Source organism: Thiorhodococcus mannitoliphagus (assembly GCF_010915725.1).
GTDB lineage: Bacteria > Pseudomonadota > Gammaproteobacteria > Chromatiales > Chromatiaceae > Thiorhodococcus > Thiorhodococcus mannitoliphagus.
In genome coordinates, this window is sequence record NZ_JAAIJR010000001.1 from 1 (window position 1) to 57,671 (window position 57,671).

The following is a 57,671-nucleotide window of genomic DNA, read 5'->3' on the forward strand; positions in this document are numbered from 1 at the left end:
GCGTCGATCGCATTGCACATTGTCTTGCCATCAATGGCCAAGCCCTCGTCGTCGGCGGCCAGCTGCGCATTCCAGCCCTGCAGCGCCTGATCGAGGGCGCCGGGATCAACCCGTGTGAGCATATCGCGAATGCGGGTGCGGCTCGGGACCTCGTAGCGCCCGTGACGATAGCGGCAGCCAAAGCGCGCACGGGCGGCCTGGCCAAGGTCCTTCGCCCAGGCGGCGATCGCCTTATCGCCACGCGCCCCGCACAACACCGCACCGGCGGCGATGGCGAGCACCGCCGGCAAGGGATGGCGCCGACCTTGGCTGCGACGTGGATCGGGCACATCGGCAAAGAACTCAGGAAGCGAACGCATCTGCTTGGCACTCAACATCAGTTTCGGGGCTCCGTCGTGGTCAAGAGGATCGCGCATTGGATGGGCCAGACGTGCCTGGGCGCGCGCGATCAAGGGACAAACAAAGACGCGCTTGGCGCCATCGGCACGGTCGCTGTAGTCGGCGCGCGTGCGTCGATACTCGCGCGTCTGCCTGACCTCCGGGCAGTTGGCGTCTCGATCGCTGGTGCCGGTAAAGCAGCGCGGATCGACGAAGGTCTCCAGCAGCCACAGCGGATAACCGAAGCGCGCCTGCCAATCGGCACTGACACGGCGCTCGCACAGCCCCAGCACCCGCGAGGCGAGATTGGGCACATGCCACTGGGGCAGGATCAGAAAGCGGGCGTTGTTGGCGATCAGATGCAGACGGTCGAAGTGGTAGCACCGATCCCAGCCGATCCAGCGATCACGGGCAGCGCACTTCCAGGCCGCCGCGCTCAGCACCAGCAATGCCAGGCACTGATCCCGCCAGGTGGCGACGTGCCAGAGGGTGTGACCGATCTTCGCCACGCCCCCAGATAATGATGCGCCGCGAGCCGTGCTTTGAAGCGCGCTTCTTCCTCAACAGCGACCGGGCGCAGGATGATGTCGTGCAAGTTCACGGCGCTGCCTCGCCAACCAGTATTGGCGTGCAGTTTGAGTCAAACGCTGGGAAATGTCCAGAATCGAGGGTAAGTCCTGCTAGGACGTGTCAATCTACGGAAGAACGGTTTCGCCGTGGAAGTTCTAATTGCACACGACTTTAGCGCCTGGTATTCTTGAGCGTTTCCCAAGATATTCAACTGGCCCATACGGCCAAAGGGTCATCATGAAAGAAGGAATCCATCCTGATTACACTGAGGTGAAGGTGGTCTGCAGCTGTGGCAACGCCTTCACGACGCGCTCCACCAAGGGCGAAGAGATGCATGTAGAGGTGTGCTCCGCTTGTCATCCCTTCTACACCGGGAAGCAGAAAGTGCTGGATACCGCCGGTCGGGTCGACAAGTTCCGTCGCAAGTACTCGCGCTGAATTCCAGGATCGAGCGCGGGGCGTCGGATCCAGGCGATCAGCGCACAGATCGACCTCCCGCCATCGAATCCCTTTCTGTCCGGGCTATCTAAACATTGGCCTAGTCTATTACCTTCGTGACGATCATTTGACTCGCCGCCGGTGCGAGGACATGATGTCGCTTGCGCCGCCTGCCGATGCACGAGTTCCTCCTCGCGCGCCTTCATGGACGTTTTCGCCTGCCTAGGGCGGCTCGACCTCTGTTTCGAGCCTGTCGAGCTGTGGCTCGGTCAGCGGACGGCCGATCCTCATCCATTGGAGTGCACTGTGACTGATCCTGAGAGCTTCGCCCATGCTGACGCCGACCTAAACCGGCAAGCGCTGGAGTATCACGCCCACCCGAAACCGGGGAAGATCGGCGTCGCGGTGACCAAGCCGGCTGCGACCCAGCATGATCTCTCGCTTGCTTATACACCTGGTGTCGCGGAGCCGGTGCGTCGCATCCATGCCGATCCTCTTCAGGCTTACGAGTACACCAACAAGGGCAATCTTGTCGCGGTGATCACGGATGGCAGCGCGGTGCTCGGGCTCGGCAACGTCGGCGGACTGGCCGGCAAGCCCGTGATGGAGGGAAAGGCCGTCCTCTTCAAGCAGTTCGCGGATATCGATTGCTTCGATATCGAGGTGCAGGCCGAGCATCCGCAAGCCTTTATCGAGACGGTCATGCGGATCGCCCCGAGCTTTGGCGGCATCAACCTCGAGGACATCGCGGCACCGCATTGCTTCGAGATCGAGCAGTCCCTTATCGAGCAGCTCGACATTCCCGTCTTCCATGACGACCAGCACGGCACGGCGATCATCATCGCTGCCGGACTGCTGAATGCGCTCGAGATTCAAGGCAAGAGCCTCGAAGAGGCGCGCATCGTGGTGCTGGGCGCGGGTGCGGCAGGCATCGCCGGGGTGCGCCTGCTGATGACCTTGGGCGCGCACCGCAACAATATCTTCTGCGTCGACCGTCAGGGGATCATTCACACGGGTCGAAAGGATCTCAATCCCTATAAGTTCGGCGTTGCGGCAGATACCGACAAGCGGACCTTGAGCGATGCCATGGAAGGGGCCGACGTCTTCATCGGCGTATCCGGACCTGATCTCGTATCGCCCGAGATGTTGGCTTCGATGGCCCCTCGTCCGGTGGTCTTTGCCCTATCCAATCCAGTGCCCGAGATCCGGCCATCCGTTGCCATGAAGGTGCGCGACGACTTGATCATGGCGACGGGGCGCTCCGATTATCCGAATCAGATCAACAACGTCCTCGGCTTCCCCTTCATCTTCCGTGGTGCACTTGACGTACGCGCTTCGCGGATCAACGAGGACATGCAGATCGCGGCTGTAGAGGCGCTGCGGTCGTTGGCCCATGAGCCGGTGCCGGCCGAAGTGCTGGAGGCGTACAAGCTCGAGGCACTGCAATTCGGCCCGGACTACATCATCCCCAAGCCATTCGATCCGCGTCTGCGAGATCGGGTGCCCCGTGCCGTCGCCTTGGCCGCGATTCAAAGCGGCGTTGCCCGTATTCCGCAATCCTCCTCATGACCAGTATGATTGGCTAGAGGCTCGGGCGGACGCTTACCGACGCTGGCAACTCGCGGAGATCCCGAGCATCCGACGGAACAGCCACAATGACCGGAGGAGCAGAGACGTGAGAAAGATCAGCATTGTCGGTGCCGGCCGAGTCGGTGAAACCGCTGCGCAGATTCTGGCGGAAGAGGAGTATTGTCGAGAGATTGCCTTGTTAGACGTGCGCGAGGATGTCCCTGAGGGAATCGCCTTAGACATCCTTCAGACCGCTCCCTTCTTCGAATTCGATTGCGCCGTTCAGGGCAGCAACGATCCGCGCATCCTCAAGGATTCAGACCTGGTCATCGTCACGGCCGGCTTCCCGCGAAAGCCTGGAATGTCGCGGGCGGACGTCCTGGAAAGCAATGTCCGCATTATCGACGAAGTGACCGACCATATCCTCGCGCACGCGCCAAATGCCATGGTGCTCATCGTCTCCAACCCGGTGGATGCCCTCACCTACAGGGTGACGCAACGCACCGGATGGGATCGCAGTCGGGTGTTCGGTCAAGCTGGAGTGCTGGACGCTTCCCGAATGGCTAGCTTCATCGCGCAAGAGACCGGTTTCTCGGCCTTGGACATTACCACCATGGTGCTTGGCGGCCATGGCGATACCATGGTGCCGGTGCCCAGGTTCTGCACCATCAATGGTGTCCCCATCAGTTATTTCCTGACAGAGGAGCGCATTGACGCGATCAATGAGCGAACCCGCAAAGGCGGCGCCGAGATTCTCGCCCTGCGCAAGAATTCGAGTGCCTACGATGCGCCGGGTGCGGCTGTTGCGGCCATGGTCGACGCGATCGTGAACAACCGCCGTCGTTTGCTGCCCTGCGTCGCCCTGCTAGAAGGCGAGTATGGTGAGGCAGATATTGCCATGGGTGTTCCCTGCGTCCTTGGCGAGAAGGGCGTCGAATCCGTCGTTGAGCTGGATCTAAATGCCCGCGAGCGCGCCGATTTCGAGCGATCCGCGACGGCGGTCCGCAAGGAGATCGAGCAACTGCGCAGCCTGTCTTGACACTCTTCCACAACGACCCCTTACCCCCGACTCGAAAACCAATCCCTGTTGTTCCTCGTGATTTCTAGCACGAGGAACGACCTTGGCTAGGAGCGAGCTAATGTCGAACGAGACCATCACCGTCATCAACAATGCCACTGGCGAGCGGCATGATTTTCCGTTGAGACAAGGATCCTTGGGGCCAGCTGCGGTGGATATCTCCTCGCTCTACAAAGAAGCCGGATTCTTCACCTACGATCCTGGTTTCATGTCGACCGCAAGCTGCAACAGCGCCATCACCTACATCGACGGCGAGGAGGGTGTGCTGCTCTATCGCGGTTATCCGATCGAGCAGTTGGCGACCAAGGCCAGCTTTCTGGAGGTTGCCTACCTGCTTCTTTATGGTGATCTGCCGGACGAGAAGGCCCTGGTGGACTTCGAGAAGATCATCACCCGCCACACCATGCTCAACGAGAATCTCAAGGACTTTCTCGACGGGTTCCACTATGACGCGCACCCGATGGCGATGCTCGTCGGCGTGGTGGGCTCGCTCTCCGCCTTCTATCACGATTCGCTCAGCGTCAACGATCCACGTCATCGCGAGATCTCGGCGCACCGGCTCATCGCCAAGCTGCCCACGATTGCCGCGGCCGCCTACAAACACAGCGTCGGCGAGCCCATCATGTATCCGCGCAACGATCTACGCTACTGCGCGAACTTCCTGCACATGATGTTCGCGACACCCTGTGAGCATTACAAGCCTGGATTGGTTGCCGAAAAGGCGATGAATCTCCTCTTTATCCTGCATGCGGATCACGAACAGAACGCCAGCACCTCGACCGTGCGTCTGGCCGGCAGCTCTGGCGCCAACCCCTTCGCCTGTATCGCCGCGGGGATCGCCTCACTCTGGGGACCCGCGCACGGCGGGGCCAACGAGGCGGTTCTAGACATGCTGCTGGAGATTGGTGACGTCAAGGAGGTCCCGCGCTACATCGAGAAGGCCAAGGACAAGGACGACCCTTTCCGTCTCATGGGATTCGGGCATCGGGTCTATAAGAACTATGACCCCCGCGCCAAGATCATTCGGGAGGTTTGTCACCAGGTTCTCGACGAGATCGCGGACGTCAACAACCCGCTGCTCGAACTCGCGATGAAGCTGGAGGAGATCGCGCTCAACGACGAGTATTTCGTCGAGCGCAAGCTCTATCCGAATGTGGATTTCTACTCGGGCATCATCTACCAAGCTCTCGGAATACCCAGAAACATGTTCACCGTCATGTTTGCCGTGGCTCGCACCGTCGGCTGGGTCTCGCATTGGCTAGAGATGATGTCGGACTCGAACAACAGGATCGGTCGCCCCAGACAGATCTATCGCGGCCCAACGCAGCGCGATTATCTACCCATCTCGAAACGATAGTCGGATTCCTCTTCGGCCAGCATTTGTTCGACTTCTGCGACACTTGCCCCGCGCTGCGGTCGGTCTGTCACTGGATCGAGGGGCGGATGTCGCAGATGGTCGCTCGGCAGCACAATGAGCGACACAGGGACCTCTCCCGCGAGAAACCGAAACTCAGGGTGGCTAGCGCGCTGTCCTTGAGGATAGCGGAAGCTGCGCTCGCCTTCCTGCCAAGGGATATTGCGTTCGATGAGGGCGAAAATCACATCCTCGGCACGATCGGCGAATAGAAACATTTGGACCCCGCCTTGGAGATCACCCGTGCCAGTGAGCGCTGCCCCAACCAAACGCGGTGAAAAGGCCGCGAAGACACGCATGGCGGAGAGCGCATGGCGGCGCAGCTCGCGGCGCTCGAGAAAATGAGCGTCCCCAAGAAAGAGCCGGCGGTGCGTTAGGATGGCCTCTTGGACCGCTTCGTTCGAAGGCCAATTGCGTCGGTCACGGACACCGGCTCGCGCGGCGGCTTTGCGTCGCGCGTGCTCGAAATCGGTCAGACCCTGGTCGACCATGATGCGAGCGGCCTCGTAGGCCAGTGTGTCTTTCAATGCGGCAGTGCGCTCACGCCGGGCCATCAAAGTTGCCTCCTCAGGATTCGGGCGGATTGTCGAGGGGCTAGCGCCTCCTTAGCCGCCGGGCCCTTGAAGATGCGCCGGCAAGCGCATGAATATCCCTTGCCTTAAATGTCAGTGACTCCGCATGAAGCCTCTGTATCAAAGCTACCACAGAATTGTGACGGGGGTCTCAGTTCGCGCTAAATGTCCTTCCTGACGAGCATCTGTCGGCGGCTGTATCCACGGTCTTATGACCGAGACTTGGAACTAACTCACCTTGACGCTGCTACCCCTCTTCGCCGATGTGGCTATAATGGCCCATAGCCTTTCCCGGCATTGCACCTCTTAAGGCGTTAGGATAAATCGGGACAGCAGGGAGGAAGTGGCCGTGCATCAAGGAGAAAACAGGGGGCTCTTGCCAGTTTTGTTCGCGGCGCGATGCGGGTCGCGGCGCATCCGTTGCAACGGCTCCCGGCTTGCAGCAGCGCCACTCCGCGCGCTCTTGTTGGCACCGGAGATTCAAGGATGGCGTATGCCCAGCGCTGAAGAATTGTGGCGTCGGCGTTGTAATCAAGGTCAATCAAGTCGCGATGGATTCAGCAAGGTGAGAACAGTATGTTTGGCCTGAGTCGCAAGAACGCACCCCTTCTAGGTATCGACATCAGCTCGACCGCCGTGAAGCTGATTGAGCTTTCTCGATCTAGCAGTTCCAAAGCAAGCCAGTATCGCGTCGAGCACTACGCGATCGAGCCTCTGCCGGCGAACGCGGTGGCGGAGAAGAAGATCACCGAGCCGGAGGCAGTCGGTCAGTGCATCCGCAAGGCCGTGAGCAAGGCTGGCACGCGCGCGAAGAGAGCGGCGGTCGCGGTCGCCGGGTCGGCGGTCATTACCAAAGTGATCACCATGCCCGCTGCCTTGAGTGATGCGGAAATCGAAACGCAGATTCAGCTTGAGGCAGATCAATACATTCCCTATCCGCTGGAAGAGGTCAATCTCGACTTCAACATCATCGGCCCGTCCAAGAGCAGTCCCGAAGTGGTCGATGTGCTGCTAGCCGCCTCGCGACGGGAGAATGTCGATGATCGCATCAGCGTGCTAGAGCTTGCCGGGCTGTCAGCGGCCATCGTCGATGTCGAGGCCTATGCGATGGAGAATGCATGCTCGCTGCTCCAAGGGACGCACGAGCAGGGCAGTCCATCCAAGACCTTGGCGGTTGTGGATGTCGGCGCGGCGACAACGACGCTGCATGTCCTCAACGGGGGGCAGATCATCTACACAAGGGAACAAAACTTCGGTGGTCAGCAGCTGAGGGAAGAGGTCCAACGTCGCTATGGGCTGTCGCGCGAGCAGGCGATTCAGAAGATTCTTGACGGCGACGTGGCGGAGACCTACGAGATCGACGTGCTTGGGCCCTTCAAGGAGGCGCTCGCCCAGCAGATCGGTCGGGCGCTGCAGTTCTTTTACTCAGGGACGACCTTCAACAAGGTGGACCAAATCCTTCTGGCCGGCGGACCTGCCAGCATCGCCCGGATCGATGCCTTGGTCGAAGACAGGCTCAAGGTCCCGACCATGGTCGCGCAGCCCTTCAGTCAGATGTCCATCGCACCGGACATCAAGTCCCAACAACTTATGCGAGAGGCGCCGGGCATGATGGTCGCGGTCGGGCTCGCGCTGCGAGGGCTCGATTAGATGGCGCGTATCAATCTACTCCCTTGGCGCGAAGAAGCGCGCCAACAACGCCGCAAGGACTTCTTGACTGCGCTCGGGCTCGGATTAGTCGTTACCTTTCTTGGGGCGATTCTGGTACACCTCTATTTCGAGGACCGCATCAGCTCGCAGCAGGCAAGAAACACCTATCTCAAGACCGAGATCGCCAGCCTGGATCGCAAGATCAAAGAAATCCAGAATCTCGAAAAGACCAAGGCGGACCTGCTCGCAAGGATGGACATCATCCAGAAGCTGCAGACGAGCCGGCCCGAGATCGTGAGGCTCTTCGATGAGCTGATTTCCGCGCTGCCGTCCGGCGTCTACCTAACCAAGGTGCAACAGTCAGGGCGCTCAGTCGTCATTGAAGGCAGAGCCCAGTCCAATGCTCGGGTGTCTGCATTCATGGGCAAGATCGAGCAATCCGAGTGGATTGGCAATCCGAGGTTGATGCTGATCGAGAACAAAGACAAGACAGGCACCGGACTCAGTCACTTCAGGCTCTCGTTCGACCAGGTCAGCCCGAAGAAGGCGGACGAGACCGACGAGCAGGTCTAGCCTTGGGCTTCGGAGAACAAGCGAGAATCCGAATGGGATGCCGTTATGGACCTGAATGAGCTAAACGAACTAGACCTTAGCACCTTTGGCGAATGGCCGCTGCCGGTCAAAGCTGTGGCCATTTTGTTGGCCTGTATCGCCCTCGGTGGCGCGGCCTATTACTTCGACACCAAGGATCAGCTTGGGCGTCTTGCGCAAGCCCAGTCACAGGAACGCGACCTCCGGGGCGAACTGGAGCGTAAGCAGAAAAAGGCGGCGAACCTGGACGCCTACAAGAACCAGCTTGCCGAGATGAAGGAATCCTTCGGTGCCATGCTGCGACAATTGCCGAACAAGACAGAGGTCGCTTCGCTCCTGGTGGATGTGTCACAGACAGGCTTGGCGAACGGACTCGAGTTCGAGCTTTTTCAGCCAGAGAGTGAAGTCAAGAAAGACTTTTACGCCGAGCTGCCGATCCGGGTGCGTGTGAACGGTAATTACAACGACTTTGGCCGCTTCATCAGTGGCCTGGCCGCCTTACCGCGGATCGTGACCATCCATAACATCTCAATGGAGAACAGCGGGCAAAAGGGTGGAAGCCCAGGCGAGTCATTATCATTGCAAGCAACGGTGAAGACCTACCGCTACCTTGACGAGGAGGCTGCAGAATGAGCGGCCGTCGGCAAATGCAAGGATTCTTGTGGCTCACCCTGGCGCTGCTGCTCACAGGCTGTGAAGGCGACAGAATGAGCGACCTCGAGGACTATGTGCAATCTGTCCTCAATAAACCGCCGGGGCCGATCGAGCCGCTCCCGGAGATCAAGCCGGTGGCCACCTTCGTTTACGAACCAGCGGATCGGCGAGACCCCTTCACCCCTGACGCGCAGTCAGCGCCCGAGGAGGAAATCGCGCTCGACAACGGCCTGGCACCTGACCCGAATCGGCGCAAGGAGGAGCTGGAGGGTTATCCTTTGGACTCGCTCCGAATGGTCGGTACGCTGGATACGGGCAGCGAGCGTTGGGGTTTGATTCGAACAAAGGAAGGCATCCTGCATCGCGTCAGAGTCGGTAATCATCTGGGCCAGAACAACGGTCAGATCATCAGTATCGAGGACGACGAGATCCAATTGACCGAAATCGTTTCAGATGCGCCTGGCCAATGGCGTGAGCGCGCGGCAACGGTCGCGCTGTCAGAATGATCCGTGGAGGGAAGACTGCGATGAAAAGCCCACTCAACCGCGCCCGGGTGGCCAGGCCCAGAACGACGCCAAGAGACCGATTCAAGTGGTTGTCGACGCGGCTCGCATTGGCAGCCTTGGCGATGATGACAGGTCTTTCAGCCATGGCCGCAGAGCTAAGAGACGTCGGTTTCGCCGCCCTACCTGGGGGTAAGGTCGAGATCCAGCTCAACCTCAGCGGGCCAGTCGAAGCACCCGAGACCTTCGCGACCGAATCGCCCGCCCGTATCGCCATGGACCTCCCTGGTGTCACCAGCAAGCTGGATGCGAGGGCCGTGCCGATCGGCGTCGGCGCGGTTCATAGCCTGGTCGCCGTTGAAGCAAGCGATCGCACGCGTGTTGTGCTGAATCTGACAGACCCGGTTCCCTACGAGGTCAGTACATCAGGTAACCAGATCACCATTAAGGTCGACAACGGGGGTGCGATTGCAGCCGCAATGCCGCCTGCACCACTCCCGCCAGCTCAGCCCAGACCGCAGAGCGCTCCGGTTGGACAGCCGCCAAGCCCCGCGCAGCAGGCAGCCGCACCAAGCTGGAGCTATCCAGCCCGGGAGCGACGCGCAGCGGCGGCCGGTCCTCCCGTGAGAGACATCGACTTCCGACGTGGTGCCAGCGGTGAAGGACGCATCATGATCCGTTTGCCGAATGCAAATTCACGTGTCGCCGTCCGTGAACAGGCATCTCGAGTCTATATCGACCTCTACGAGACGTCCCTGCCCCAGCGCCTCTTCAGACGGCTCGATGTCGTCGATTTCGGCACTCCGGTCACGGCCGTGGAGTCCCGCCCCAACGGCAGCAATGTGGAAATCGAAGTCCAGACCGAGGGTGACTTTGACTACATGGCCTATCAGACGGACGAGATCTTCACCCTTGATTTCAGACCGCTGACATCCGCGGAGAAAGAGGACCTGGCGAGACAGAAGGTCGTCTATGAGGGCGACCGCCTCTCACTGAACTTTCAGGACATCGAGGTCCGCGCCGTCCTGCAAGTTCTGGCCGACTTCACGGACTTGAATCTCGTCGCAAGCGACAGCGTTCAGGGCAACATCACCCTGCGCTTGAAGAATGTCCCTTGGGACCAAGCCCTCGATATCATTCTCAAGACCAAGGGTCTGTCGATGCGTCAAAACGGCAACGTCATCATGGTTGCCCCGACACAAGAGCTGGCCGCCCAGGAGCAGTTGGAACTTGAGTCGCAGAATAAGATCGCGGAGCTTGCGCCACTGCGCACCGAGTTCATTCAAATCAACTATGCCAGAGCATCGGACATCGCCGCCTTGCTTCAGGGTACGGCGGACTTTGCCGGGGCAGTGGCGGCCAGAGACGGTGGCGCTTTTCCCGCCAGCTCGACTCGGCGTGATGAGAACTTCAACGTCATGGCCTCGAGGCTCCAAGCGGGACTCGCTCAAATGGATATCGGGGCCGCGGGCGGAATACTCTCTGCCCGCGGCTCGGTGACCTTTGATGAGAGAACCAACACCTTGATCGTCCAGGATACCTTGCAGAACCTCGAAGCCATTCGCGGCCTCATTAACCTGCTTGATGTGCCAGTGCGGCAGGTCATGATCGAATCGCGAGTCGTCACTGCCGAGAGTACATTTGCCCGTGATCTCGGCGTTCGCTTCGGGGTGTCCGGATCGATGGGCTCCTTCCAGGGCAACGAGTTGCTCGTCGGTGGCGGCCAAGACGGCAACATGGCAATGTCGGGATTCGACGCCGGTCCTTTCGGTCTGAATACCGCTACGGGTACACGTTACAATTCCGTGTTGACCGACGACGCGGGCAACGCGACCTTGATCACCAACTTGCCTGCGGACCCGGCTTCCGGATCCATCAATTTCCTGATGGGTAAGGTCGGCTCTTATCTCTTGCAGCTCGAGCTCTCGGCAATGCAGCGTGAGGGACGGGGTGAGGTCATCTCGAGTCCTCGGGTCATTACGTCGGACAAGCAGGAAGCCACCATCAAGGTCGGTAGCGAGATCCCTTATCAAGCGGCAACCGGCATGGGCAACACAACCGTGTCCTTCAAGGAAGCGGTGCTGCAGTTGAAGGTCACGCCGCATATCACGCCGGACGATCGAATCAACATGGAGCTGGAAGTGAACCGGGATACTCCCAATTACTCGCGTGAAGTGCTCGGTGTACCCCCGGTCGATACGCAGGCCGTCGAGACGAATGTCTTGGTCGACAACGGGGAAACCGTCGTGCTTGGCGGAGTCTTTGAGCGCGAGAAGACCTTCAACAAGGAGCAAGTGCCTTGGGTCGGAGACCTACCGTTGATTGGCCGTCTCTTCAAGACGGAGTCTCGTACGGACAACAACTCAGAGCTTCTCATTTTCGTTACACCCAAGATCCTGAACTCCGAGATCGTTCAGCGTTAGTGAGCCTTGAGCCGACCCGAGCCTTTATCCTGTGCTCTGGTCGGCTCTTTGAGTTCCTGGTCCTCTTTGCAACTGGACCCTTTACATCCTGACATCACCTACGGATCCGGTACTCTCGGTTCCGCTTGATCTGGATGGAAGGCGTCCCCTACCGCAAGCTTGGGGCTCTTGCACCCACATCCCCTCGGGCGAGGATCATCCTGCGGTCGATAGCGCGAGATCCCGCACCCCTCCCTTGCCCGATGGCTGAAAATCTGGCATACCTTTCGCCATGATGCGCGCACAGAACATTTTTATCGTCGGTCCCATGGGAGCCGGCAAGAGCACCGTCGGTCGGCAGCTTTCCGAAGCCCTGTCCTTCACCTTCAAGGACAGCGACCATGAGATCCAAAGACGCACGGGCGTCGATATCCCGACCATCTTCGAGTACGAAGGCGAATCTGGGTTTCGGGCCAGGGAGCGGCAAGTGATCCAAGAGCTGGTCAGTGAGGACCGCATCGTTCTCGCGACAGGCGGCGGGGCCGTGATGAGTCCTGAGAATCGGCAGGACCTTTCGGCCCGCGGCGTGGTGATCTATCTCCATTGCAGCCCGGAGCAACAATACGCCAGGACTGCACGCGACAGGAATCGTCCGCTGTTGGATACCGCAGATCCCCTGGTCAAATTGCGCGAGCTGATGGCTGAGCGCGAGCCGCTCTATCGGCAAGTCGCTGATCTGGTGGTCTCCACCGAGAAGCGCGGCACCAGCTCCGTGGTCAAGGAGATCTGCCGCCGTCTCGAGTCAGACGAGGCCTGAGGGCGGACCAAGCGATGCCGAAGATCCTAACCGTCGACCTGGGGACGCGTGAGTACCCCATCTATATTGGCTCGGGCCTTCTGACGAAGTCCGAGTTCTACCGAGACCACATCGCGGGCAGTCAGGTGATGATCGTCACCAACGACACCGTGGGCCCGCTTTATTTGGACGCGGTCAAGGCCGCGCTCGCGGGCTACCAGGTCCGCGAAGTCGTGCTTCCGGACGGCGAAGTCTATAAGACGCTTGAGGTGTGGAGTCGAATTTTCGACGCCTTGCTGACGGAGAGGTTCGCCCGAGATGCCACCATCATCGCCCTTGGTGGCGGCGTCGTCGGCGACATGGCCGGCTTTGCGGCTGCCTGCTATCAACGCGGAATTGCCTTCATTCAGGTGCCGACGACGCTGCTCGCGCAGGTCGACTCCTCCGTCGGCGGCAAGACTGGCGTCAACCACCCGGCCGGGAAGAACATGATAGGCGCCTTTCATCAGCCTCGCGCGGTCATTGCTGACACGCAGACGCTGGAGACGCTGCCGCAGCGCGAGCTTTCCGCAGGGCTCGCCGAAGTCCTCAAGTATGGTTTTATTCGGGATGTCGCCTTCCTCGATTGGCTGGAATCTCACATGGCCGAACTCTTGGGGCGCGATGCAGCTGCCCTGGCACACGCCATCGGTCGATCCTGTGAGATCAAGGCGCAGATCGTCGCCGAGGACGAGTTCGAGTCCGGACAGCGCGCGCTCCTGAATCTCGGTCACACCTTCGGACACGCGATCGAAACTGGCGCTGGCTACGGAAACTGGCTACACGGCGAGGCTGTGGGAGCTGGAATCTGCCTTGCTGCGGATTTGTCGCGCCGCATCGGATGGCTGCCGGAGGCGGACGTCGAGCGTACGCGTCACCTGATCGCTTGCGCTGGCATTCCGACCGAGCGACCCGCTGACCTCAACGCGGATCAGCTCTTGGAGTTCATGGCGGTGGATAAGAAAGTCATCGGGGGGCAGCTCCGTCTCGTTCTAATGCGGCGGCTCGGGGAGGCGCTCGTGACGAACGAATTCGATCACAACCTCCTGCGTGAAACGCTCTCCTAACGAGCATCCTTGACGACCCCCGTCTCGGCAGATTCCAGTGCATCGCGCATCTTCTTGGTGCATCTGGTGCACCAGACCTCGAGGCCGCTCCTCTAAACTGCTAATTTTCCAGCACCTAGCAGTGGCACGCCCTCTGCAACAGCGGTAAGATTCGCGGTTCGCGATTTCATTTCGGTCGGGTTTCAGGCTCGTTAGGGCTCTCGGTGCCGTCCTGAACGAGCGACACTTTGAACCTGATCGCTGAAGTCTGGTCATCCTTGAGGGAAGGCTTGCGTCCCACCTGACGCCTCGCCTCATCAGGCGACTTCCGGCATTGAGGATCACAGGATTGTGCTGCCTACCTAGGACTCGGCTCGGCTCACCTCTGCGGGAGGAGCCGACGACGGCCATGGGTAAGTATTACGATCGGAATCATTTACCCCAGGTATCAACGAGGTCAGCGATGAGCCTTCGTGCCCTACCACCCGCACAGGGTCTCTATGACCCAGAGAACGAGCACGACGCCTGTGGCGTCGGCTTCGTATGTCACATCAAGAATCAGAGCAGCCACGCGATCGTCCGTCAGGGATTGGAGATCCTCGAACGCCTGACTCATCGTGGCGCTGTCGGCGCCGATCCGAAGGCCGGCGATGGCGCAGGAATTCTGGTGCAGATCCCTGACGATTTCTTCCGTGCTGCGGTTGATTTCGAGCTGCCGCCTTCCGGCTCTTACGGCGTTGGCATGGTCTTTCTCCCACAAGACGAGAAAGACCGCGAAGCCATGCAGAACACGGTCAACCGTCGCCTGCAAGAAGGCGGGCAAAACGTCCTCGGCTGGCGCGATGTCCCTGTCGATAATGCCGACCTTGGCGAGAGTGTCCTCCCGACCGAACCGGTCGTTCGTCAGGTCTTCGTTGGCCGTGGCGAGAATTGCCCCGATCAAGACAGCTTCGAGCGGCGCCTTTTCGTCATCCGCAAGCGGATGGACAATGAGATCCGCAGTGCCGGCTACGACAAGACGGCCTACTACGTGTCCTCTCTGTCTTCGCGGACCGTCAATTACAAAGGCATGCTGCTCGCGGATCAAGTCGGGCGCTACTATCTCGACCTCAGCGACGAGCGCTTCGCTTCGGCCCTGGCACTGGTCCATCAGCGATTCTCGACCAATACCTTCCCAACCTGGGATCTCGCGCAGCCATTCCGCATGATCTGCCACAACGGCGAGATCAATACCATGCGCGGCAACGTCAACTGGATGGCGGCGCGCCGGCATACCATGCGCTCCGACGTGCTTGGCGAGGATCTGGATAGCATTTGGCCGCTGATCCCCGAAGGCCAATCGGATTCGGCATGCTTCGACAATGCCCTTGAACTCCTGGTGATGGGCGGCTACTCCTTGGCGCACGCCATGATGCTGCTGATTCCGGAGGCTTGGTCTGGCAACAAGCAAATGGATGACGACCGCCGCGCCTTCTACGAATACCACGCCGCGCTCATGGAGCCATGGGACGGCCCAGCCGCAGTTGCCTTCACCGATGGCCGCCAGATCGGTGCGACGCTTGATCGCAACGGTCTGCGCCCGGCACGCTACCTGGTGACCAACGACGATATGGTCATTATGGGCTCGGAGATGGGCGTGCTCGATATCGCCGAAGAGCGCATCGTCAAGAAGTGGCGCCTGCAACCCGGCAAGATGTTCCTGATCGATCTCGAGCAGGGCCGCATCATTGACGATGCAGAGATCAAGGCCGAGCTGGCGACGGCCCAACCCTACCGGGAGTGGTTGGCCAAGACGCAGATCCATCTCGACGAGCTACCGACGAATGTGGCTCCCATGGCACCGGACGCGGAGACGCTGCTGGACGCCCAGCAGGCGTTCGGATACACGCAGGAGGATCTGAAGTTCCTTTTGGCACCCATGGTGATCACTGGGCAAGAAGCCATCGGTTCCATGGGTGCGGACAACCCCCCGTCGGTCCTCTCGGGTCGCGCCAAGCACCTGTCGACCTACTTCAAGCAGAACTTCGCGCAGGTCACAAATCCTCCGATCGATCCGATCCGCGAAGAGCTGGTCATGTCCTTGGTGTCGCTGATCGGGCCGCGACCAAACCTCCTTGGCCTGAATGAGGCCGGCAAACATTGGCGCCTCGAGGTCAATCAGCCCGTCCTCACCAATCAGGATCTGGAGCGTGTTCGCCACATCGAGGATAGCTCCGGGGGCGCGTTCCGCACCAAGAACCTGGACATGGTCTATTCCTCGGCCGAGGGTGCCGACGGCATGTCCGACGCCCTGCAGCGTCTGTGCGGGGCGGCGGAAGAGGCGGTGCTGGCCGGCTACAACATCCTCATCCTGTCGGATCGCAACACCAATCGGGATTACATCCCCATTCCCGCGTTGCTGGCGACTTCGGCCGTGCATCACCACCTGATCCGGCGCGGACTGCGGACCAGCTCGGGGCTCGTCGTCGAGACGGGTGCAGCACTCGAGGTACATCACTTCGCCACGCTCGCCGGATACGGCGCCGAGGCCATCAATCCCTATTTGGCGTTCGACACCATTCAGTCTTTGCTGCCCGGGCTTCCAGAGAAGCTAAGCTTCGACGAGGCGCAGAGCCGCTATATCAAGGCGGTCGGCAAGGGACTGAAGAAGGTGATGTCCAAGATGGGGATCTCGACCTTTCAGTCGTACTGTGGGGCTCAGATCTTCGACGCGGTCGGCCTCAATACCGACTTCGTGCGCGAGTACTTCACCGGCACCCAGAGCAAGATCGAGGGCGTCGGCTTGGCGGAGATCTCCCAGGAAGCGGTGCGCTGGCATGCCCAGGGATACGGCAACGATCAGGTGCTGCGCAAGCATCTGGATGCGGGCGGCGACTACGCCTTCCGGATCCGTGGCGAGGATCATGTCTGGACCCCGGAGACCATCTCCAAGCTCCAGCACGCGACCCGCGCCAACAGCTGGCAGAACTACGAGGAATACTCCAAGCTCATCAACGAGCAAAACGAGCGTCTCCTTACGCTGCGTGGGCTCATGGACTTCAAGCTCGCCGATACGCCGATCCCGCTCGAGGAGGTCGAGCCCGCTAAGGAGATCGTGAAGCGCTTCGCCACCGGGGCCATGTCCTTCGGCTCGATCAGCTACGAGGCGCATTCGACCTTAGCCAAGGCCATGAACGCGATCGGCGGCAAGTCCAACACTGGCGAAGGCGGTGAGGAGCCGGAGCGTTTCATGCCCCTGGCTGACGGCGCGAGGAATCCGGAGCGCTCCGCGATCAAGCAAGTGGCCTCCGGACGTTTCGGTGTCACCGCAGAGTATCTTGTCAACGCCGATGACATCCAGATCAAGATCGCCCAAGGCGCCAAGCCCGGCGAGGGTGGGCAGCTACCGGGCCACAAGGTCAACGCTCAGATAGCACGGGTGCGACACTCAACGCCTGGGGTCGGGCTGATTTCGCCACCGCCGCATCACGATATTTATTCGATCGAAGACCTGGCGCAGCTGATCCACGATCTCAAGAACGTCAATCCCAATGCCCGCGTCTCCGTCAAGCTGGTCTCAGAAATCGGCGTGGGGACCGTCGCCGCTGGCGTCTCCAAGGCCCACGCCGATCATGTGACCATTTCCGGCTACGATGGCGGCACAGGTGCAAGTCCACTGACGTCGATCAAGCACGCTGGCTCTCCCTGGGAGATCGGACTCGCGGAGACACACCAGACCCTGGTGCTGAATCGGCTTCGCGGTCGAATCGCCGTTCAAGTCGATGGGGGCATGCGTACGGGACGTGATGTCGTGATTGGCGCGCTCTTGGGGGCAGACGAGTTTGGTTTCGCCACCGCACCGCTGATCGTGGAAGGCTGCATCATGATGCGCAAGTGTCATCTCAACACCTGCCCAGTCGGTGTTGCGACCCAGGATCCCGAGCTGCGCAAGCGCTTCACCGGTAAGCCCGAGCACGTCATCAATTTCTTCTTCTTCATTGCAGAGGAAGTGCGACGCCTCATGGCCAAGCTGGGGTTCCGAACCATGAGCGAGATGATCGGTCAATCCGACCGTCTCGAGATGCGTCGCGCGATCGACCACTGGAAGGCCCAGGGACTCGACTTCAGCCTGCTGTTGGCCAAACCGCAGGTCGGCGCTGAAGTCGCGATCTACAACTGCGAGCCTCAGGACCACGGCCTCGATAAGGCCCTGGACCACGAGCTCATCCGCCAGGCCGCACCCGCCCTCGAGCGCGGCGAGGCGGTGCGGATCGAGACACCGATCAAGAACTACAACCGAACCTTCGGAGCACTCCTGTCCGGGCGCGTTGCCGAGCGCTATGGGCATGCGGGGCTGCCGGACGACACCATTCACATCAAGGCAAAGGGAACTGCGGGACAATCCTTCGGCGCCTGGCTGGCAAGCGGTGTGACCGTCGAACTCGAGGGCGAAGGCAATGACTATGTCGGTAAAGGCCTTTCAGGTGGCCGTTTGGTGATCTATCCGCCGGCTGAGTCAGCGATTGGACCCGCGGAAGAGAACATCATCGTCGGCAACACGGTGCTTTACGGTGCCATTACCGGAGAATGCTACTTCCGCGGAGTCGCTGGGGAGCGCTTCTGCGTGCGCAACTCGGGCGCCGCGGCCGTCGTCGAAGGCGTCGGCGACCATGGCTGCGAGTACATGACCGGAGGCGTTGCCGTGGTTCTGGGGCCCACCGGACGCAACTTCGCCGCAGGCATGTCGGGCGGCGTCGCCTACGTCCTGGACGAGGACGGTGGATTCGCCGATCGCTGCAATCTCGCCATGGTCGAGCTGGAGCCCATCACCGACGAGGATGATGCCCTCGAGGCATTCGAGCACCAGGGCGGTGACTTGGAGACTCACGGCCGCGTCGACATCAGTCATGACATGACTCGCTATGACGGCTTGCGGCTCAAGCGCCTCATCGGACGTCATCTGCACTACACCAACTCAGAGGTCGCACGCCGCATCCTCGACAACTGGGCTGACTACTTGCCCAAGTTCGTCAAGGTCATGCCGGTGGACTACAGGCATGCGCTCCAAGAGATGCAAGCGAGTCAGAGCCGGCCACCGCAGCCGAGCAAGCCGTTAAAGGGGATCGTTGAGCATGGGTAAGCCGACTGGTTTCATGGAATACGGCCGTTGTGACCGGCGTTATGAGCCGGTTGGAGATCGGGTCGTTAATTACGTCGAGTTCGTAATCCCGCTTGCGGATGCTGAACTCCGGGAGCAGGGCGCGCGCTGCATGGACTGCGGCATTCCCTATTGTCATCAGGGGTGCCCGGTCAACAACATTATTCCGGACTGGAATGACCTGGTTTACCGGGGTGAGTGGGAGGCGGCCATTGAGGTCCTACACTCGACGAACAACTTTCCCGAGTTCACTGGGCGCATCTGTCCAGCCCCCTGCGAGGCGTCTTGCACGCTCAACCTCGATGACGCGCCCGTCACCATCAAGACGATTGAATGCGCCATCGTGGACCGCGCTTGGGATGAGGGTTGGATCAAACCACAGGTCCCGGAGCGCAGGACAGGCAAGCGCGTTGCCGTTGTAGGCTCAGGACCTGCCGGACTCGCCGCTGCCCAGCAGCTCGCCCGCGCCGGCCACCAGGTGGCAATCTATGAGAAAGCCGATCGCATCGGCGGTCTACTCAGATACGGTATCCCGGACTTCAAGCTGAACAAGGAGTTGATCGATCGCCGAATGGCGCAGATGCGGACCGAAGGCGTCGAATTCCACACCAACGCACACATCGGCGTCAGCATTCCCGTGACGAAGCTCCGAGAGGACTATGATGCCGTTGTTCTCGCTGGCGGCTCCGAAAAGCCGCGCGACCTTCCCGTAGAAGGGAGGGAGCTGAATGGGATTCACTTCGCGATGGACTTCCTGACGCGTAACAGCAAACGGGTCCAGGGAACCTACGTCTCTGACGAAGAACTCATCAGTGCGCAGGATAAGCACGTGGTTGTCATCGGCGGCGGAGACACGGGCTCCGATTGTATCGGCACCTCGATCCGACACGGCGCCAAGTCGGTCACCCAAATTGAGATTCTGGACAAGCCCCCGGAGAAGGAAGACAAGGCCCTGACTTGGCCGAACTGGCCGAACAAGCTCCGAACCTCTTCGTCCCAGGAAGAAGGCTGCGAACGTCTCTGGAACCTCGCGACCAAGTCATTCTCCGGTGATGCGGAAGGTAGGGTCACTGAGCTGAATTATTGCCTCGTGCGCTGGGACAAGGACGCCGATGGACGTTGGCAGATGCAGGAAGTGCCAGGCAGTGAGGGCCAACTCAAGGCGGATCTCGTCCTGCTTGCAATGGGCTTCGTGCACCCAGTGCATGAGGGCATGATCGACGAGCTGCGGCAATCCGCAGGCCTGGAGCTTGATGCGCGAGGCAATATCAAGGGCAGCACGGAGGGCGCTGACGCCTATCACACCTCGGTCGAGGGCGTCTTCTGTGCCGGAGATATGCGGCGCGGCCAGTCACTCGTTGTCTGGGCAATCCGCGAGGGACGGCAGTGCGCTAGGGCCGTCGATGAGTGGCTAATGGGCGAAACGGATCTGCCTCGATAGAGACGTCCTGATTCAAGCGGAAAATCGAAAGCGGCCACTCTGGCCGCTTTCTTTTTGGTGATCAGAAAGTGAAGTTCAGACCCTGGACTTTGCGGCGGAAATCCTCCGTGACGGACTCGATGTCTTGATCGCTCGAGATGACTTTTGGAGTCAACACCACGACCAGCTCGGTGCGGTTGGACGACTTGGTCCGCTCCCCGAAAAGTGCGCCGGCGAACGGGAGGCCGTAGAGCCCCGGAATACCCTGCTTACCGTCGGCTCTTTGGTCTTGGATGAGGCCACCCAGGACGACAGCCTGGTTCGAGCGAACGGCCACGGAACTCGTGATGTTCCTGGTCGAAAAGGTCGGCGACTGCAGTTCTGACGCAGTTGACGCAACGGTGCTCACCTCCTGCTCGATCTCCATCTGGACCAAGCCGCCTGGCGTCACCCGAGGCTTCACGGTCAGCATGACACCCGTGTCTTTGTACTCGATCGTGTTGATGACGCGATCTACGGTCGAGGTGCTCTGCTGCTGCGATGTGGCAACCGGAACCTGCTGGCCAACCTGGATCTTCGCGGTCTGGTTGTCCATGACCATGACCGATGGTGACGAGAGCACATTGACGAGATTCTCGCCAGCCAGTGCACTCAGGGTCGCTTTGATGGTATCCGGACTCGAGACGAGTGCCCAGTTGAAGCCGGGGAATATCGTCGAGATCCCGGAACTCTCTGAATTATCCAGCGTGCCGTCCAAGCTCGCGTAGCTCTTCCCGCTCGTGGAAGGACCAAAGAGTTCCCATTGCACACCATATTCAAGATTTCCCGACAGGGTGATCTCGACGATGGTCGCCTCCACCAGGACCTGAAGGGGAACGATATCCAGCTGCTTGAGGGCATCGAGGATCTTCTTGTAATCGCGTGCGCTCGCGCGGACGAGCAAGGAGTTGTTCACGGCGTCCGCCACGATATTCACGCTGGAGGACATCTCGAGTTCACGCGACGAGGCACCCTGATTCCGAGATTGTATGCTTGAGCCCGTATCGGTGCTTCCCGAGTCTCGGTCAGAACCGATGCTGGAGCGACTCATACCAGGTGCGACACTGCCCACGGAGCGCTTGCTTGAGCTGCTGGAGCCACCGAAAAGCTGAGAAAGGATATCGGCGAGACTCTCTGCGTCACTGTGCTTGACACGGTAGACAAACAAACGCTCGGCTGAGTCGCCGCTCGCCTCAGCCATATCTAAACGCTCGATCCAGTTGCGCGCCTGCTGGATATAGCTTTCTTGGGGAGAAACCACCAAGAGGGCATTCGCACTTTCGATCGGCACGAAGCGAAAGAGCCCCTTGAGCGGGTTGCCGTCTTCTTCCGCAAGGAGGCTCTGAAGCTGAGTCTGAACGTCTTTAGCCTTCGCGTACTCCAGCACGAAGAAGCCGACGGAAAGCCCAGACATCCAGTCCACATCGAAGACGCGGATGGTGTCGAGCAAGTTTCCCATCTCCGGGCTCGTGCCGGCGATGACCAGCAGATTACGCAGATTGTCGATCCGAATGACGCTGCCTTCCGGGGCGAGAGGTTGGAGGATGTTGCTCATCTCCTCCGCACCAATGTAGCGCAGCGGGACGACCTGGACGCTGTAGCCCTCGGGCAAGGCACGCGAAGAGTCGCCGAGCTGAGGAACAACCTTCCCCTGGACCGCGTTGGCCAGGGGGACGACCTCATAGGTGCCGCCGCGATAGACGATGGCGGCATTGTTCATTCGCAGCAGCGTCTCTAGGGTGGGGATCAGGTCTTCGCGACGCAGCGGGCGACCCGTTTGCAAAGAGGTAACGCCCTGCACACTCGGATGGAGCACATAGTTGACTTTTAGAAGGTCGCCGAGGACGACCTTGACGACCTCGCGGATATCCGTACCGTCGAAGTTGAGGGTCACGTCTCCCGCTGCGGTGTCCACTTTAGGCGGCGTCACCTTGCGAACGAAGGTGCCGGTGCCGCGTTGCAGTGAGTCGACTGTCTTAGGCGGTTGATCGTCCCCACCAATGGCGATGGTTTCGGCCCCCGTACCCCCGCGCCCCTTGAAGCTATCGCGCAGCTTCACCTGTGTGGGATCGACGACATGGCCTTCGAGATCGCCGACCTTGACGGTCGGGTCCCAATAGCTGCGCTCGCAGCCCACAAGGGAGAAGAGAAAGCTTGCAATCAGGATAGCGCGGAGCCAGCTTCCGAGCTGGAGGCCGCGATTTGAGCAGTTTTCGGCGTACATAGTGCCTCAGTCGCGATGGTCGCTTCGTCTCGACCCGTTGGTTATCTCTTAGGGGGATTGGCGGGGCGCGGAGGGCGTGGAGGGCTGCGCCTAGCCGGCGTCCGCGCGGGCGGGGCGGCAGATGGTGATTTGCTATAGTCGCGCAATATTAGCTTATCCTGCTCGCCCTGTCGCACGAGCAGAACGCGGTCCTCCAAGATGTCGCTGACCGACCAGCCGAGAAATTCATCGCCGATCCGCAACCGCTGGAGCTTAGGTTCGGCAGGATTCTTGACCCAGGCCGAAACGATCGTTGGACTGATGAGAACGGCGCTCAAGTCGATGGCGTCAAGCTCGTGACTCTCTTCTTCGGCGACGGGCACCTCTGGTTCTTCATCCTCCGGCTCCTCAGGCTTGCGATCAGGGCGAAAGAGAGGATGCTCCACAACGCTCACATAACTATCTCTCGACTCTGCAGCATCAAGCTTCGACAGCAGCTCAGGGGCTGCGGGGCTCGCACTGTTGGCCGGGGCAGGTTCGGTCGGTGCTGGTGAGGTCGCAGGCGCAATGGCATCGGGCGACCAACCCAGCCACTGGAGTGAGAGGATGGCGACCAAGGTGAGTACGACGAGCCCAAGAATCGCCCTGATCATGATTCGGCCCCAAGGACGAAACCGAAAATGTCGATGCGCATGGTCAATTCACCCATCTGTTGCGCGGGCAAACGGCGGCGCCTCGTATTGCGCAACGAAGTCTCCGGGCGGGCTGAGGAACGAACAGAAAGTCGCTCGACGAACAGGAAGGGACGGGCCTGTTCGAGCTTGTAGAGGACGTCGAGCAGCGTATCTGTCGAGCCCTGAATCTGAGTCCGAACACGAACCCGAGACGGATCCTCCTGCTTAGCCTCGGGAAGGATCTGAGTACTGATCAAACGGCCCGAAGCCCCGCTCACGATGTCTTGGACTTGACTTTGGAGCTGCGCGCCGGCGAGAGCCTGGGTCTCTGCCTTGAAGTAGAACGCCTTGAAGTCGTCATTGCTGCGCACTTGCTCCAGCTCTGCACGAATGCTCGGCAGCGATTGGACAAGACGACGATATCGGTTGAGCTGATCCTGGCGATCGTCGACGGTCTCATTCAAACTAGACAACTTGGTCGCCCAGGGAAGCGCAAGGCTAGCGACGGCCAGCACCGGGAGCAGGATCATAGCGGCCAGAACGAGACCGCAATAGCGATTGGATGTCGACGTCATTCTTCCCTCTGACGGACATAGCGGAATGAAATGTTGAAGCGCTCCTTCCCGGTTCGAGCGATTTGCGTGACTGGAGACTTGAAGGAGACCCCCTCGATTCCAGGTGCCTGCTCGAGCAGGGCGATCAGGGCCGTCGCCTGGCCGGATTCCCCTCTGAGGTCAACCTCGTCGTCGTCGACCTCCAGGTTTTGGATCCAAGTATCCTCGGGAAGTCGGTCCGTAAGTTCGCGCAGCAGCTCCAGAATAGGAGGCTGCTCCAGCTTCTTCTCAAGCACCAAGGTGCTTCCCTTTCTCGCACGCTCCAACTCTTGCCGCAGCTCATCCACCGCAATCGCCTGCCGTCGAGCCTCGCTCAGCTCCCGGTCGAGCGCCCCTGCGAGCTGCTCCTTTTGCCACAGCGGCGTCACGAGGACCGCGACACCCAGTAGGACGGCGACGAGCGTCAGCACGGCATTCAATCCGGGCCGGAATCGGCGCCGAGCCGGACGTCGCTCGGCGGGAAGTAAATTGGCACCCGGCCAGGCATCCGGCCAGGAAATGCGGTCAAGCGGTGCGCCCAGCGCCGTCATCCGCTCGATCCACTGCTCGACCAGATCACGGCGGCAGACGGCGAGATCTAGGCTGAAACGATTGGCGCTTTTGGGCGCCGGCTGTTGGGCAAAATCGAAAACCACGTCATCCGGTTGAAATGGCGTTAGACGATCGAGTTCATAGCGAACGACCTGCCCCAAGTTGGCCCGAACCTGGATGGGAAAGGAGACCGAGCGGGTCAGCACAGCCCCCTGGGGCAGCCGCAGCTCCACGCTGTAATTCTGGCCCTTGTCGCTTTCGGCGATCTCGGAGGGGAGCGACAGGCTGTGGCGCAGATCGACCTCGCCCACCGGCTCGGTCTCGAAACCAGTGGTCAGATCCAAGGTTGCGCGCTCACCATCGACGTTGATGAGGAGAACTGGATTACGGCGAGCCAGGGCCTGCCGCACAACCGGCGGCAGGCAGCCCAGTAGACGCGCCTTCGCTGCCTGTGCTTGCCTGAGGAGAGGCGAGGGCAGCGAAGTTCGCGTCAACAAGTCATTGAGGCGCTGAAAGAGGGTCATTACTGCGAGAACAGGCTCGGCCGCTTCATCGGGTCGGATTCTAGGGCGTGACGAAAGGGCTAAGCTTAACCGATGCATCCCTCGGCTCGCCAACAGCTGAGCCCGACGATTTCGTAGGATCTCATCTTACCGCGACAGCGTTCAGGCAAGAGGGAGAAATCATGGCAACTTCGCGGACGAGCGTCGAGAAAGTGCTCGCGTGCTCGCAGCACTCAGCCGCCCTCCCCGATATCGGCCTCGCCATAGACCGGATCCTTGAGGGAAAGGCCGTAGCGCCGCCAGAGCACCAGATAGGGTGGTTGCTGGCCGCGGTTGAGCTGGATCAGCGCCTCCATACGTCGCCCTGTCTTGTCGGTCCGTCGCTCGGTGACCTGGACGCGATAGAGCGGCCCACCCCGATCGAGGGCATTGGCGGCCGTCGCTTCCGGCACCGTGGTCAGGTCTCGTGTGCCAACTTCTTCGACCGCTTCCTCAAGGGAGATACCTCGGGTTGCCGCAAGAACTGCCGGGGAGGCAAACCGCTCCACCGGAGTCGCTGCCTCCCCATCCACGGTGACCTCCGGGACGAGTCGCCGATAGATGTCTTCGCTCATTCCGAGCACCTGCCGCAGCTCTTCCACCGAGGTGTAGTTCGCATCCTTTGCCCCGATCGCAGCTCCGGAGCGCTCGTAGTCCTCGTCCTCGGCTCCGTTGAGCAGCGCCAAGTCGTCCTCGTCCCGCCAGTCGACGATTGCCGCGGCCAGCGCATTGGCCTCGTCCTCTGGGGTTCCGAGGACGCTCAGAAGATCTGCCAGCGTTTCGGCTTGGACCAGATTGAGATTGATACGGGATGTCTCGTTGAAGACAGCAATGCTTAGCTCGATACCGTTGAAAAGCCACCTGCGCTCCTGGCCATTAGGCAGCCAGGTCGCTTCGGTCTCCTCGTCAGTGCCAGGAGACTGCATCATGAAATCCAGCGCAGTGTAGGCAAGGGCGGCGTCAGCAAGGGCGCGAAAACGCGCTGCGGCGACGTGGTTCTCCGTCAAGGCCGTCTCGGTACGCTGCGTTGCAGTGAGACTGACGGCCATGACCGTGAGCAGGGTAAGGACCCACATCACGAGCATCAGGGCGATACCGCGCTGCCTCCCGTGGCACACTCCAGGGCTCATTGGCTGGGCAGCGCGATGATGAGATCCGGCCATGCCTGGCTCTCCGTCCGGAAACTGAGGCTAAGCAGCACTGGCATCTGTCGCTGATCGAGCCATTCGTCGTGCCAATCCAGCTCTGTATCCCCTTCGATCTGACCATAGTAGGCAAACCGGAAATCAGTCACCCCATCGAGCAGCAGAGTGCGTCCAAAGGCGCCGCCGGCCGCGTCCATGTCAGTGGAATAATCCCCGACATCACCCATTCCCGCCTCTTCCAATGGCTCCCAAGCGGGATAGTCGTCGCCGCCTTCCAGAACCTCGTCATGGAGATACCAGCGGGTCAGCACCAGGGCCCGCCCCTTCGCCCGCTCCTCGACTTCAAGGCGCAGAATGTAGAGACCGGAGACCCCCACATGTGCCGATAGGGGTGCGACCAGCTCCAACCGCTCGGCGTCGCCACCAAAGACCAATCTGGGAGTTCCCTCGTAGGTCGCTGTTGCCGGCCTTGCCTGAGACAGTGTCTGCTTTAAGAAGCCGTCGACCAGTCTGAGGTCCGAGATCTGACCAGAAACCCGCTCGACGACCTCCCAAGAGCGCGAGCCGAGTCGCAGGCCCGAGAAGAGAAGCAGCGAGATCAGCCCGATGATCGCAAGCGCAATGACCAGTTCGATGAGGGTAAAACCACCGCGCCCGTGGCGGCCGCCGGAGCGTCTATTGGTCACGGGCGCGGCCCATCAAAGGCGCTCGCCCAAGCGCAGCGTCGTCAGCGACACCCTGCGCGCTCGGCCGGCATCCTTCCAGAGCACCGTCGCATCGATGCGATAGGGGGTCGCCGGGGGCTCGGTGAAATACTGATCAGACACATCGACGGCCTGGATGCTGAGTTCCCATTCAAAGCCGCTATCCGTCGCGCCCGACACGACACCCTCTTCGAGCGGAATGTCTGCCCCAACTTCGCCTAGCACGGACTCAGCCAGCGTGGCCGCTTGAGAATATTGAGCGGACGCGATGGTGACGATGCTGGCGCGAGAAAAGATCTCCATCATAACCCCGAGCGACAAGGCCAGTATCGCGAAGGCCACGAGGACCTCAAGCAGCGAGAACCCTGCTTGATGGCGGGCGCCGGCGCTCATTCCGCACTCCAAGTAGCCAGCTCGATCCGTCCCGTGAGCCAGGTCACACCCACTTGATAGCCATGGCCTTTGTGGGACAGGACGATGCGCCCTCCCGTCGAGCTGCCGTCGGGAAAGAAGCGCACGGCGCCATGCTGGTCGTCGAGCATCTCCTGGGTCGCACCCTCGAAGTCGACCGATAAGCGCGTCGGTAGGCTGAGACTGCGATAGCCCTCGAGCTCCAGCCGGTGAGCCTCCAGATCCAAGATGACCACCTTGTCTTCTCCCTGGCGGATCGCTGATTCTCGGGCAAGCCTGAGGGTCGCGGCGGTGCGTCGCGCGATCGACTTCGTCTCGAGTCCCGGAAAAGCCGCCGAAAAGAGTGTCGGAACGGCCGTCATCATGAGCGCCGCGACCGCCATCACGACCAACAGCTCGACCAGGGTAAAGCCGCGGCCCCTAAGACGCTTGCGCACCTTAATCATCGAAGCAGCGCAGACTCAAGGCGCAGGCGCACTTCACTCCCAACTGCGGATGTCGGCGTTCTCGCCATCGCCCCCTTCGCGGTTGTCGGCCCCAAGCGACCAGATATCGAAGCTGCCGTGCTCACCCGGGAAGCGATATTGGTAGTCGTTTCCCCAGGGATCCTTGGGCACCTGTCCCTTCTTCAAGTAGGGGCCGTTCCAGCCGGTCAGGTTGCCAGGATCTTGGACGAGCGCGGATAGGCCCTCGCCGTCATTGGGATAACGGCCCAACTCGAGACGATAGAGGTCGAGCGTGGATGACAAGTCATCGATCTGAAGCTTGGCGGTCTTGCTCTTCGAGCTACCGAGAAACTTCATGACCTGAGGACCGACGAGTCCCGCCAGCAGCCCGAGAATCGCGAGAACAACCAGAAGCTCGACAAGCGTAAATCCGCGCTGGTGAGCCTTCACTGACATTGAGCGCATTTGAATACCTCAGTTCCTCTGTAGTTGCGCGCGCATTGTAGGCGCGCAGCGGATTTCCAACAAAACTAGGCGTGTCGCCGCTTAGAAAACCAGATCGTTGGCACCCAGGATAGCCATCAGAATGGACATGATGATCCCGGCCACAGTGACACCGAGCCCAATGATGAGGGCAGGCTCGAGCAGGGTCAGCATGCGCTGAACACTGGTGCGGGTTTCGCGGTCATAGATGCTGGCAACCTTCGCGAGCATGGCGTCGAGGCTCCCGGATTCTTCGCCGACTCGGATCATCTGCAGCGCTAGATCGGGCAGCGCCTCGAGCCGTGCCAGGGGACCTGCAAGGCCTCGCCCGTGCTTGAGTTCCTCGCCGGCCTCGGTGATGCGACGAAGCAACCGCTGATTTCCCACGACTTCTTTGGCCAGCGTGAGTGCGCTCATCAGCGGCAGACCATTCTTCAGCAAGGTCGACAGCGTATGGCAAAGCCGGGCCGTCTCCATTTTCCAAATCAGATCGCCGAACAAGGGGAGGGTCAGCAGCCGATCGTCGACACGGGCACGAACCTCCGACTTCTGGAGCTGGCGCTCGACGACGACCGCGATCAAGGCGATGACGCAGAGCATCGCCCACCAATAGTTGCGGAACAGGTCCCCGGTGGCCACGACGATTTGGGTCGGCAGCGGCAAGGCCGCACCCATGTCATCGAAGAGCACGGTGAACTGCGGGACCACGAAGACCAGCAACAGAATGACGGACAGGCCTGCGACGAAGAGCAGGATGGATGGATAGACCAAGGCCGAGGTCACCGTCTGGCGCAACTCGGCGACCCGCTCGAGGTAATCCGCGAGCCGATCCAAGACCTGATCGAGGGCTCCACTCGCCTCGCCAGCCCGAACCATGTTGACGTAGAGACGGGGAAACTGCCCGTCCTGAGCATCCAGCGCACTGGAAAAAGTCCCGCCGCCACGCACGCGATTTTGCAGATCGGAGAGGACCCGAAGCAAGTGCTCAGCCTCGGTCAGATCGATGAGAATCTGCAATGACCGATCGAGCGTCATGCCCGCTTCCAGGAGCGTTGCGAGCTCGCGGGTTAGGATCCCGATCTCCTTATGCGTGAGGCGACGCTTGCGGACGCCGCCGAGCTTGCTCATCAAGCTCTTGGTGGTTCGGGTCTCGATTGGAATCAGCCCTTCAGCCTGCAGCTGGCGGACAACGGCAGCCTCATCGCTGGCCTCGAGGTCGCCTTCCACGAGTTCGCCATCCGGTCGGACGGCTTTGTAGAAGAACCTGGTCACGACGGAAGCCCCGCGGATCGCGGTGCGGTGGTCATCGGCTGGCTCAGGATCGGGCGTGCGCGCCGATGCATCAATCCACCTCCGCCACGCGCAAGACGTCTTCGATCGTGGTCCGGCCGTCCAGCGCTTTGCGCAGGCCATCCTGATACATGGTCTCCATCCCTTCCTCGACCGCGATGGTGCGGATGTCGGTCGCCGTCGCATGGGCTAGCACGGCCCTGCGGATGGTCTCGGACATCAGCAACACCTCGGTAATGACGAGGCGGCCACGGTAGCCGGTCCCGTTACAGGCCTCGCAGCCAACCGCTCGGTGCAGATCGACGCTGTCTTCGACACCGCTGATGTGAGCGAAACGCGCGGCCAGCTCGGGCACCGCGCGATAGGACTCGCGACAGTGCGGGCAGAGCCGGCGGACCAGGCGTTGGGCGAGAATGCCGTTGATGGTCGAGGTCAACAAATAGTCCTCCACGCCCATATCCAAGAGGCGGGTCACGCCGCTCGCGGCATCGTTGGTGTGCAGCGTCGAGAGCACTACGTGGCCGGTCAAGGCGGATTGGACCGCGATCCGAGCGGTCTCGAGGTCACGCATCTCACCAACCATGATGATGTCCGGGTCCTGACGCACGATGGCCCGCAAGGCACCCGCGAAGGTCATCCCGATGGCGGACTTGACCTGGATCTGATTGATCCCTGGAAGCTGATACTCGACCGGATCCTCGACGGTAATGATCTTGCGCGACTCGGTGTTCAACCGGCTGAGTGCCGTGTAGAGGGTCGTGCTCTTACCCGAGCCGGTCGGACCCGTTACGAGCAGGATGCCGTAAGGCTGCTCCAGAATGCCTTGCAGTCGCTTGCGGGGCGTGCCGTCGAAGCCGAGGGCATCGAGGTCGAAGCGCACGCTCTCCTTGTCCAACAAACGCATGACCACGCTCTCGCCGAACATGGTCGGCACCGTGGACACACGCAGGTCGAGTTCCTTGCCTTGGATGCGGATGGGGATGCGGCCATCCTGGGGTAGGCGACGCTCGGCAATATTGAGCTTGGCCATGATTTTGACACGCGAGATCACGGCTGCGGTGGAGCGCACCGGCGGCGCATCGACCTCCTTCAGGATGCCATCGACCCGATACCGCACCGTCAGCTCGTCGGCGAAAGGCTCGATGTGGATATCGGACGCCCGTGATTCGACCGCACGCTGGATCAGCTGATTGACCATGCGAATGACCGGCGCCTCGCTTGCCAGGTCTTTGAGGTGCTCGATGTCCTCTTCGTCGAAGTCGCCGAAATCCGCCTCCGCCTCTTCCGGTGCTTCCTCGACCTTCTCGTAAAGCCGTTCGATGGCGGACTCGATCTCCGTCGGCAGCGCAACAGCGGCCTTGACCGGTTTGTCCGCGGCCATCGCCACCGCAGTGAGCACGAAATCATCGATCGGATTGGCAAAGGCGACCTCGATCTCGGCCTCTTGATCAGCGATCGGGAGCACCCGGGCATCCTTCAAGAACCTGAGCGTGAAGAGGTCTTCGCGAACCGGCTCCTCCGGGAAGGCCGCCGCGATCACGAGGGGCAGCTGAAGGACCTCGGCCATGGCGTCCGCCATGTCGCGCTCAGACACCAGGCCCAGCCGCACCAGCATGGGCAGCAGGAAGTCACCGGCATCCTGTGCAAGATGCTTGGCGCGCCCCAGATCCGCGGCTGATAGCTTGCCCAGGTGCTGTAAATGGGACACCACCTTCAGCTCATCGGAGCGCGGTTGATCCCGGAAGGCGGAGGCTTCGGATGCCGGCGGAGTCTCCTTGGACTCGGCTGTGTCATCGCGTTCCGGCGATAGCACCTCGTCGCCATCGTCGCGCAGGGCGCGGATCCTTGGGGCCTCCTCTAACAGGGCTTCGTCTTGCATTGAGCAGATCCTTTCGCGGTATCTAGGTCAAGCGTTTAGAGCGATTTCGGCCGGCGGTTGCTCAGCCAGCTCGGCGGCAGGGACCGCTTGCCAGCTCGGCAGCAAGGTCCGCAGGGTCGTCAGCATTTGCGTTTCGTCGAGACGATCCGCGCTGTCTCGCAAGCAATCCAAGTGTCGGGCGAAGGCTTCCGCCGATAGGCCAGGCATTTGCCTGGCGACGCGTATCTTGGGATGCCGAGTCGGAGCCAGCTCCTCCGCGGCATAGAAGAGTTCCTCGTAGAGCTTCTCGCCTGGACGCAAACCGATGTACTCGATAGGGACATCGTCTCCAGGCTCTTGGCCCGAGAGACGAATCATCTGTTCGGCAAGATAACGGATCTTGATAGGCTCACCCATGTCCAGGACGAAGATCTCGCCCCCGTCGCCGATCACAGCGGCCTGCATGATGAGCTGACAGGCCTCGGGAATGGTCATGAAGAAGCGCTCGATCTCCGCGTGCGTCACCGTGACCGGGCCGCCCTGCTCGATCTGGCGTTTGAACAGTGGCACGACACTCCCGGCGGACCCGAGCACGTTGCCGAATCTTACCGTAATGAAGCGGCATTGCGAGCTGCCATTCAGTGTTTGGCAGATGGTCTCGGCGACCCGTTTGGTCGCCCCCATGACGTTGGTTGGATTGACCGCTTTGTCGGTCGAGATGAGCAGGAAGCGCTCACAGCCATAGGCAGCCGCTGCCTCGGCCACCAGGCGCGTGCCCAGTACATTATTCTTGACTGCGGCCCTTACTTGATCCTGCAGCAAGGGGACGTGCTTGTAGGCCGCTGCATGGAAGACGATGGGTGGGCGCCTCGTCCTGAACAGCGCTTCGACGGCCGCAGCATCGGAGACGTCCAGCAAATGTCTCGTAAAGCTCACGCCCGGATAACACTCGATCATCTCCATTTCGATGCGATAGAGATTGAGTTCGCAATTGTCGACCAGAATCAGCCGCGCCGGCTTCGCACCGGCGATCTGCCTCACCAACTCGGAGCCGATCGAGCCTCCCGCGCCTGTCACCAGGATGTCGCGCCCGGCCAATCCGGCGTGGATCTCCTCCCAATCCAACTGAATCGGCTCGCGCCCGAGCAAGTCTTCGATCGAGACCGGACGCAGCTGATTGATGCTGACCTGGCCGTCCATGAGGCTGCGCAGCTCCGGCAGTATCCGAAAAGGCAGACCTGTCTGCTCGCAGACCTCCACGAGCCGACGCACCTCCCGGGCGGTGGCGCCCGGCACCGCGAGCATCAAAAGATCGACCTCCTTGGCCACGACGAGTTCCGGGATCTCCTTGGTCGAGCCGAACACCGGCAAGCCCTGCACCTCGCTGCCCTGGCGGCGCAGCTTGTCGTCCACGAAGCCGACTGGGAAATAGACACGCTGAGAGCCGCGCAGCATATCCCGAGCGAGCAGGTCACCGGCCCTTCCAGCCCCAACGATCAACACCCGCTGACCGGAAGAGAGATCCAGTCGATGGTCCTTCAGCCAGCGATAGAGCATGCGCGGTGCTGCTAGCATCAGGAGCTGCAATCCGCCATAGAGCACGGGCACGGAGCGCGGCAGTAGCTCGGAGCGATTGACGATGAAGAGGGTCACCACGACCAGGACGGTCCCGGCCATGACGGCCTTGGTGATCCGCACCAAGTCCGGCAACGAGGCGAATCGCCAAACGCCGCGGTAGAGCCCGAACAGCCAATAGACGGCGCCCTGGACCACGATGACCCAAGGCAGTGACTCCAGCCAGCTGGCGACGAACTCGGGCGGGATCCGATCGAGATTGAAGCGTAGCCAATAGGCGAGGAACCAGGCGACTGGAATGGTGAGAAGATCGTGGGCGAAGGCGGCCGTGCGCGAGCGCAGCCGGTCGATTACTGGATGCATGTCGGACCTGAGCGCGCGAGCCGCTCGACGAGTCGCACCCGATAGTGGATCACCGCGTAGATGACGGCCCAGGCGCCAAGCAGCATCCATTGCTCATTGGGCGGCAGCCCGGGGGCTGCCAGGGCGCAGCCTGCGGCGCCCGCCATGACCAGGTAGCCGCGCAGGAGCGTCTTACGATGGCCCCATCCCGCAAGCACCAGCCGTTGGTAATGATGCGAGCGATGTGCCTCCCAAATGCGCTCACCACGAAGGAGTCTGGCGAGCAAGGTCCAGGTTGCATCAACGATGAAGGGCGAAAAGGCCAGCACCGCCGCCCAAGGCGGGAAGAGTCCGAGATCGGCGCCCCACAGGGTAAAGCCCGCCGCCAGGAGACCCAAGGTCGAGGAGCCGATGTCGCCGAGAAAGATCCGTGCTGGCGGGAAATTGACCCTCAGAAAACCAGCGGCCGCCGTTGCGACACAAAGCGCCGCCATCGCATAGGCGAGATCACCGCCAAGCCATCCAAGAACCGCTAGTGCCCCGAATCCGAATGCTGTCATCCCGCCAGCGAAGCCGTCCATCCCGTCCATGAAGTTATAGAGGTTCGTCATCCAGACACTGAATAGCAGCGTCAGACTGATGCCAAAGACGCCAGGGAGGCCGAGCGTGATGCCGGGCAGCTCCAGCGTCTCGAGACGCATGCCGCCGGCGATCAGGACAGCCGACGCACCGAAATGGGCCAAGAGTCGAGTCCAGGGCGGCAGGTGACCCAGGTCATCGACGAAGGCCACTGCGGCAACCAAGGCGACGGCCGCGATCATCCATCCAAGCTGCGGCGGCGCTAGGCCCGTAAGTCCGATCAGGAGCCAAGCCGCCAGCAGGCCCAACAAGACCCCTAGACCGCCGGTCCTTGGGACGGGGCGCTTGTGCAGCGAGCGCGCGTTGGGGTGATCGAGGCGTCCAAGCACCGAGCCGGGGTGGGCCGCCAGCCAAGGCGTGGCGGCCAAACTCAGCACGAGCGCGAGGAGTGGGGAAAGCAAGAGGGGCACAAGGTCTAGGTTCATCGCTGCTTGCTGGAGTCGAGCCAGACGAGAAGGGCGGTGCGCTGTGGCGATGGCGCCTTCACGCCGGGCGCACGAGCGCCCGCTCAACCTGGTCGCGACGCTCGCGGCCGGCCAAGAGTTCGATCAACTGAAGGGTGAAGTCCATCGCCGTTCCAGGGCCTTGGCTGGTCACCACGCTGCCATCGACGATGACAGGCGCATCGACCAGCTCGACCTTGGGGAAATCCGCCGCCAGCAGTGCGCCCGGGTAGCTTGTCGCCCTGCGTCCGTCCAGCAGACCGGCGCTGGCCAGTACCTTCGGCGCCGCACAGATGGCGGCCGTATAGCTGCCTTGGCGCTGATGCCGCTCGAGGATCGCCCGAATGCGCCCGTCCTCTTCCAGATAGCGCGCACCGGGCAACCCTCCCGGTAGCACGACCATCGCAAAGTCCTCGTCCTTGACGGCATCAAGTGTGGTATCGGGAACCAAGACGGTGCCCCGGCTTGCCTTGACAGGACCCTCGGTGAGTCCGGCGGTGACGACCTCAATCTCCGCCCTCCGCAGCAGATCGATGATGGTGACGGCCTCGAGCTCCTCGCAGCCTTGGGCCAATGGAACGAGAACGCGAGTCATCAGATCTGTCTCCTCATCTAGTCTCGTTTGAGCACCTGCGATGCGCAAGGTGCCCAGACGTCCGGCAGCAAAGGCGGCGCGCGGCGGCGAAAATTGCCGTCCAAGCGCCGAACCTCAAGCTAATCTCGATCCGCGCCACCCAGTATCGTCAGGCCCTTGAGCACGTTGAGCGCTTCGGAGAGTTGAAAATCCTCCTCGGCCAGAGGCTTATCGACGTCGGTATCTGATGTCTCGCGCTTCGGCTCTCCGCTCTCCTCGAGGTGACGCACCAGATCCGCCTCCTTCAAAGCGGCGAGATTCTGATCCGTCACTGGCTTGAACTCGCCATGCTCCAGCTTGATGTCCGGCGTGATGCCTTGCGCCTGGATGGAGCGGCCTGAAGGCGTGTAGTAGCGCGCCGTCGTCAGCTTGAGCGCCCTGGTATCATCAATGGGCACGATGGTCTGAACCGAGCCCTTACCGAAGGTCTGGGTCCCCATCACGATGGCACGCCTATGGTCTTGAAGGGCGCCCGCGACGATCTCGGATGCGGAGGCACTGCCGCCGTTCACCAAGACGACGATGGGTGCGCCATTGAGGACATCATCCGGGCCTGCCTTGAACTCCATCTCGCTGTTCTTCACGCGGCCTTCCGTGTAGACGATCTTACCTTCAGTAAGGAACGCATCACTGACGCCAACTGCGCCGTTCAGAACGCCGCCTGGGTTATTGCGAAGGTCGAGGACCAGACCCTTGAGACCGTCTTCGGCCTGCGTCTTCAGCTCATCAATGGCCTTGAGCATGTCCTCGGTGGTGTGAGCCTGGAAATGCGTCAAGCGCAGATAGCCATAGCCTGGCTCGAGAATGCGGCTCTTGACGCTCGCAACCTGAATGATTGCGCGCTCGATCGTGACCTCGAAGGGTTTCTCGTCCGTGCTGCGCATGATGGTGAGCTTGATCTCCGTCCCTGGCTTGCCGCGCATCAGCTTGACCGCGTCGCTCAGGCCCAAGCCCTTGACTGGTTTCTCGTCGATGCGAACGATCATATCGCCGGCCTTGAGCCCGGCACGCTGGGCGGGCGTATCGTCGATGGGCGCGATGACCTTCACGAATCCGTCTTCCATGCCGACCTCGATACCGAGACCGCCGAACTCCCCGCTGGTACCAACCTGAAGGTCGCGATACTCCTCGCCATTCAAGTATGAGGAGTGCGGGTCCAGCCCCGCTAGCATGCCGCGGATGGCGCTCTCGATAAGCGCCTTGTCATCGACCTGCTCGACGTAGTCATCCTTGATACGCCCAAAGACATCCGCGAAGGTACGCAGATCATCGAGCGGCAGCTCTTCGTTAGGCTGGACCGCAGCTGGTTCCGACGCCTTCGCGGTGTCTTCCGCAGTCGCGAGACCCAAGGCCCCGACCGAAAAACCAAGGACTAATCCAGCACCAAGCAGCAAAGCAGGTTGCAAGCGCATCAATATGATTCTCGTCTAAATGATTCTCGTCTAAATGATTCTGGTCTAACCTAGCGTCCGAGTGAGGCCCCGAGCGCACCAGAGGGATTTGGATGTGGCGCGGCACCCGAGATGGCTGGAAAGGATCGCATGTTTCAGCCCTTGTCGACAGCCTTCAACGAGGCGCGATCCAAGAATGACTGAATTGTTGCGCGAATTATCTGAAGTTCGACGTAGCTGAAATTCGATGCCCGCGACCTGAGTGGACTCCGATGGCCGGCCGAAGTTCCGATCGCGGGATACCTGGGCCTGCGGCATCCCGCGATCGGCCTGCGAATCGACGAGTCGCTCCACCGGCGGTTGTGTTGCCGCGTGGGCATGGAGCGACTCCGAGACTGAGGTTTCTTGGAAGGAGGCTGGCTAGAAGTAGTAGCCCAGGTTCAAGTTGAACCTGTAGTTCCAATCGTCGTTCCCATTGGCGCCGAAGTCTCCGACGCCATAAAGGCTGCCGTAGTCGTCGGATCCACCGTCGGCCGCTTCGTTGCCAACGAAGTAGTTACCGTTGGAATACGCCAGATCACTGTAGATGTACCAGCCGCCGCTTGCCCAGGCTGCACCGACGACAAACATGTCGCTGTTGTTGAAGTCGCTCTCGTCCTTGACGATGCTGCTGTACTCCACGTAGGGCAGGACATAATCGAGCCAGGGGATCTGCGGCGTCTCACGCTTGTAGCTCAGTGATGCCGCCGGGATCCACGCCTTGGCCGCAGCGGGCCAGGAGAAATCGTAGGCACCCATGGGTACCAAGGTATCCGTGCCCCAGGGGTTTTCGGCGTCGATATCGTACTCGTAGCGGGTCAACTGCGTGGCTAGAGTCCAATTGTCGAAATGATTGACCATGTGCGCAGAGGCGGCCCAATGACTGCCGTCGTCGGTGCGCTGCCCCTTCAGCTGGCCGTATTGCAGCGAGAAGCCGATGTCGGTCGGGACTTGCGCATCGGTCAGGCCATAGATGGCGCGCAGGTTTAGCTGATTGCGCTCATCGAAGCCATTGTGCGCGCCGCCGTAGGACACATTGCCTTGCGCATCTGCGGACTTGGTCCAGCGCACCGCATCATAGCTGTAGCGGGCGCTTTCGAGGCTACGTCCAAAGAATCCCGGCTCGCTCGCGACATAGTAGGCAACGTCCAAGGTCCAGTCGTCGATAGAGGTGGTGTATTTCACACCGACATCCAGATCGTCCGACAGGCCGACGTAGTAGTGCTGATCGAAGAACCAGCTCTGCGAGACGCCATAGGGGCCGGGCCCGAAAGGCACCCGATTCAGTCCGACCTTGACCTCGCTCGCGTCGGCGAAGCGATAGCCGAGCCACCCCGACTGCATGAAGTTGTAGCTTTCGCCGCTTCCAGCCGGATACCAGCGGTACTCGAGGGCGCCGATGATATTGTTGTAGTCCAGCGCCAGATTGATCCGAAAGGTGTCGAGTTCGACGTTGCCGCCGTTGCCGCCGCGATTGGGGCCGTCGTCATAACCCTCATAGCTGCCGAGCACATAGTTGACGCGCATCGCGCCGCCGATCTTGACCGGACCGATCTTGAAGGTCGTATCTTCCTCCAGCGCCGTTTCGGCGACCTCCAGCGCAACGCCCGGAGCAGCCATCGGCGCCGGCTCGCCCTTCGCCTCCGCGAGTGCCTGCTCCGCCGCCGCGAGCTGGCGACGCAGGTCGATAACCCGCTGCTCCAAGGCGTCCGTATCGGCCGCGAAAGCCATGGGGGCAAAGGTTCCCAGTCCGCCGAACACCATCGCCGCCAAGATCCGCTGCTTCGCTCCCAGGCCGCTCCGGTGCTGTCTCTTGGTCACTTCAGTCCGCTCACTGCTCATGGCTTCCAAGACTCGACAAGGGCGGCATTCTCCTCGATCCACCGCTCAGCGTTAGCATAGGGATCGGACCGCTTCTCCTGGTTCCAGATCATGAGTTCGGCCATCTGCTCCGGCGTCCAAGAGAAGTTATCGAGGACGGCGTAAACCTCAGGCATGTCGTCCTTGAGTCCCTTGCGAACGATGGTATGGATCTGCTCTTTGCCGCCGTAGATGCCTTTGGGATCGTCAAGGTATTCGAGGTCGTATTTGGCGAACATCCAGTGCGGCGTCCAGCCCGTGACGACAACCCATTCGTTGTCCTCGATGGCATCGCCAAGCACGGCCGTCATGATCGGGCCGGTGCCTTCCACCAAGTCCATGTCGGTCAGCCCATAGTCCTTGATGACCTGCTCGGTCTTGCTCATCAAGCCGGCCCCGGGATCGATGCCGATGATCTTGCCATCGAACTTGTCGGCGGCGGCGTTCAAGGCGTCGATGGATTCGATCTCGACGTAGGCGGGCACGACCAAACCGATGCGGGTGCCGTCGAGATTCGGGCCAAGGTCGTCGACGCGGTCGGCGACCTTTTCGAGGTAGTGCTTATGGGTGGTCGGCAGCCAAGCCGCGACGATGCCGTCGACGTCGCCCGTGCCCACCGCCTGCCACATGGCGGCTGCGGAGACCGGGGTGATCTTGACGTCGTAGCCCATGTCCTCGAGGACAGCCTTCACCAAGTTGGTGCTGGCGACCTCACTGGACCACTCGACATAGGCGAGTTCCACCTCGCCCTTGTCCCCGGCAATCGCCAAGGGACCCAAGGCTGTCAGTGCCGTTGCGGCGGCTGCAGCCATTAGTTTCTGCATCATGACGATGAACTCCTCTTGATGTGATGAGCGTCGCGAGGCACAGGGCCTCACTCTTTGGAGAACCGATCCCTGACGTGCGGACCGGAGATCTGGGCGGTCGGAGCGCGTCTTAGGCCCCAAGCCGCTTGGATTCGCGCCTTATGCTGTGGAACCGGGCTGATTGCGTCGCGTGACGCCCTGGGTGATGCGGTCCAGAACCATGGCCAGGATGACGACGGCGATGCCGGCCTCGAATCCCATGCCGGCCTCGTTGCGCTGGATGGCTCGCCAGACCTCGCCGCCGAGTCCCTGCGCCCCGATCATCGCCGCAATCACGACCATGGACAGGGCGAGCATGATGGTCTGGTTGATACCGGCCATGATGGTCGGAACGGCGAGCGGCAGCTGCACCTTGGTCAACTTCTGCCACTTGGTGGAGCCGAAGGCGTCGGCGGCCTCGACCAGGTCGGCCGGCACCTGACGAATGCCCAGCGTGGTCAGGCGGATCGCTGGCGGCATGGCGAAGATCACCGTCGAGAAGACCGCCGCCACGGGACCCAGTCCGAAGAAGGGGATGGCCGGGATGAGATAGACGAAGGCCGGCATCGTCTGCATGAAATCGAGGACTGGGAAGATCACACGGTAGGCCGTGGATGAGAGCGCAGCCGCCACCCCCAAGGGTGTCCCGATCGCCACGGCGATCAGTGTCGCCATCAGCACCAGCACCAAGGTTTGCAGGGTCGGCTCCCAGAGCCCCAGGTTCCAGAGCAGGGCGAAGCCCAGCACCGCGAAAACGGCGGTTCGGACGCCAGCCAAGCGCCAGGCGAGAAGGCCGAGGGCGATGATGGTCACCCAGGGCGGCAGCCACATGAGGCCGTCGACGGTGCCCTCGATGCCGCTCTCCATGACGTCGGAGACCACCTTGGTTGCGTCGGCGAAGTGATCGGTGAGGACGTCGAGGCCGTCGTCGATCCATTCCGCGAGGGGGATGGGCGGGATCTCGATCATGCCGCCTCCTCCTGGATCTCGTCGGAGACGATGGTCTGCTCCGCGAGGCCCTGCAGGAGTGAGGCCCGGATCACGATGCCCTTCAAGATTCCGGAGGCATCCACGACAGGCGCCGGCAGACTGGTCTGCGATAGCGGCGCGAAAAGATCGCGCACCGGCGTCTCCGGCGAAACCGGCGTCACACCGGGCTCGATGATGTCCTTGATGGACTTGTCGCCGCGCTGCGCCGCCGCCAAGGCGACCTCATCCCGGATCACGCCTCGCAGCCTGAAATCGGGCTCGACCACGCAGAGGAGGTTGAGATCTTCGTCTTCCATCTTGCGCAGCACGGTGCGGGGTCCATCGCTGACAAAGGCCACCGAGCGCGGGCGCCGCATCACCGAGCTTGCCGTCAGTACCTTGCTCTTGTCGACTTCGGCGACGAAGCGCTCGACATAGGGGGTTGCAGGCGCCGACAGGATCTCCTCCGCCGTGCCGACTTGCTCGATCCGCGCATCCTTCATCAGGATGATGCGGTTTCCCAGGAAGAGCGCTTCGTCGAGATCGTGGGTGATGAAGACAATGGTCTTCCGCATCCGGCTTTGAAGCGCTACCAGCTCTTGCTGCATGTCGCGCCGAATCAGTGGATCCAAGGCGGAGAAGGCTTCGTCCATCAAGAGGACGTCAGGGTCGACGGCAAGCGCCCGCGCCAGGCCGACGCGCTGCTGCATGCCGCCAGAGAGCTGGCCGGGCATGGCGTCTTCCCAGCCCTCCAAGCCCACTTGCTTGAGCGCGATTGTTGCCCGCTCGGCCCGCTCCTCGGCGGCGATGCCTTGAATCTCGAGCCCGTACTCGACGTTGTCGCGGATGCTGCGGTGCGGAAAGAGGGCGAAATGCTGGAAGACCATGCCGAACTTCTGGCGGCGCAGTCGCAGGAGATCCCGGTGCCCCAGCCCGACGATGTCTTCGCCGTCGATCAGGATCTCGCCTGAGGTGGGCTCGTTGAGGCGATTGAGGCAGCGGATGAGGCTCGATTTGCCGCTCCCGGAGAGGCCCATGATGACCAGAATCTCGCCTTCGTAGACATCGAAGTTGGCATCAGCCACACCGACAGCCTGACCGGTCTTGTCGAGAATCTGCTGTTTGGAGGCACCCTGGCGCAGCAGCGCCAGGGCCTCATCCGACGAATCGCCGAAGACCTTGGTTAGACCGCGCACGGCGATCTTCACGGATTGTTCTGCGGGCATGGCCCCGGGTGTCCTGCACGGATACTTGACGTGTGATGGCGCGCTGCGACATCACGGCTTGACTTGCAGCGAGAGACGCTGCGTGTCTCGATCGACCGGCAGGTTGCTCCTGAATATCCGGCGGGCATCGAGACGATGGCGTGAGCAGGAACAGATGCCTGCCACGTCTGACTAAATTACCCTACAGACATTCAATGATTATCGCAAGGCGAGGGGAATCTTGCGTATTTTCGAGTGCTTGGCGGAGGCTTTATCCAGCAGCGCCGTGCGAAGCGTCCTCGGGGAGAGGCTGTATCCGTCTAGTTCCAGCTGCGCGCGCCGACGGCCTGGCATGGCGCACCATTTGGCTGGGTCTTGCGGGCGGCCGTCCTTGCGAATCGCGAAATAGAGGACCGGATCCGCGCGGCCACCGCTGTTGCCCGTGAGTGCAATCGGCTCGCCCGTCGAAACCCATTCGCCGACCTCTCGCAGTAGCGCCTCATTATGACCGTAGAGCGTCATGTAGCCGTCACCGTGGTCGAGCACCAAGAGGAGCCCGAAGCCACGAAGCCAATCTGCGTAGAGCACGCGTCCGTCGCTCACGGCCCGGACCTCCTCGCCCGCCTCGGCGGCGAGCAAGACCCCGTCCCAGTCCAGATCCGAATCCTCTTTGCGGGTGCCGAAATTGGCCAGGACTCGACCCTCGAGAATCGGCCAAGCCAGCCTGCCTTTCCGCACGGGGAAGGGATCGTGATCAATGTCCAGCTCGGCGCTGATCTGGGCCTTCTGGCGCAAATGCTTGACCAGCAGCTTCAGCGACTCCGCGTCCTGATTGAGGACGTCCAGCGTCTCGGTGCGACTTTGGATGCTCGCCTCGAGCTGCTGTAGGACCTTAGCCCGGCGCTCCTTGGCAGAGAGGAGGCGTCGGTGCGTTGCTTCCTGGCTGCGGGCGAGTTCCGCGAGCCGAGACGCCTCGGCCTCGGCGTCGAGTGCCAGGGCGTCCAGCCGCTCGGCCGATTGCTGAACGGCAAGAATGCGCCGAAGACGCTCGCGGTTGAAGTAGGCGAAGTAAGACATGACGCGGCTCGCCTGGGTTGGGTCTTCTTGATTCAAGAGCAGGCGTAGGCGATCAGCACGGCCCATGACGTAGGCCGTACGAAGCAGATCGGAAAGCTGATCGACCTCGCCGGCCAGCGCGCGGCGCTCCTCTGCCTGGCGTGCGCGCAGCTCCACGGCAATGCGCTGGTGCTCCTCGACCAAACGCTCGAGTTCGCGGTTGGCCAAAGCAAGCTCAGCGACATTGCGCTCGCGCGCCTCGAGTTCGGCGATCAGTGCCTTGCGATCCTCTCGACGACCAACGAGTTCACGGGTGAGTGAGTCGACCCGGTGCTCGATCTTGCCGAGATCCTGCTCGCTCTCTTGGAGCTTGGCATCAATGTCCCCCTCCGCCATCGCGAGGCTGGGGGCAAGGATGATGGCCAGAAGTGGACCGCCGAGGACAAAGGTCCGCAGCAGCACCCGGCCGCGGCAGGACGCACAGGCCTCCCCGAGCCAGCTCTGGATCGAGCAGGAGAAAAACGCAGAAGAAAGACTGAGCCTCGATACCATCCAAAATCCTGCGACGCCCCATGGCCGTGAGCATCAGCGCTAGTCGCTCGGGCACTTAGGCATACGCAAGCGCTTCGCACCCGACGAGAAAAGAGTTTATTATTGTATGGTGATAAATTGATTAGATGCGGTTCTCAATGGTAAGCGACCTCAGGCATCCTTCCCACCCGGTTTTGAATCTACCCGAGAAAGACGGGGGAGAGGTGGATCTCTTTGCGGATGACGCTGACATCGAGCGAGCGTCGCGGTCTCTGAAGGCCATGTCGCATCCGCTGCGCTTGAAGATCCTCTGTACGCTTGGGGATCAGGAGATCAGCGTACAAGAAATCGTGGACCACGTGGGGACGTCGCAGAGCAACATCTCTCAGCACCTTGCCATCCTGCGCGACAAGGGGATCCTCGCCTCGCGCAAGGACGCAAATCGAGTCTATTACCGCGTTAGCGATGGAAGAACCCTGCAGTTGATCGGCATGATGCGAGAGGTCTTCTGCCATCAGAGTCGCTGAACGTCCCGCGATTCACCTCCTCATCAGGGTGACGCCGAAGCCCTTGATCCTTATACTTCTCCGCCTTTGAGAACCTCGGATCGCCTGAGAGCCAGAATCGGCTCCCGCAATCCCCGCACCGATGCGCCGCCTCCGCAGCACCTCTGCCCGAATCCTGCGCGGCGCCACAACCCTGAGTGAGACAGCACACCGATGCCTTTAGACCAGCTCGTCGAGTTCGTTGGAAACCACTGGCTTTTGTTCCTGGCCCTCGTCGTCATTCTCGGGCTGCTGACGTATAACCTCATCGTCGGTAGCAAGGGAAGCGTCGGCCCGCTGCAGGCAACCGAGCTGGTCAATCACCGCGACGCCGTCGTCATCGACGTTCGTCCGGCCGCAGATTTCGCGAAAGGGCACATCATCAACGCCCTTAACATCCCGATGAACGGCTTCAAGAACCAGATGGCAACCTTGAGCAAGTACAAGGATCGGCCGATTATCGTCAACTGCCGTTCGGGATCACAGTCTTCGATGGCCTGCGGCCAACTGCGCAAGGCCGGGTTCGAAGAAGTCTTCAACCTGCAAGGCGGCATCATGGCCTGGGAGGCCGCAAGCCTGCCGTTGACGCGGAAGAAGCGATAAGGCGATTGGCAGAACATCCGCTACCAGTGCCTATTGCCGAATCAAGGTGCCGAATCGAGGCAAGTCAGCAGCTATGCGCTGTGACAGAAATCGCCTCATCTCCGGAACAACCGGACCCCTCGCACTCTAGCCACCTTACTCACTCTAGCCATCTCAGGAGCCGGCATGGCCGAAGAACAGAACAGTAACCAACGTCAATTTTCCGTACAACGGGTCTACACCAAGGACGTCTCTTTCGAGTCACCCAACGCGCCCGACGTCTTCCGCGGCGAGTGGAAGCCGACGCATGAGCTGAACCTCAACACCAAGATCAACAAGCTTGACGACAACGTCTACGAGGTTGTGCTCAATGTCACGGTCTCCGCGAAGATCGAGGACAAGACCGCTTTCATCGTTGAGGTCCAACAGGCTGGGATCTTCACGACGGCCGGTTTCTCCGAGCAGGAGCTCGGCCCGCTTCTCGGTGCCTACTGCCCGAATCTACTCTTTCCCTACGCTCGGGAGGTCGTTTCCGACCTGGTGATCAAGGGAAGCTTCCCGCAGCTGGTGTTGCAGCACGTGAACTTCGACGCGCTCTTCGCTCAGCATCAACAGGCCGCCGCTCAGGGCCAAGCCGGCGTTGACAAGCCGAGTCAACATTGAGTACCGAGGCCTCAGCCAGAGTCGCACTGCTCGGACCCGGCTCCTGGGGGACCGCGCTCGGCCTCCAGCTGTGCCGCAACGGGCATAGCGTGCGGCTCTGGGGACACGAGGCCGCGCAGATCGAGGCCATTACGCAGGAGCGGCAGAACACGCAGTTCCTGCCCGGATTCCCATTTCCGGCCACCATGACGGCCACGGCTTCGCTCGATGAGGCCCTGGCTGACGCAACCGATTGTCTGGTCGTTGTGCCCAGTCACGCCTTCAGACAAGTGTGCTCTCAGCTCGCATCTCGGCTTCCGCCCGGGCTTGGCGTCGCCTGGGCGACCAAGGGGCTGGAATCGGACACGGGGCAACTGCTTCACACGGTCGCGCAAGAGGTGCTCGACGCTCGGCCCCTGGCCGTGGTCTCCGGGCCGAGCTTCGCCGGCGAGGTCGCAAGGGGATTGCCGACGGCCGTCTCCGTTGCCGCCAACGATGACGGCTTCGCCAAGCGGACCGCGCAATTGCTGCATGGTGGGCGCTTCCGCGCCTACACGAGCGAGGATATGGTCGGAGTCGAGATCTGTGGTGCTGCCAAGAATGTGTTGGCGATCGCCACGGGCATCGCCGATGGTCTTGGCTTCGGCGCCAATACCCGGGCCGCGCTCATTACGCGCGGCCTCGCGGAGCTGATTCGCATCGGCACCGCCCTGGGAGGCCGGCCGGAGACCTTCACCGGTCTGGCTGGTATGGGTGATCTGGTGCTGACCTGCACAGACGACCAATCCCGCAATCGACGCATGGGCCTTGCCCTGGCGGGCGGCCAATCCGTCGATGAGGCTAGGGCGGTCATCGGACAGGAGGTCGAGGGGGTTATCACGGCCATGGCCATTCACCGGCTTTCGGAGCGGCTTGGCATCGAGATGCCCATTGCCAGCCAGGTCTATCGGGTTCTCTACGAGCAGGTGTCACCCCAAGAGGCCACCCGCGCCCTCTTGGAGCGGGAGCCCAAACCCGAGTTCGGGTGATTCGTCGCTTGGCTCAGCTCCGCTGAGCACCCGCGAAGGCCTGTTGTCGCCAGGCCTCATAGATCAGGATGGCGACCGAGTTGGACAGGTTGAGACTCCGATTCCCCGGGCGCATGGGCAGGAAGAGGCGTTGCCCTGCTGGCAACGACTGAAGCACGGCGTCCGGCAGGCCCCGGGTCTCTGGACCGAACAGGAAGGCGTCTCCAGATTGGTAGCTCAGGTCGGTGTAGCAACGCGCACCTCGGGTGCTGACGGCGAAGACGCGTCGCTGACCCAAGCCATCCAAGCAAGCGGCGAGCGATGCATGCACCTGAACGTCCGCCCACTCGCGGTAGTCGAGACCGGCACGGCGCAGCAGGCGGTCATCGAGCGAAAACCCGAGCGGCTCGATCAAGTGCAGTCGAGCGCCGCTGTTGGCGGCAAGCCGCATCACGTTGCCTGTGTTGGGCGGGATCTCGGGCTCGTAGAGAATCAGCTCGAACATTCTAGTGATCTTTGGCTTGACGCTCCTGGACAGATCTGTTGACCGCTTTTCCCAGTCGCATGCTATATTAAGAGATCAGTATCTACTGAAAACCTATTGCATCATCAGCCCACTTTATGATGGGGGACACCTTCATGAGCGATATCGCCGCGCTGAAAAAAGAAAAGCAGGAACTGATCGACAAAATGCTCGAGATGCAGAAAGAGTTCATCGACTACGAGCATCAGAATGGCATTTCAGGCAAGGATTATTGGGCATCGTCCGAAGGGATGCTCGCGAATTATCGGCAGGATTATATGGACATGGCGAATCGCGTCGTCGACATCGCCCATGAGATCGTCGGATCCTCCCGTCTCTGAGGGCTGACCACGCGGCCTCGGCAAGAGCGCCGCGGATTGAGTGATGAGCCCGCGCCTCGGCGCGGGCTTTGTCGTCTCTGGGCCGGGCACCTCGGTCGCGCTCGCCTATGCATCGGGGCGGATGTGCTCAATGTACTTGGGGACGTCCTGCATCTCTAGCCGGATCGCTGTGCCACTGACGATCAGCGGCTCGGCAACTCCCTGCAGCTGTAAACGGCAGCCAACCCGTCCACGACTTTCCAGAGGCACCGGGACCATATCGCGGTAGGTGTAGATATTGTCCTCGATATCACCGCCAGCACAGCGCTGCGGACCACCCGGGGCTACGCCCTCGAGTTCGGCCTCTTCGATCACCAAGGCTCCAGCCTGCCACCAACGCGTTTTCTCGAGCGAGCCGGTCATTGTCTTGATCAGATAGGCGCGCGAGAAGGTCAGCTCGAAGCGCCCCTGCTCAAGCTTGATGTCCGAGATTTCGGAACCTCTAAGGTCAACGCTGATATGGTCCACCTAAATCTCCTCTGTGACGGCCGCTTAGGGTCTGAGAGTCTAAGGTAAATCCAGTGAGACTGGGAGACGCCTGCAACCCTCATTTGCCCTATGACGCCGACCGGTCTTCCGGCTCGCCATCCGAGTCCAGACGCAGCTCCTTTATTTTACGCGTCAGGGTGTTGCGTCCCCAGCCCAGGAGGCGCGCAGCCTCTTGGCGTCGCCCTCCGGTGTGCTCGAGGGCCGTCTGAATGAGGATTTGCTCGAACGCGGGAAGGGCTGTGTCGAGGAGCGCCTGGTTTCCCTGCTTGAGGGCGTTCCTGGCCCAGCGCCGCAGCACGCTCTCCCAGGGCTCATCGCGGGTTTGCTCCGCGGCCGGCGCGCTCAGCTCAGGCGGCAGGTCCTCGGCATGAATCTGTTTCGTGGAGGCCATGACCGTGACCCAGCGCGCCGTATTCTCCAACTGGCGCACGTTGCCGGGCCAATCCAAGCGCTGGAGCTGATCGATCGCATCCTGAAGGAGCACCTTGGGTTCGCAGCTCAGCTCTTGGGCGGCCTGGGCGAGAAAGTGGCGCATGAGCGCAGGGATGTCCTCGCGCCGGTCACGCAAGGCCGGTAGCTGGATGCGAATGACATTGAGGCGATGGAAGAGGTCTTCACGGAACCGCCCTTGGCGGACAAGCTCATCGAGCTTCTGATGGGTTGCTGCGATGATGCGCACGTCGACCTTGATGGGTGCTAGGCCACCGACACGATAGAACTCTCCGTCCGCGAGCACGCGCAGGAGGCGCGTTTGCAGTTCGGCCGGCATGTCGCCGATCTCGTCCAGGAAGAGCGTTCCGCCATTGGCTTGCTCGAAGCGGCCCTCGCGACGTGTCTGGGCACCCGTGAAAGAGCCGCGCTCGTGGCCGAACAGCTCCGACTCCAAGAGATCCCTCGGGATGGCCGCCATGTTGAGCGCGATGAAGGGCCCGTTGCTCCTCGGGCTATGGCGGTGCAAGGCGTGGGCTACCAGCTCTTTGCCGGTGCCCGACTCGCCATTGATCAACACCGTGATGTTGGACCGGGCGAGGCGACCAATGGCACGGAAGACGTCCTGCATCGCGGGCGCTTCGCCGATGATGTCCGTGCCCTGGGCAACGGTGATGTCCTCCGCACGCTCGTCCCGGCCGCGACGACAGGCCCGCGTCACCTGAGAGACGGCCTCGTCGAGATCGAAGGGTTTCGGCAGATACTCAAAGGCACCGCCGTGGAAGGCCGAGACGGCGCTGTCGAGATCCGAGTGCGCGGTCATGATGATGACCGGCAATCCGGGATAGCGATCCGAGACCTGACGCAGCAGCTCGAGTCCATCAATACCCGGCATGCGCACATCAGTAAGGATGACGTCTGGCTGTTCGCGCTGGAGCGCCTCCATCACACCGACACCGTTCGAAAAGCAGGTGACGTTCATCTCGGCCTTGCGCAAGGCACGATCAAGCACCCAGCGGATCGAGCGGTCATCGTCGATGACCCAGATATTGGGCTCCCTATGCATCTTCTCGCTCCAACGGCAGGTAGACAAAGAAGGTCGTTTCGCCTGGGCGACTCTCGCATTCAATCAAACCGGCGTGCTGATTGATCAGCTCTTGAGCGATTGGCAGGCCGAGTCCCGTGCCGCCTTGGTGTCCCGACACCATGGGGAAGAAGATCTGATGGCGAAGCTCGTCTGGAATACCAGGTCCGTCGTCACGGATCTGGGCCAGAAGCACCAGGCGATGACGGCGATTGCCGATGGTGAATTGGCGCAAGACGCGCGTGCGCAGCTCGACGTGCCCCTGGACACCTGCAGCGGCGGCCGCGTTGCGAGCAATGTTGAGAAAGGCCTGGATGAGCCGCTCCTGATCCGCGATAAAGTCCGGGATACTGGGGTCGTAGTCGCGGATGACCGCCGGACCGCGCGGCGATTCGGCCAGGATCAGGCCACCGACATACTCGAGGACGTCGTGGATATTGACGCGTCCACGGCGAGGCATGAGGTTCGGCCCGATCATGCGATTCATCAAGGACTGCAGACGATCCGCCTCACCAATGATGATGCGGGTGTACTCGCGCAAGGCGGGGTCGGGCAGTTCCTGTTCGAGCAGCTGCGCCGCACCGCGCAAGCCGCCGAGCGGGTTCTTGATCTCGTGCGCCAAGCCGCGAATGAGTGCCTGAGTCGCCTGGTGCTGAGAGAGAAGCTGCTCTTCGCGCGTAATACGTAGCTGGCGATCGACCTGGTAGAGTTCGACGAGGATCTCCGGCTCTGCCTCGAAATGGTGCAAGGGCAGCACGGTGCAGTTCACTGTTTTGGTGCGGGCGTCCGGGAGCCGGACATTGATTTCGCGCTCGGTGAAGGGGTGGCGCGTCCTCATGGCTTCTGTAAGACGCTCTTCGGCGTGGTAGTCCGGACAGGGAAGCACAGCGGAGACGTGCTGACCGACGAGGTGTCGCGAGCTGACCTCGAACAAGACCTCGACCGCTGGATTGATGTACTTGAGATAGAGGTCCTTATCGAACAACATGACGGCGGTATTCAGATGATCCAGGATCATCCGCTCAAGAGCCGGCGTGGCCGCTAGAGTCGTCATCGAGCTGATTCCAAGTGGCTGACTGCGTTTTCTGGGTGATAAAGGCAGGACGGAAGTGCGCCGAATCACCGGGGGGATCAACAGCAATCCCGAGGAAGGCACATCATGCAGTTCCCGCCTAGGCTTGATCTAGCCAGGCAGATAAAGCAATTAAAGTACCAGAAAAATTCTGACCACAGTTCGTCTGCGGACACAGGACTCTGGCGGGGAGGGATGGGAAGCGAAAAGTCAGCGAAGCTGACCCGGCTCCTCCGGCTTTTGAACATGGAAACGGCGTGGAGCGGACTGGGCGACCGTACTGCCACCCTCGCCCTGGACCCGGATTTGCAGACGATGACTACCCAGAGCAGCACCCGTTAAGCGGAACTGGGTCGCGCCGTTCGCGACGGGCAGAGGAGCTTGGTCCAGCAGGATCGACATCTGATGCCCTTCCATGAGCGGCGGATCGACCATAAGGCTGACGGGCAAGCCATCATCTTGTTGCGTCAGGGTCTCGTTAGCCGCAGGAGCGACGATGTCGAGTGTCGAGTAGGGCCCGAGAAACTGGGCGTCTGGCGACTCGGGCTCAGCAGTGGCCGGGGGGGCTTTTTCGGTATTGGTCCCCTGATCCAGAACGGTCTCAACCTTGGCCGAGTCTTGACTTCTGCGGTCGGAAAAATGCACCCGTCCGGAATCGTCCACCCAGCGATAGATCTCGGCGGAGACGGCAAAAGGCGCCAAAACGGCGGCAATGATCAAGTATCGGCTGACCATAGAGAGAGGATAATCGACGCCAATCGGCAGAACAACCGGATTCCGCTGCCGTTCAGCGGACAATAGGATGCGGGTGGGAGGATCTTGAGCGGGGGAAAGGGCTGATCTTTGAATGCAGGCGCATCCCTGCGCCTGCGGCCGGAGGAAAATTCTCCGCGTCCGCGCTGTCCTTACAAACTGTAGTACATGTCGAACTCGACGGGATGCGTGGTCATCCGCAGGCGAGTGATCTCTTCCATCTTGAGGCCGATATAGGCGTCGATGAGGTCGTCGGTGAAGACGCCGCCAGCGGTCAGGAAGTCACGGTCTTTATCCAGGGCCTCGAGCGCCATCTCAAAGGAAGGGCACACCGTGGGAATGGACTTGGCCTCCTCGGGCGGCAGGTCATAGAGGTCCTTGTCCATGGCATCGCCAGGATGGATCTTGTTTTGAATGCCGTCGAGGCCAGCCATCATCATCGCGGCGAAGGAGAGGTAGGGGTTGCCCATCGAATCCGGGAAACGGACCTCGATTCGACGACCCTTGGGGCTCGCGCAGTGCGGGATGCGGATGGAAGCCGAGCGGTTACGCGCCGAGTACGCCAGCATGACCGGAGCCTCGAAGCCCGGAACGAGACGCTTGTAGGAATTGGTGGAGGCGTTGGTCAGCGCGTTGAGTGCGCGAGCATGCTTGATAATGCCGCCGATGTAGTAGAGCGCGATGTCGGACAGGCCACCATACTTATCGCCAGCGAAGAGGTTCTGACCGTCCTTGCTCAGGGACTGGTGGACGTGCATGCCATTACCGTTGTCGCCGACCAGGGGCTTGGGCATGAAGGTGACGGTCTTGCCATAGGCATGCGCCACGTTCTGGATGACGTACTTGAGAATCTGATTCTGGTCGGCGCGGGCAACCAGGGTATCGAACTTGGTGCCAATCTCACACTGACCCGCAGTGGCGACCTCGTGGTGGTGCACTTCGACCGGGACGCCCATCTCCTCGAGCGTTAGACACATGGCGGCACGGAGATCGTTCAGGGAATCGACGGGCGGGACGGGGAAGTAGCCGCCCTTGACGCCTGGACGGTGACCCATGTTGCCGTCCGGGAAGACGCGCTCGGAGTTCCATCCGGCCTCTTCGGAATCGACCTTATAGAAGGCGCCACCCATGGTCGCACCCCAGCGAACGTCGTCAAGCACGAAGAATTCGGGCTCGGGACCGAAGAAGGCGGTGTCGGCGATGCCGGTCGACTTCATGTAGGCTTCGGCACGCTTAGCCAGTGAGCGCGGATCACGCTCGTAGCCCGTCATGGTCTCGGGCTCGAGGATGTCGCAGCGGATGATCAAGGTGTTCTCGTCGGTGAAGGGGTCCATGACAGCCGTTTCAGCCTCAGGCATCAGGACCATATCGGACGCCTCGATCCCCTTCCAACCAGCGATGGAAGAGCCGTCGAACATCTTCCCATCCTTGAACATTTCGTCGTCGACCATGGTCGCAGGGATGGAGACGTGCTGCTCCTTACCACGAGTGTCCGTAAAGCGAAGATCAACGAACTTCACTTCATTGTCTTTGATCATCTTAATGACATCAGTCATTTAATAGTCTCCGATGCTGTTTCTACAAAGCTGGACCGGCTGAGCCTAAAGCAAGGCCTCGACCAACAAGATCGCCAGAGGCGCGCGCCCTCGGCGCCGGAGCGTACCAGGTCGTGGATCGCGCTGCACGACTCGTCAAGACAACCTCACGAATCCTGCAAGGCATAAATAATGCCCCGGCGAAAGACCGGGGCATCTGGAATCCGATAGCGCATTCACTGCCTCTCAGCGCGCATGCAACGAATACGCCAGCCGGCCATTGGTTGATTCTGCTGCTCAAGGGGAGTCGGGCGCTCTGATTCAGGAAAGAAAAAAATCTTCTCAGACAGAAGTTTATAGAAAGGCCGAGACGAGGACGGATCGGCGCTTCGGTGTTTCCAGAAGTGTCCGAGGGGACAATCGGCGGACGCCCAGGCGAGCGCGACCCCAGAGGTCGCACCAACTAAAGGCATCGCGACGAATAACGCACCATAATAGCGCAGCATTATCCAAAGTAGACCCGAACTGCCCGAAAGGCGGGATCATCATTCAGCGCTTCTTGCAAGGCATCACGCAGCCTGGTCGGATCCGCGCCTTCTCGTAGGCAGGCAGTGATCGGGAAATAGACATCGACATCAATCTGGCAAGCAAGGTAGTGCAGGATGATGCGCTGACGCTCATTGGCCGCGGGGATTTCGGACCAGTGGGAAGCCAGCCTTGCAAGGGTCTCGGCGCGCAGCGGAAGCGAAGGGCATAGGGGCGCGACCTCGTCGTCTTCCGGGTCGATATGAACGGTCACGTCCGTCATCTCGTCGATCTCGCGTTTTAGACGCTGCTCGACCAAGACGCTGATCATGTGGCCCTCGGAAACGCTCACATCCGAATCGACGAGGACGTGAACGTCCGCCGAGGCTTGCCCGCCAGACCGCCGAGTTCTGAGCATGTGGATATCGCGAACGCCACCCACCGAGCGGATGGTGTCCGTGACCTCGGCGAGACGATCCGAGCCGAGGCCGGTGTCGACCAGCTCATTCGTCGCCTCCCAGCCAAGCTCCCAGGCGATCTTAGCGATCATGAGGGCGACGATGAAGGCGGCGACGGCATCGAGGTAGGGCAATCCGGCCATGGTGCCCGCGATACCGACTAGGACGACGATCGAAGAGATGGCATCCGTGCGATGGTGCCAAGCATTGGCGCGCAGCAGATCGGAGCGAACCCGCTTCGCGTGCCCCAGGGTCCACCAATAGAGCCATTCCTTCGCGCCGATAGAGACGAGAGTCGCGGCCAAGGCCAGGGCGTCCGGCCTGAGCAACTCGGTCGGGTTGAAGAGTCTGTTGGCGGCGTCCCAGCCGATCCCAACAGCAACCGCGAAGAGCAGAAAACCCAGTGCCAAGGTCGCGACGGTCTCATATCGCGCATGGCCGTAAGGATGGCTCTGGTCGGGGCCCTGAGTGGCATGACGGCCGGCGAAAAGGACCAGGACATCGGAGAGGAGATCGGAGAGTGAGTGCAGGCCGTCCGCGACCAATGCCTGCGAGTGGCCGAGGACGCCGGCAAAGATCTTGACGATCGACAACAAGAGGTTCACCACAGCTCCGACGATCGCGGTGCGGGTCACGGCTTGGCGGCGCTCGGTCGATAGGGATGGATCGGAGGTCACGACAAAGACTCCAGGGATGTAGGGACCAGACAGCCGCTCAGTATACGCGACCACGACCATCGGCAGCCGACCCAGGAAACGCCAGGTCGTGGCGGCTGCCGCCCCGCGTCCCTTTGGCCTGCCTCTTCGACAGGTCGCAGCTGGCTAGATAGCGACCTCAAGACCCTGATCCTAGGACTCCAAAACGCGAGCTGAGCGGCGGCTCGCCGAGATCTGTGCTGCACCCCGGCACCCAGTGCGCCGACCGAATATACTGTGCGGTTTTACTCATTACCTCGTCGCAGGAGTCCATCTTGAGTCTCGAATCCGAGGACCTCTCGACCTTTCAAGGTCTCATCTTCGCACTGGAACGCTATTGGGCCGAGCGTGGCTGTGTCGTCGTCCAGCCTTACGACATGGAGGTCGGCGCTGGCACCTTTCATCCGTCGACCTTTCTGCGCTCCATCGGACCTGAACCCTGGCGCAGTGCATACGTTCAGCCCTCGCGGCGCCCAACCGACGGGCGCTATGGCAACAATCCCAACCGGCTGCAGCACTACTATCAGTATCAGGTCGTTTTGAAACCTTCACCGCTGGAGATCCAGGATCTCTACTTGGGGTCGCTGAAGCGCCTGGGCATCGATCCACTGGTTCACGATATTCGCTTCGTCGAAGACAACTGGGAATCGCCAACGCTCGGCGCCTGGGGCTTGGGCTGGGAGGTCTGGCTCAACGGCATGGAGGTCACGCAGTTCACCTACTTCCAGCAGGTGGGCGGACTGGATTGCCGGCCCGTGACCGGTGAGATCACCTACGGCTTGGAGCGGATCGCCATGTACCTCCAGGAGGTCGAGAGCGTCTACGACCTGGTGTGGAGCCGTGGAGAGAAGGCTGCGGTCACCTATGGAGACGTCTTTCACCAGAATGAGGTCGAGCAATCCACCTACAACTTCGAGGTGGCGGACACGCAGGCGCTCTTCGACCAGTTCGACACCTACGAGCGGATCAGTGCCGCGCTGGTCGAACGCGGGCTGCCATTGCCGGCCTATGAGCAAGTGTTGAAGGCGTCACACACCTTCAATCTGTTGGATGCAAGGGGTGCCATCTCGGTGACGGAGCGCCAGAGATTCATCCTGCGGGTGCGGACACTTTCACGGGCCGTTGCCCAAGCCTATTACGAAAAGCGGGAAGCGCTGGGTTTTCCCATGCTGCAGTCTTGACCAGGGGATAACGTTGGACACACGCACTGACTTACTCATCGAGATCGGGACTGAAGAGCTTCCGCCCATCGCGCTCCCGACGCTCTCGAAGGCCTTCGGCGATGGCTTGCGATCACAGCTGGAGAGCAATGGCATTGCTTTCGATGCACTCGAAGGCTTCGCGGCACCGCGCAGATTGGCGCTGCTCGTGCGCGGTATCGAGCGGCGGCAGCCAGATCAGGAGACGCTGCGACGTGGACCTGCGCTCAAAGCGGCCTTCGACGCGGACGGTCAACCCACCAAGGCAGCGCTCGGCTTCGCGCGCTCCTGTGGTGTCGAGGTCGAGGCGCTTGGGCGCGAAGAGACAGACAAAGGCGTTTGGCTCACCCATCGCAGCATCACGCCTGGCAAGGAGACCACGACGCTCGCTCCGAGCATGGCCGAGGCTGCGCTGGAGGGTCTCCCTATTCCCAAACGCATGCGCTGGGGAGCCGGTTCGGAGGAGTTCGTGCGGCCGGTTCACTGGGTCTGCATGCTGCTTGGGACCGAGCGAGTGCCGGGCAAGGTGCTCGGTCTGGAGACGGTTGACCACAGTTTCGGACATCGCTTCCATCATCCGGATCCCATCCCGCTCGAGAATGCGCTGGACTATGCCGAGCGCCTGCGCACGACGGGTTTCGTGGAGCCCTCGTTCGAGGCGAGGCGCGCCTTGATCCAGAGCCAGGTCGAAACCCTGGCGGCAGAGCACAGCCTGAAGGCGCGCATGGACGAGACGCTGCTCGACGAGGTCACGGCCTTGGTCGAATGGCCGCAGGCGCTGCTGTGCAGTTTCGATGCGCGCTTCCTCGAGATTCCCTCCGAGGTGCTCATCGAGACCATGCAGAGCAACCAGAAGTACTTTCCCTTGGAAGACGCGCAAGGGTCGCTTCGCGCGGAGTTCATTGTGGTTGCGAACATCGTCAGCCGTGATCCAGCTCAGGTCAGATCAGGCAACGAGCGCGTCATCCGGCCGCGCTTCGAGGACGCTGCCTTCTTTTGGTCGCAAGACCTTAAGCAGCCGCTTGCCGACCTCGCGCTCCGGCTAGAAGGTGTTGTGTTCCAGGACAAGCTCGGAACCCTGGCGGAGAAGGGTCAGCGGGTGGGAGCCCTTGGTCGCGAGCTGGCGGATGTGCTCGGCACGGATGCGACACTGATCGAGCGCGCGGCCCATCTTGCTAAGTGCGATCTCGTCACCTCCATGGTGTTCGAGTTTCCCAGTCTGCAGGGGGTCATGGGGCGCTACTACGCCGAGCGTTCAAACGAAGACCCATGCGTCTGCGTCGCGATGGAAGAGCAGTATCGGCCGCGCTTCGCAGGTGACGATTTGCCTAAGAGCCCCTGTGGGTTGGCCCTGGCCATTGCTGATCGGCTCGACACATTGGTCGGCGTCTTTGGGATCGGCCTCAAACCGACCGGGACCAAGGATCCCTATGGCTTGAGACGGGCGTCCATTGCCGTGCTCCGACTGCTGATCGAGACTCCGCTGGACCTCGACCTCAAATCCCTGCTTGAACGGGCCGCGAGCGGATTCCCCGAGGGAGTGCTCGGCGACACTGTCGTTGAGAACGTCCTGGGCTACATGATGGATCGGTTGCGCGGATACTATGGCGATCAAGGCGTGTCGTTCGACAGCGTCGAGGCGGTGATCGAGACCGGTATCACGAATCCTTGGGATCTGGATCGTCGCGTGAAGGCAGTGGCGGAGTTCCGGCAGCTGCCAGCAGCGGAAAGCCTCGCCGCAGCCAACAAGCGGATCCGAAACATCTTGGTCAAAGCAGAGGTCGCGCCAGAGGGCGCGAACCGGGTCGAGGAGGCCTTGCTATCCGATCCAGCGGAGATTCAACTGGCATCTCGGATCAAGACCCTGGCGTCGCAGATTGCGCCTCTTGTCGCCGAGCGTGACTATGTCGGCGTCTTGCGGACGCTGGCCGATCTTCGAGAGGACGTGGACCGGTTCTTCGAAGACGTCATGGTCATGGCCGAAGACGAGGCGGTACGGCGCAATCGCATCGGTTTGCTCCAATCGCTCTCGGCGCTCTTCCTACAGGTCGCTGATATTTCCAAGCTCCAGTGAAATCGGCCCCATCCTCAGCAGGACGCCTCGTGATCTTGGATCGGGATGGGGTCATCAATCAGGACTCTGACGCCTACATCAAGTCGGTGCAGGAATGGACTCCTATCCCAGGGAGCATTGAGGCCATCGTGCGGCTTTCGCACGCGGGGTATCGCATCGCGGTTGCCTCGAATCAGTCCGGAGTCGCCCGGGGCCTCTTCAAACTCACCGAACTCAATGCCATGCACCAGCACCTCAGGTCGCTGGTCTCGGCGCAAGGCGGTCAGATTGCGATGATCGCATTCTGCCCTCATGGGCCGGAGGCGGGTTGTCGTTGCCGCAAGCCCGCTCCAGGCTTGCTCGAAGAGATCGCGGACCGCTTGGGTTGCTCTCTCGACGCCGTCCCTTTCATCGGCGACTCCATTACCGACGTCAGGGCTGCTCGGGCCGCCGGGGCTTCCCCTTGGCTGCTCAGAACGGGAAAGGGTGAGCGTACGCTCGCCAGCTCCACACCCGAGCTTGAGGACGTGCGCATCTACCCAGATCTCAGCGCAGCCGCTGACGCCCTTCTAAAGGATCAAGGATAGCTATGATCTTCTTCCGCTCGCTGCTCTACCAAATCGTCTTAGTCCTCTCCAGCCTCCTATTCTCGATCGCGATGCTGTGTGTGAGCATTCTGCCAGCCACCAAGCTCCTAGATCGGCTTGCCAAGTACTGGGGGCATACGAATCTCTGGGCACTCAAGATACTCTGCGGCCTGAGCTATCGCGTCACCGGGCTAGAGCATCTCCCCAAGGAGCCGGTCGTTGTTCTTGCCAAGCATCAGTCCGCGTGGGAGACCATCGCCTTTTGGGTGTTGCTCCCCGAGCACCAATCCTGGGTTCTGAAGCAAGAGCTGACACGAATCCCCTTCTTTGGCTGGGCGCTCACGCGCTGTCGTCCAATTGCGATCGATCGCTCCGCTGGCCGGCGCG

The 57,671-nt window shown here is 61.1% G+C and carries 51 protein-coding genes (1 of these 51 running past the window's edge); 22 read left to right on the top strand and 29 right to left on the bottom strand.

What is annotated here, in order from left to right; all coding sequences use genetic code 11:
• Window positions 1–887: transposase family protein (locus tag G3480_RS27740; protein ID WP_206171408.1), on the bottom strand; the 887-nt coding region annotated here is incomplete at its 3' end.
• Between the two features lie 298 nt (window positions 888–1,185).
• On the opposite strand from G3480_RS27740, the gene rpmE reads away from it, so the two are divergent.
• From rpmE to G3480_RS00030, 4 genes are all read left to right on the top strand, one after another.
• Window positions 1,186–1,386: a 50S ribosomal protein L31 gene (gene rpmE, locus G3480_RS00015; protein WP_164651605.1), complete on the top strand. Its 201-nt coding sequence runs from the start codon at window positions 1,186–1,188 to the stop codon at window positions 1,384–1,386.
• Window positions 1,387–1,692: 306 nt separating this feature from the next.
• Window positions 1,693–2,955 (top strand): malic enzyme-like NAD(P)-binding protein, encoded by a 1,263-nt coding sequence (locus G3480_RS00020; protein ID WP_338114016.1) that lies wholly within the window; start codon window positions 1,693–1,695, stop codon window positions 2,953–2,955.
• Between the two features lie 106 nt (window positions 2,956–3,061).
• Entirely contained in the window at window positions 3,062–3,994 is a 933-nt protein-coding gene (gene mdh / locus G3480_RS00025) for a malate dehydrogenase (RefSeq protein WP_164651607.1), read from the top strand.
• A 100-nt stretch (window positions 3,995–4,094) separates the two neighbouring features.
• Window positions 4,095–5,390, top strand: coding sequence for a citrate synthase (locus G3480_RS00030; RefSeq protein WP_164651608.1), 1,296 nt, complete (start codon window positions 4,095–4,097; stop codon window positions 5,388–5,390).
• Here the strand turns inward: G3480_RS00030 and G3480_RS00035 are convergent.
• Window positions 5,366–6,001 carry a hypothetical protein gene (locus G3480_RS00035; protein WP_164651609.1) on the bottom strand — a complete coding sequence of 212 codons (636 nt, stop codon included), beginning with the start codon at window positions 5,999–6,001 and terminating at the stop codon, window positions 5,366–5,368. The genes G3480_RS00030 and G3480_RS00035 overlap by 25 nt on opposite strands.
• Before the next feature lie 594 nt (window positions 6,002–6,595).
• Between G3480_RS00035 and G3480_RS00040 the strand changes: the two genes are divergently transcribed.
• The 9 genes from G3480_RS00040 to G3480_RS00080 all read left to right on the top strand — a co-directional run bounded on the left by G3480_RS00040 (window position 6,596) and on the right by G3480_RS00080 (window position 20,278).
• Window positions 6,596–7,669 carry a pilus assembly protein PilM gene (locus tag G3480_RS00040; RefSeq protein WP_164651610.1) on the top strand — a complete coding sequence of 358 codons (1,074 nt, stop codon included), beginning with the start codon at window positions 6,596–6,598 and terminating at the stop codon, window positions 7,667–7,669.
• Window positions 7,670–8,242 carry a PilN domain-containing protein gene (locus tag G3480_RS00045; protein ID WP_164651611.1) on the top strand — a complete coding sequence of 191 codons (573 nt, stop codon included), beginning with the start codon at window positions 7,670–7,672 and terminating at the stop codon, window positions 8,240–8,242.
• Window positions 8,243–8,287: 45 nt separating this feature from the next.
• Window positions 8,288–8,893: a type IV pilus inner membrane component PilO gene (locus G3480_RS00050; protein ID WP_164651612.1), complete on the top strand. Its 606-nt coding sequence runs from the start codon at window positions 8,288–8,290 to the stop codon at window positions 8,891–8,893.
• A 14-nt stretch (window positions 8,894–8,907) separates the two neighbouring features.
• Window positions 8,908–9,420, top strand: a complete 513-nt coding sequence (locus G3480_RS00055) for a pilus assembly protein PilP (RefSeq protein WP_240905483.1) — start codon at window positions 8,908–8,910, stop codon at window positions 9,418–9,420.
• A gap of 20 nt (window positions 9,421–9,440) precedes the next feature.
• Window positions 9,441–11,840: a type IV pilus secretin PilQ gene (locus G3480_RS00060; RefSeq protein ID WP_164651614.1), complete on the top strand. Its 2,400-nt coding sequence runs from the start codon at window positions 9,441–9,443 to the stop codon at window positions 11,838–11,840.
• Between the two features lie 271 nt (window positions 11,841–12,111).
• Window positions 12,112–12,636 (top strand): shikimate kinase AroK, encoded by a 525-nt coding sequence (gene aroK, locus G3480_RS00065; protein WP_164651615.1) that lies wholly within the window; start codon window positions 12,112–12,114, stop codon window positions 12,634–12,636.
• A 14-nt stretch (window positions 12,637–12,650) separates the two neighbouring features.
• Window positions 12,651–13,721, top strand: a complete 1,071-nt coding sequence (gene aroB, locus G3480_RS00070) for a 3-dehydroquinate synthase (RefSeq protein WP_164651616.1) — start codon at window positions 12,651–12,653, stop codon at window positions 13,719–13,721.
• A gap of 442 nt (window positions 13,722–14,163) precedes the next feature.
• On the top strand, window positions 14,164–18,819 hold the full coding sequence (gene gltB, locus G3480_RS00075; RefSeq protein ID WP_164651617.1) for a glutamate synthase large subunit: 4,656 nt from the start codon (window positions 14,164–14,166) through the stop codon (window positions 18,817–18,819).
• Window positions 18,812–20,278 (top strand): glutamate synthase subunit beta, encoded by a 1,467-nt coding sequence (locus G3480_RS00080; protein WP_164651618.1) that lies wholly within the window; start codon window positions 18,812–18,814, stop codon window positions 20,276–20,278. Before gltB ends, G3480_RS00080 begins: the two co-directional genes overlap by 8 nt.
• A gap of 61 nt (window positions 20,279–20,339) precedes the next feature.
• On the opposite strand, the gene gspD is transcribed toward G3480_RS00080, so the two are convergent.
• The 20 genes from gspD to G3480_RS00180 all read right to left on the bottom strand — a co-directional run bounded on the left by gspD (window position 20,340) and on the right by G3480_RS00180 (window position 42,747).
• Window positions 20,340–22,520, bottom strand: a complete 2,181-nt coding sequence (gene gspD, locus G3480_RS00085; RefSeq protein ID WP_164651619.1) for a type II secretion system secretin GspD — start codon at window positions 22,518–22,520, stop codon at window positions 20,340–20,342.
• Between the two features lie 41 nt (window positions 22,521–22,561).
• Window positions 22,562–23,152 carry a hypothetical protein gene (locus G3480_RS00090; protein ID WP_164651620.1) on the bottom strand — a complete coding sequence of 197 codons (591 nt, stop codon included), beginning with the start codon at window positions 23,150–23,152 and terminating at the stop codon, window positions 22,562–22,564.
• On the bottom strand, window positions 23,149–23,748 hold the full coding sequence (gene gspM / locus G3480_RS00095) for a type II secretion system protein GspM (RefSeq protein ID WP_164651621.1): 600 nt from the start codon (window positions 23,746–23,748) through the stop codon (window positions 23,149–23,151). The genes G3480_RS00090 and gspM overlap by 4 nt, the downstream gene beginning before the upstream one ends.
• Window positions 23,745–24,842 (bottom strand): PilN domain-containing protein, encoded by a 1,098-nt coding sequence (locus tag G3480_RS00100; protein ID WP_164651622.1) that lies wholly within the window; start codon window positions 24,840–24,842, stop codon window positions 23,745–23,747. The genes gspM and G3480_RS00100 overlap by 4 nt, the downstream gene beginning before the upstream one ends.
• Before the next feature lie 212 nt (window positions 24,843–25,054).
• On the bottom strand, window positions 25,055–26,023 hold the full coding sequence (locus G3480_RS00105; protein WP_240905484.1) for a type II secretion system minor pseudopilin: 969 nt from the start codon (window positions 26,021–26,023) through the stop codon (window positions 25,055–25,057).
• On the bottom strand, window positions 25,987–26,691 hold the full coding sequence (locus G3480_RS00110) for a prepilin-type N-terminal cleavage/methylation domain-containing protein (RefSeq protein ID WP_164651623.1): 705 nt from the start codon (window positions 26,689–26,691) through the stop codon (window positions 25,987–25,989). Before G3480_RS00110 ends, G3480_RS00105 begins: the two co-directional genes overlap by 37 nt.
• Before the next feature lie 12 nt (window positions 26,692–26,703).
• Window positions 26,704–27,102: a type IV pilus modification PilV family protein gene (locus G3480_RS00115; RefSeq protein ID WP_164651624.1), complete on the bottom strand. Its 399-nt coding sequence runs from the start codon at window positions 27,100–27,102 to the stop codon at window positions 26,704–26,706.
• Window positions 27,099–27,566: a GspH/FimT family pseudopilin gene (locus tag G3480_RS00120; protein ID WP_164651625.1), complete on the bottom strand. Its 468-nt coding sequence runs from the start codon at window positions 27,564–27,566 to the stop codon at window positions 27,099–27,101. The genes G3480_RS00115 and G3480_RS00120 overlap by 4 nt, the downstream gene beginning before the upstream one ends.
• A 33-nt stretch (window positions 27,567–27,599) precedes the next feature.
• Window positions 27,600–28,022: a type II secretion system major pseudopilin GspG gene (gene gspG, locus G3480_RS00125; protein ID WP_240905485.1), complete on the bottom strand. Its 423-nt coding sequence runs from the start codon at window positions 28,020–28,022 to the stop codon at window positions 27,600–27,602.
• A gap of 90 nt (window positions 28,023–28,112) precedes the next feature.
• Window positions 28,113–29,321, bottom strand: coding sequence for a type II secretion system F family protein (locus G3480_RS00130; protein WP_164651627.1), 1,209 nt, complete (start codon window positions 29,319–29,321; stop codon window positions 28,113–28,115).
• 70 nt (window positions 29,322–29,391) lie between these two features.
• On the bottom strand, window positions 29,392–31,218 hold the full coding sequence (gspE, locus tag G3480_RS00135; protein WP_164651628.1) for a type II secretion system ATPase GspE: 1,827 nt from the start codon (window positions 31,216–31,218) through the stop codon (window positions 29,392–29,394).
• A 27-nt stretch (window positions 31,219–31,245) separates the two neighbouring features.
• On the bottom strand, window positions 31,246–33,135 hold the full coding sequence (locus G3480_RS00140) for a polysaccharide biosynthesis protein (RefSeq protein ID WP_164651629.1): 1,890 nt from the start codon (window positions 33,133–33,135) through the stop codon (window positions 31,246–31,248).
• A complete protein-coding gene (locus G3480_RS00145) occupies window positions 33,123–34,178 on the bottom strand; it encodes an MraY family glycosyltransferase (protein ID WP_164651630.1) in 1,056 nt (351 codons plus the stop codon). Before G3480_RS00145 ends, G3480_RS00140 begins: the two co-directional genes overlap by 13 nt.
• Window positions 34,179–34,236: 58 nt before the next feature.
• Window positions 34,237–34,791, bottom strand: coding sequence for a DJ-1 family glyoxalase III (locus G3480_RS00150; protein ID WP_164651631.1), 555 nt, complete (start codon window positions 34,789–34,791; stop codon window positions 34,237–34,239).
• Window positions 34,792–34,910: 119 nt separating this feature from the next.
• Window positions 34,911–36,242: a S41 family peptidase gene (locus G3480_RS00155; RefSeq protein WP_164651632.1), complete on the bottom strand. Its 1,332-nt coding sequence runs from the start codon at window positions 36,240–36,242 to the stop codon at window positions 34,911–34,913.
• A 399-nt stretch (window positions 36,243–36,641) separates the two neighbouring features.
• Complete coding sequence (locus tag G3480_RS00160; protein WP_338114017.1) at window positions 36,642–38,081, bottom strand: hypothetical protein; 1,440 nt, start codon at window positions 38,079–38,081, stop codon at window positions 36,642–36,644.
• A 17-nt stretch (window positions 38,082–38,098) separates the two neighbouring features.
• Window positions 38,099–38,947 (bottom strand): glycine betaine ABC transporter substrate-binding protein, encoded by an 849-nt coding sequence (locus G3480_RS00165; RefSeq protein WP_164651634.1) that lies wholly within the window; start codon window positions 38,945–38,947, stop codon window positions 38,099–38,101.
• Between the two features lie 138 nt (window positions 38,948–39,085).
• Entirely contained in the window at window positions 39,086–39,934 is an 849-nt protein-coding gene (locus tag G3480_RS00170) for an ABC transporter permease (protein ID WP_164651635.1), read from the bottom strand.
• Entirely contained in the window at window positions 39,931–41,160 is a 1,230-nt protein-coding gene (locus G3480_RS00175) for a quaternary amine ABC transporter ATP-binding protein (RefSeq protein ID WP_164651636.1), read from the bottom strand. Before G3480_RS00175 ends, G3480_RS00170 begins: the two co-directional genes overlap by 4 nt.
• 198 nt (window positions 41,161–41,358) lie before the next feature.
• On the bottom strand, window positions 41,359–42,747 hold the full coding sequence (locus tag G3480_RS00180; protein WP_164651637.1) for a murein hydrolase activator EnvC family protein: 1,389 nt from the start codon (window positions 42,745–42,747) through the stop codon (window positions 41,359–41,361).
• Window positions 42,748–42,884: 137 nt separating this feature from the next.
• On the opposite strand from G3480_RS00180, the gene G3480_RS00185 reads away from it, so the two are divergent.
• The 4 genes from G3480_RS00185 (at window position 42,885) to G3480_RS00200 (ending at window position 45,523) form a co-directional block, all read left to right on the top strand.
• A complete protein-coding gene (locus G3480_RS00185) occupies window positions 42,885–43,253 on the top strand; it encodes an ArsR/SmtB family transcription factor (protein ID WP_164651638.1) in 369 nt (122 codons plus the stop codon).
• A 192-nt stretch (window positions 43,254–43,445) separates the two neighbouring features.
• On the top strand, window positions 43,446–43,874 hold the full coding sequence (locus G3480_RS00190) for a rhodanese-like domain-containing protein (RefSeq protein WP_164651639.1): 429 nt from the start codon (window positions 43,446–43,448) through the stop codon (window positions 43,872–43,874).
• Between the two features lie 165 nt (window positions 43,875–44,039).
• Window positions 44,040–44,516: a protein-export chaperone SecB gene (gene secB, locus G3480_RS00195; protein WP_164651640.1), complete on the top strand. Its 477-nt coding sequence runs from the start codon at window positions 44,040–44,042 to the stop codon at window positions 44,514–44,516.
• A complete protein-coding gene (locus G3480_RS00200) occupies window positions 44,513–45,523 on the top strand; it encodes an NAD(P)H-dependent glycerol-3-phosphate dehydrogenase (RefSeq protein WP_164651641.1) in 1,011 nt (336 codons plus the stop codon). Before secB ends, G3480_RS00200 begins: the two co-directional genes overlap by 4 nt.
• 13 nt (window positions 45,524–45,536) lie before the next feature.
• Here the strand turns inward: G3480_RS00200 and G3480_RS00205 are convergent, their stop codons facing one another.
• Window positions 45,537–46,007 carry a tRNA (cytidine(34)-2'-O)-methyltransferase gene (locus tag G3480_RS00205; protein ID WP_164651642.1) on the bottom strand — a complete coding sequence of 157 codons (471 nt, stop codon included), beginning with the start codon at window positions 46,005–46,007 and terminating at the stop codon, window positions 45,537–45,539.
• A gap of 134 nt (window positions 46,008–46,141) precedes the next feature.
• On the opposite strand from G3480_RS00205, the gene G3480_RS00210 reads away from it, so the two are divergent.
• On the top strand, window positions 46,142–46,366 hold the full coding sequence (locus G3480_RS00210) for a hypothetical protein (protein ID WP_164651643.1): 225 nt from the start codon (window positions 46,142–46,144) through the stop codon (window positions 46,364–46,366).
• 105 nt (window positions 46,367–46,471) lie between these two features.
• On the opposite strand, the gene G3480_RS00215 is transcribed toward G3480_RS00210, so the two are convergent.
• From G3480_RS00215 to G3480_RS00240, 6 genes are all read right to left on the bottom strand, one after another.
• Window positions 46,472–46,873, bottom strand: coding sequence for a hypothetical protein (locus G3480_RS00215; RefSeq protein ID WP_164651644.1), 402 nt, complete (start codon window positions 46,871–46,873; stop codon window positions 46,472–46,474).
• Between the two features lie 88 nt (window positions 46,874–46,961).
• Window positions 46,962–48,389 carry a nitrogen regulation protein NR(I) gene (ntrC, locus tag G3480_RS00220; RefSeq protein ID WP_164651645.1) on the bottom strand — a complete coding sequence of 476 codons (1,428 nt, stop codon included), beginning with the start codon at window positions 48,387–48,389 and terminating at the stop codon, window positions 46,962–46,964.
• Window positions 48,382–49,461, bottom strand: a complete 1,080-nt coding sequence (gene glnL, locus G3480_RS00225; RefSeq protein WP_164651646.1) for a nitrogen regulation protein NR(II) — start codon at window positions 49,459–49,461, stop codon at window positions 48,382–48,384. Before glnL ends, ntrC begins: the two co-directional genes overlap by 8 nt.
• Window positions 49,462–49,689: 228 nt before the next feature.
• The gene (locus G3480_RS00230; RefSeq protein ID WP_164651647.1) at window positions 49,690–50,214 is read right to left on the bottom strand and encodes a DUF4124 domain-containing protein; all 525 of its coding nucleotides are present in this window, start codon (window positions 50,212–50,214) and stop codon (window positions 49,690–49,692) included.
• Between the two features lie 170 nt (window positions 50,215–50,384).
• Window positions 50,385–51,788, bottom strand: a complete 1,404-nt coding sequence (gene glnA, locus G3480_RS00235) for a glutamate--ammonia ligase (RefSeq protein ID WP_164651648.1) — start codon at window positions 51,786–51,788, stop codon at window positions 50,385–50,387.
• Window positions 51,789–52,272: 484 nt separating this feature from the next.
• Window positions 52,273–53,427, bottom strand: a complete 1,155-nt coding sequence (locus tag G3480_RS00240) for a cation diffusion facilitator family transporter (protein WP_338114018.1) — start codon at window positions 53,425–53,427, stop codon at window positions 52,273–52,275.
• Window positions 53,428–53,720: 293 nt separating this feature from the next.
• On the opposite strand from G3480_RS00240, the gene glyQ reads away from it, so the two are divergent.
• The 4 genes in view from glyQ to G3480_RS00260 are tightly spaced (at most 29 nt apart) and all read left to right on the top strand, a layout consistent with a single transcriptional unit that may run on beyond the window.
• Window positions 53,721–54,626: a glycine--tRNA ligase subunit alpha gene (gene glyQ, locus G3480_RS00245; protein WP_164651650.1), complete on the top strand. Its 906-nt coding sequence runs from the start codon at window positions 53,721–53,723 to the stop codon at window positions 54,624–54,626.
• 13 nt (window positions 54,627–54,639) lie between these two features.
• Entirely contained in the window at window positions 54,640–56,718 is a 2,079-nt protein-coding gene (gene glyS, locus G3480_RS00250; protein ID WP_164651651.1) for a glycine--tRNA ligase subunit beta, read from the top strand.
• A gap of 29 nt (window positions 56,719–56,747) precedes the next feature.
• Window positions 56,748–57,284 carry a D-glycero-beta-D-manno-heptose 1,7-bisphosphate 7-phosphatase gene (gene gmhB / locus G3480_RS00255; protein ID WP_338114019.1) on the top strand — a complete coding sequence of 179 codons (537 nt, stop codon included), beginning with the start codon at window positions 56,748–56,750 and terminating at the stop codon, window positions 57,282–57,284.
• Window positions 57,285–57,286: 2 nt separating this feature from the next.
• On the top strand, window positions 57,287–57,671 hold the 5' portion of the coding sequence (locus tag G3480_RS00260; RefSeq protein WP_164651653.1) for a lysophospholipid acyltransferase family protein. The gene runs 332 nt beyond the window's last position; 385 of the gene's 717 nt are visible here — the first part of the coding sequence; its start codon is at window positions 57,287–57,289; its stop codon lies beyond the right edge, outside the window.

Excerpts from the sequence above, each read along its gene's own strand:
- G3480_RS00060 (WP_164651614.1), top strand. The coding sequence starts at position 9,441 with ATGAAAAGCCCACTCAACCGCGCCCGGGTGGCCAGGCCCAGAACGACG.
- G3480_RS00145 (WP_164651630.1), bottom strand. The coding sequence starts at position 34,178 with ATGAACCTAGACCTTGTGCCCCTCTTGCTTTCCCCACTCCTCGCGCTC.
- gltB (WP_164651617.1), top strand. The coding sequence starts at position 14,164 with ATGAGCCTTCGTGCCCTACCACCCGCACAGGGTCTCTATGACCCAGAG.
- aroK (WP_164651615.1), top strand. The coding sequence starts at position 12,112 with ATGATGCGCGCACAGAACATTTTTATCGTCGGTCCCATGGGAGCCGGC.
- G3480_RS00040 (WP_164651610.1), top strand. The coding sequence starts at position 6,596 with ATGTTTGGCCTGAGTCGCAAGAACGCACCCCTTCTAGGTATCGACATC.
- G3480_RS00170 (WP_164651635.1), bottom strand. The coding sequence starts at position 39,934 with ATGATCGAGATCCCGCCCATCCCCCTCGCGGAATGGATCGACGACGGC.
- G3480_RS00120 (WP_164651625.1), bottom strand. The coding sequence starts at position 27,566 with ATGATTAAGGTGCGCAAGCGTCTTAGGGGCCGCGGCTTTACCCTGGTC.
- gspG (WP_240905485.1), bottom strand. The coding sequence starts at position 28,022 with ATGTCAGTGAAGGCTCACCAGCGCGGATTTACGCTTGTCGAGCTTCTG.
- G3480_RS00105 (WP_240905484.1), bottom strand. The coding sequence starts at position 26,023 with ATGGCCGGATCTCATCATCGCGCTGCCCAGCCAATGAGCCCTGGAGTG.
- G3480_RS00035 (WP_164651609.1), bottom strand. The coding sequence starts at position 6,001 with ATGGCCCGGCGTGAGCGCACTGCCGCATTGAAAGACACACTGGCCTAC.
- G3480_RS00090 (WP_164651620.1), bottom strand. The coding sequence starts at position 23,152 with ATGATCAGGGCGATTCTTGGGCTCGTCGTACTCACCTTGGTCGCCATC.
- aroB (WP_164651616.1), top strand. The coding sequence starts at position 12,651 with ATGCCGAAGATCCTAACCGTCGACCTGGGGACGCGTGAGTACCCCATC.
- glnA (WP_164651648.1), bottom strand. The coding sequence starts at position 51,788 with ATGACTGATGTCATTAAGATGATCAAAGACAATGAAGTGAAGTTCGTT.
- G3480_RS00175 (WP_164651636.1), bottom strand. The coding sequence starts at position 41,160 with ATGCCCGCAGAACAATCCGTGAAGATCGCCGTGCGCGGTCTAACCAAG.
- G3480_RS00205 (WP_164651642.1), bottom strand. The coding sequence starts at position 46,007 with ATGTTCGAGCTGATTCTCTACGAGCCCGAGATCCCGCCCAACACAGGC.
- G3480_RS00180 (WP_164651637.1), bottom strand. The coding sequence starts at position 42,747 with ATGGTATCGAGGCTCAGTCTTTCTTCTGCGTTTTTCTCCTGCTCGATC.
- secB (WP_164651640.1), top strand. The coding sequence starts at position 44,040 with ATGGCCGAAGAACAGAACAGTAACCAACGTCAATTTTCCGTACAACGG.
- G3480_RS00155 (WP_164651632.1), bottom strand. The coding sequence starts at position 36,242 with ATGCGCTTGCAACCTGCTTTGCTGCTTGGTGCTGGATTAGTCCTTGGT.
- gspD (WP_164651619.1), bottom strand. The coding sequence starts at position 22,520 with ATGTACGCCGAAAACTGCTCAAATCGCGGCCTCCAGCTCGGAAGCTGG.
- G3480_RS00150 (WP_164651631.1), bottom strand. The coding sequence starts at position 34,791 with ATGACTCGCGTTCTCGTTCCATTGGCCCAAGGCTGCGAGGAGCTCGAG.
- G3480_RS00190 (WP_164651639.1), top strand. The coding sequence starts at position 43,446 with ATGCCTTTAGACCAGCTCGTCGAGTTCGTTGGAAACCACTGGCTTTTG.
- G3480_RS00185 (WP_164651638.1), top strand. The coding sequence starts at position 42,885 with ATGGTAAGCGACCTCAGGCATCCTTCCCACCCGGTTTTGAATCTACCC.
- G3480_RS00080 (WP_164651618.1), top strand. The coding sequence starts at position 18,812 with ATGGGTAAGCCGACTGGTTTCATGGAATACGGCCGTTGTGACCGGCGT.
- glnL (WP_164651646.1), bottom strand. The coding sequence starts at position 49,461 with ATGACGACTCTAGCGGCCACGCCGGCTCTTGAGCGGATGATCCTGGAT.
- G3480_RS00230 (WP_164651647.1), bottom strand. The coding sequence starts at position 50,214 with ATGGTCAGCCGATACTTGATCATTGCCGCCGTTTTGGCGCCTTTTGCC.
- G3480_RS00030 (WP_164651608.1), top strand. The coding sequence starts at position 4,095 with ATGTCGAACGAGACCATCACCGTCATCAACAATGCCACTGGCGAGCGG.
- gspM (WP_164651621.1), bottom strand. The coding sequence starts at position 23,748 with ATGACGTCGACATCCAATCGCTATTGCGGTCTCGTTCTGGCCGCTATG.
- G3480_RS00115 (WP_164651624.1), bottom strand. The coding sequence starts at position 27,102 with ATGAGCGCCGGCGCCCGCCATCAAGCAGGGTTCTCGCTGCTTGAGGTC.
- G3480_RS00140 (WP_164651629.1), bottom strand. The coding sequence starts at position 33,135 with ATGCATCCAGTAATCGACCGGCTGCGCTCGCGCACGGCCGCCTTCGCC.
- gspE (WP_164651628.1), bottom strand. The coding sequence starts at position 31,218 with ATGCAAGACGAAGCCCTGTTAGAGGAGGCCCCAAGGATCCGCGCCCTG.
- G3480_RS00045 (WP_164651611.1), top strand. The coding sequence starts at position 7,670 with ATGGCGCGTATCAATCTACTCCCTTGGCGCGAAGAAGCGCGCCAACAA.
- G3480_RS00210 (WP_164651643.1), top strand. The coding sequence starts at position 46,142 with ATGAGCGATATCGCCGCGCTGAAAAAAGAAAAGCAGGAACTGATCGAC.
- G3480_RS00050 (WP_164651612.1), top strand. The coding sequence starts at position 8,288 with ATGGACCTGAATGAGCTAAACGAACTAGACCTTAGCACCTTTGGCGAA.
- G3480_RS00165 (WP_164651634.1), bottom strand. The coding sequence starts at position 38,947 with ATGATGCAGAAACTAATGGCTGCAGCCGCCGCAACGGCACTGACAGCC.
- G3480_RS00100 (WP_164651622.1), bottom strand. The coding sequence starts at position 24,842 with ATGACCCTCTTTCAGCGCCTCAATGACTTGTTGACGCGAACTTCGCTG.
- rpmE (WP_164651605.1), top strand. The coding sequence starts at position 1,186 with ATGAAAGAAGGAATCCATCCTGATTACACTGAGGTGAAGGTGGTCTGC.
- G3480_RS00055 (WP_240905483.1), top strand. The coding sequence starts at position 8,908 with ATGCAAGGATTCTTGTGGCTCACCCTGGCGCTGCTGCTCACAGGCTGT.
- ntrC (WP_164651645.1), bottom strand. The coding sequence starts at position 48,389 with ATGCATAGGGAGCCCAATATCTGGGTCATCGACGATGACCGCTCGATC.